A 56,660-nucleotide genomic window follows, 5' to 3' on the forward strand; every position below is an offset into this window, starting at 1 on the left:
AGGGCGTGGTCTTCTCCCCCAGCGGCAAGGCCGCCGTCTGCTACCGCGTCGTCTCCGGGGTGATGCTCGCCAGCGGCGACCCGATCGGCGACGTCGAGGCCTGGCCCGGCGCCATCGAACGCTTCATGGACGAGGCCAAGGCCCACTCCTGGACCCCCGCCGTCATGGGATGCAGCGAGACGGGCGGCGAGGTCTGGACCCGCGAGACCGGACTCGACGCGCTGGAACTCGGCGACGAGGCGGTGGTGGACGTGCCGGATTTCTCCCTGCACGGACGCGCCATGCGGAACGTACGCCAGATGGTGAAGCGCATCGAGCGCGCCGGCTACGAAACGCGGGTACGGCGCGTCCGTGATCTCTCCGACGGCGAGCTGGCCCGGATCCGCCGCGCCGCCGACGACTGGCGCGGCACCGACACGGAACGCGGCTTCTCCATGGCACTCGGCCGGATCGGCGACCCCGCCGACGGCGACTCCGTACTCGCCACGGCCCACAAACCCGGCGAGGACGCGGCCGGCCCGTACGGCGACCTGAAGGCCGTCCTCCACTTCGTCCCGTGGGGTACGGACGGGATGTCCCTCGACCTGATGCGCCGCGACCGCTCCGCCGACCCCGGCATGAACGAACTGCTGATCGTCGCCGCGCTGCACGCCGCCCCCGCGCTCGGGGTGGATCGGGTCTCCCTCAACTTCGCGATGTTCCGCTCGGCGCTCGCCCGCGGCGAACGGCTCGGCGCGGGACCCGTCCTGCGCGGCTGGCGAGGACTGCTGGTCTTCCTCTCCCGCTGGTTCCAGATCGAGTCGCTGTACCGCTTCAACGCCAAGTTCCAGCCGCGCTGGGAGCCGCGCTACGTGGTCTTCCGCAGCACCGGCGAACTGCCCAGGATCGGCTTCGCCGCGATGCGGGCCGAGGGCTTCGTCACCCTCTCGCTGCCACGCCCCCTGCGCCACCTCGCCCGCGACCGCCACCCCCGCCCCTGCGCCCACGACATCGGAAGCCCGCCCGACCACGAGATCCGTACGGCCTAAACGAGCGCACCCGGTCCGTCGGAGAAGACCCTGTCCGGCGCCCGTCACGCGCCCGTCGCACGGATCCGGCCGGGCCGCCCGCCTCCGTGCGGACCCCCTAGGGTGGGCGTATGAGTACGTTGCGCGCGCGGGGCACGGTCGAGGGGCTGCCGGAGTGGGACCGCTGTGCGGTGATGGGGGTCGTCAATGTGACGCCCGACTCCTTCTCCGACGGTGGCCGCTGGTTCGACACCACCGCCGCCATCAAACACGGCCTCGATCTCGTCGCCGAGGGCGCGGACATGGTGGACGTCGGCGGTGAGTCGACCAGGCCCGGCGCCACCCGCGTCGACGAGGACGAGGAGCTCAGGCGCGTGGTCCCCGTCGTACGGGGCCTGGCGGCCGAAGGCGTCACCGTCTCCGTCGACACCATGCACGCGTCCGTCGCCGAGCAGGCGGTCAGGGCCGGCGCCGCGCTGGTCAACGATGTCAGCGGCGGACTCGCCGACCCGGCCATGGTCCCCGCCGTCGCCGCCATGGGCGTGCCCTTCGTGGTGATGCACTGGCGCGACTTCAGCGACCGGATGAACAGCCGCGCCGTCTATACGGACGTCGTCGCGGAGGTCGTCGACGAACTGCGCGCGCGGATGGACGCGGTGATAGCCGGAGGCGTCGCCCCCGAGCGGCTCGTCATCGATCCCGGCCTCGGTTTCGCCAAGCAGGCCGAGCACGACCTCGCGCTCCTCGCGCACCTCGCCGAGCTGCGCGCCCTGGGCCGGCCGCTTCTGGTCGCGGCCTCCCGTAAACGCTTCCTCGGGCATGTCCTCGCCGGCGGCAACGGCTCCCCGCCGCCCGCCCGCGAGCGCGACGCGGCCACCGCCGCCGTCTCCGCGATCGCCGCCCACCAGGACGCCTGGGCGGTCCGCGTCCATGAGGTACGGGCGACCGCCGACGCGGTACGGGTGGCCCGCGCCGTCGAGGGAGCCCAGTGACCGCGCGTACGGACAACGAACAGGTCGAGGTCGCCAACACCACGTTCTACGAGGCCATGGAGCGCGGCGATTTCGACGCGCTGTCCGGGCTCTGGCTGGACGGCGACGACGACGGGATCTCCTGCGTCCACCCGGGCTGGCCCGTACTCACCGGCCGCGGCGAGGTGCTCCGCTCGTACGCGCTGATCATGGCGAACACCGAGTACATCCAGTTCTTCCTGACCGATGTCGTGGTCTCGGTCTGCGCCGACACCGCCCTCGTGACCTGCACGGAGAACATCCTCAGCGGCGGCCCCGCCGAGGAGAGCGGCGAGCTGGGACCGCTCGTCGGCCAGCTGGTCGTCGCCACCAACGTCTTCCGCCGCACACCCGAAGGGTGGAAAATCTGGTCACATCACGGCTCACCGGTTCTGACCGAAACCGATGAGGAAACGGACGACGAGACACCCGCGTGAGTGGGTAGGCAGCCCCTGCGGACCGATCGGCGGGCCCGGCGGGGGCGACACAGCCGGGCAACCCCGCACCTGTCCCTCACCCCCGCGCCACAGCACAGTCCGTGCCCGCGGGTAGATTCACATGAGGACACCGAGCCGCCCGCACCGGCCGGGTGCCCGACGACCAACGACAGCAGGAGTGATTCGCGTGGATCGTGTCGCGCTGCGCGGCCTCAAGGCCCGCGGGCATCATGGCGTCTTTCCCCGGGAGCGCGAGGAGGGCCAGACCTTCATCGTGGATCTGAGGCTCGGCCTCGACACCCGCCCCGCGGCCGCCGACGACGACCTGGCGAAGACCGTGCACTACGGGATCGTGGCCGAAGAGGTCGTGGAGGTCGTCCAGGGAGAGCCGGTCGACCTGATCGAGACGCTGGCGGAACGGATCGCCCAGCAGTGCCTGAAACACGACGGCGTCCAGGAGGTCGAGGTGGTCGTGCACAAACCGGACGCCCCGATCACCGTCCCCTTCGACGATGTGACCATCACCATCACCCGGAGCCGAGTATGAGTGTGTTTTCCGCCAGGGGTCCCCAGGGCGACCCGACCGTACAGCCGGTACCCGCCGCCGTGGTCGCGCAGGTCGACGCCGCGGATACGACACTGTCCAACCCGAAACGCGCCGTGGTCTCCCTCGGCTCCAACCTCGGCAACCGCCTGGAGACGATCCAGGGCGCGATCGACGCCCTGGAGGACACCCCGGGACTGCGGGTCAAAGCGGTCTCCCAGGTGTACGAGACCGAGCCCTGGGGCGTCGAGCCCGGCTCCCAGCCGTCCTACTTCAACGCGGTCGTCGTGATCAAGACGACGCTGCCGCCGTCCTCGCTGCTGGAGCGCGGCCAGGCCATCGAGGAGGCCTTCGACCGGGTCCGCGAGGAGCGCTGGGGACCGCGCACCATCGACGTGGACATCGTGGCGTACGCGGACGTCGTCTCGGACGACCCGCTGCTCACCCTCCCCCACCCCCGGGCCCATGAGCGCGCCTTCGTGCTCGCGCCCTGGCACGACGTGGACCCGGAAGCGCAGGTCCCGGGCCATGGCCCGGTCGCCGAACTGCTGGCGGACGTCGGCCGCGGCGGTGTCCGGACCCGGACCGATCTGGAACTCCGCCTGCCCGAGTAGTGGTTAGGCTCACGGAGTCGGTACGGCGAAGGCCGGCACGGCGCGTGTCAGCACGGCGAGGGTCGGTACAGCGAGGCGAAGGGCTTTCTCGGTGAAGCAGTTGCGGATCGGCGTCCTCGCCGGCCTGTTCGTGGTGGCGGGCGTACTCTCCTGGGGCGCCGCCCGCCTGTGGGACTCCGTCGGCACGCTGCCGAGCGTCCCCCTCGCGGCGCCGATCGTGCTCGCGGTGATCGCCGTCGTCCTGGCCGCGACGGCCCTCTCGCTGCGCGCCCGGCTGAAGGCCCAGCGGGAGCGCCGCCCCGGCGCGCAGGGCGTGAACCCGCTGATGGCGGCCCGCGCGGTCGTCTTCGGCCAGGCCAGCGCCCTGGTCGCGGCCCTCGTCTCCGGCATGTACGGCGGCACGGGCGTCTTCCTGCTCGGCTCCCTCGACATCCCCGCCCGCCGCGACCAGGCCATCTACGCGGCCTTCTCCGTCCTGGCGGGCATCGCGGTGATCATCGCGGCCTTCTTCCTGGAGCGGGTCTGCAAACTCCCGGAAGACCACGACAAATCCGGCACCGCCCCCGCGGGCCCGGCCGCCTGAGCGGACACCTCCCGCCGGGCGGGCGCGCCCCGGACGCCCCGGATCAGCGCGCCATTATCAGGCTCATCGCCTCCGCGCGGGTGGCCGGAACCCGCAACTGGCCGCGGACGGCCGATGTGATCGTCTTGGCGCCCGGCTTCCGTACGCCCCGCATGGTCATGCACATGTGCTCGCACTCGACGACCACGATCACCCCGCGCGGGTCCAGGATCTCCATCAGCGAATCGGCGATCTGCGTGGTCAGCCGCTCCTGGACCTGCGGCCGGCGGGCGAAGACATCCACCAGTCTGGCCAGCTTGGAGAGCCCGGTGATCTTCCCGTCCGAGGACGGGATGTAGCCGACATGAGCCACCCCGACAAAGGGGACAAGATGATGTTCACAGGAAGACATCACTTCGATGTCCTTCACCAGGACCATCTCGTCATGGCCGAGGTCGAACGTCGTGGTGAGCACCTCTTCCGGCGTCTGCCAGAGCCCCGCGAATATCTCCCGGTACGCCCGCGCCACCCGGCCGGGAGTCGCCCGCAGACCCTCGCGGTCCGGGTCCTCCCCGACCGCGATCAGCAGCTCGCGCACGGCATTCTCGGCCCGCTTCTCATCGAATTCGCGGATGGGGCTCTCCCCGTCCAGCATCACCGGGTCGGTCATGTGTGCCTCGTTCCTGTGCCGTCCTGTGGGCGGGCAGACGAATGCCGCGCACCCACAGGCTAAAACCTGGGGGGCGCGGCATCCATTCCGGGCCAGGTGAGGCGCCGGGATCAGCTCTCGGGACGGTCCTCGGGAACCGCCTCGGTGGGCGTCTCGCCGCTCGTCACGGCGGGCATGCCGTTCGAGCCCGAGGCGCCGTTGGTGAGCGCCAGCTCCTTGGGCGAGAGCACCGGCGGCCGCGTCGACGGTGTACGTCGCGAGGAGCCGGTCCACGCCGGACGGGACGGGCGCTTGACGATGGTCGAGAAGATCTCGGCGATCTGTTCCTTGTTCAGCGTCTCCTTCTCCAGGAGGGCCAGGACCAGATTGTCGAGCACGTCGCGGTTCTCGACGAGAATCTCCCACGCCTCGTTGTGCGCGGTCTCGATGAGCTTCTTGACCTCTTCGTCGACCAGCGCCGCGACCTCTTCCGAGTAATCGCGCTGATGCGCCATCTCCCGGCCGAGGAACGGTTCGGTGTTGTCGCCGCCGAACTTGATCGCGCCGAGCCGCTCGGTCATGCCGTACTGCGTGACCATCGCCCGAGCCGTGGCCGTGGCCTTCTCGATGTCGTTGGCCGCGCCCGTCGTCGGGTCGTGGAAGACGAGTTCCTCGGCCGCGCGCCCGCCCATCATGTAGGCGAGCTGGTCCAGCATCTCGTTGCGCGTGGTCGAGTACTTGTCCTCGTCGGGCAGGACCATGGTGTAGCCCAGGGCCCGGCCGCGCGACAGGATCGTGATCTTGTGCACCGGGTCGGAGTTCGGAGACGCCGCGGCGACCAGGGCGTGACCGCCCTCGTGGTACGCGGTGATCTTCTTTTCCTTCTCGGACATGATCCGGGTCCGCTTCTGCGGGCCCGCCACGACGCGGTCGATCGCCTCGTCCAGGGAGTGGTTGTCGACCAGCTTCTTGTCGCTGCGCGCCGTCAGGAGCGCCGCTTCGTTCAGCACGTTCGCCAGATCCGCGCCGGTGAAGCCGGGCGTACGACGGGCGACAGCGCCCAGATCGACGTCCGGGGCGACCGGCTTGCCCTTCTGGTGGACCTTCAGGATCTCCAGCCGGCCCTGCATGTCCGGGCGGTCGACGGCGATCTGCCGGTCGAAGCGCCCCGGGCGCAGCAGCGCGGGGTCGAGGATGTCGGGCCGGTTCGTGGCGGCGATCAGGATGACGCCGCCCTTCACGTCGAAGCCGTCCATCTCCACGAGCAGCTGGTTCAGCGTCTGCTCGCGCTCGTCGTGGCCGCCGCCGAGGCCCGCGCCGCGGTGCCGGCCGACGGCGTCGATCTCGTCGACGAAGACGATCGCCGGGGCGTTCGCCTTGGCCTGCTCGAAGAGGTCGCGGACGCGCGAGGCGCCGACGCCGACGAACATCTCGACGAAGTCGGACCCGGAGATCGAGTAGAAGGGCACGCCGGCCTCACCCGCGACCGCGCGGGCGAGCAGCGTCTTGCCCGTACCGGGCGGGCCGTAGAGCAGCACGCCCTTCGGGATCTTGGCCCCGACGGCCTGGAACTTCGCCGGCTCCTGGAGGAACTCCTTGATCTCGTGGAGCTCCTCGACCGCCTCGTCGGACCCCGCCACATCGGCGAAGGTCGTCTTCGGGGTGTCCTTGGTGATCAGCTTGGCCTTGGACTTCCCGAACTGCATGACACGGGAGCCGCCGCCCTGCATCTGATTCATCAGGAACAGGAAGACCACGACGATCAGGACAAAGGGGAGCAGCGAGAGCAGCACCGAGACGAACGGGCTCTGCTTCGACGGCGAGACCGTATAGCCCTTGGTGATGTCGCCGTTCTGGAACTTGGTCTGGAGCGTCTTGGCCAGCGTCGCACCCTGGCTGCCGATATAGCTCGCCTGGATCTTGTCGCTGCCATTGATCTTCTGGCCGTTCTTGAGATCGACCTTGATGATCTGTTCGTCGCCGGTGGTCAGTCTGACCTGCTCGGCCTGGTTCTTGTCGATCGCCTGGACGACCTCACCGGTGTCCACCGTCTTGTAGCCGCCCGACGAGCCGACGACCTGCATCAACACGACCACGGCGAGGACGGCCAGCACGATCCACATGACCGGCCCACGGAAGTATCGCTTCACGTCCATCCATACGGAGCGAAGTCGCCCCGTCCCTCCTGCCCGTAGGTAAATGCTGCTGTGAGAAAAGACTGTTCTTCGGACGGTACCCCAGCATTGTGGCCCGCGACCGCACGGGACGGGTGACAAACCCGTCTTCCCATGCTCCAACGGCGCGAGGGGGTCTGGGGTTCCCGGCCGCGGCGAAGCCTTTCCGTGGAACCTCGCCGCTCTTCGGAGCGCTCAGGTGCGCCGAGGCGCGCTCTAACCGCCGTACACATGCGGAGCGAGCGTCCCGACGAAAGGCATGTTGCGGTACTTTTCCGAGTAATCCAGGCCATATCCCACGACAAACTCATTGGGAATGTCGAAGCCGATCCATTTGACGTCGATCGCGACCTTTGCGGCATCCGGCTTACGGAGCAGGGTGCAGACTTCGAGCGAGGCCGGCTCCCGCGAACCGAGGTTGGAGAGCAGCCACGACAGGGTCAGACCCGAGTCGATGATGTCCTCGACGATCAGTACGTGCTTGCCCTTGATGTCGGTGTCCAGGTCCTTGAGGATCCGGACCACGCCGGAGGACTGTGTGCCCGCCCCGTACGAGGAGACGGCCATCCAGTCCATCGTCACCGGGGTGGACAGGGCCCGCGCCAGGTCCGCCATGACCATGACGGCGCCCTTGAGGACTCCGACGAGAAGCAGGTCCTTGCCCGCGTACTCCGCGTCGATCTTCGCGGCCAGATCGGCCAGCTTCGCGTCGATCTCTTCCTTGGTGATGAGCACCGACTGGAGGTCGTTGCCCATGTCCTTGTCGTCCACCCGCATCACTTTCGTCGTCGGCCGGGGGTCCGGGGCCAAGGCACTGGCGGCCCGGGAGACACAGCCGTAAGTGCATCAGCGCTTCAGCCCTGCCGGATGACCAGTCTGCCACCCTGCCTGCGGGCCTCTACGCGGCCGGGCAGGTTGATGGCTCCCTGGCCGCGCCAGCCGGTGATCAGGCGGTCGACCTCTTCGATGTGACGGGCGAACAGCGAACCCGCGGGGGCGCCCGCGGCGATGACCGCGCGGCGCAGTACGCGGCGGCGGACGGCGGCCGGGAGGACGTAGAGCTTGGCGCACTGCAATTGCCCGGAATCGTCCCGTACGGACTCCTCGACGGTGGCCGCCCAGGTGTCCAGGGCGTCGGCGTCGTCGCGGGAGAGCTGTGCCGTACGGGCCAGGGCCTCGACGACGCCCTTGCCGAGCGCCTTCTCCAGGGCCGGCAGTCCTTCGTGGCGCAGTCGTGAACGGGTGTACGCGGGGTCGGTGTTGTGCGGGTCGTCCCAGACGGGGATGGACTGGACGAGGCAGGCCTTGCGGGCGGTCTGCCGGTCGAGCTGGAGGAAGGGGCGCCGGTAGCGGCCGGCCGCCCCCGAGACGGCGGCCATCCCGGACAGCGAGCGCGTGCCGGAGCCGCGGGCGAGCCCGAGGAGCACGGTCTCGGCCTGGTCGTCGCGGGTGTGGCCGAGCAGGACGGCGGCGGCGCGGTGGCGCTCCGCGGCGGCGTCGAGCGCGGCGTAGCGTGCGTCGCGTGCGGCTGCCTCGGGACCGCCCTCCCGGCCGACGGTCACGGCGACGGATTCGACGGGGTCCAGGCGCATGGCGCGGAGTCGGGTGACGACTTCGGCGGCGCGGAGGGCGGAGCCGGCCTGGAGTCCGTGGTCGACGGTGACGGCTCCGGCGCGGACGGAAAGTTTGGGGGCCTCGAAGGCGAGGGCGGAGGCGAGCGCCATGGAGTCGGCGCCGCCGGAGCAGGCGACGAGCACGAGCGGCGGCTCGCCGAGGGGGACGGGCGGGGCGGCGGAGTAGTTCTCCGCCCGGTCGGTGAGGACGTCGTGGAGTACGCGGCGGACCGCCAGGCGTATCGCCGCGACCGCAGGATGGGGACCCATATCCGGTGCCCTTCGTGATGTTATTTGGGGGGTGCCTCGGTCGGAGTAAGGACGGAGAGCGTCACTCAGAGTGCGTCGATGGTGACAGAACCGAGCCATTACCCGAGCATTGCACGCCTATCCCTCACCCACGGTCCCTCGGATGGGTGATACCTGAGGCGTACTTCTGCCGTGAGCCGCGCCCGCCTCAGGAGTCCGCCCTGCGGTGCACCCGTGCGATCCAGTCCGCCGGTTTAGCGATCTCCGCCTTGGTCGGGAGGGTGTTCGGCGAGGTCCAGACCCGGTTGAAGCCGTCCATGCCGGTCTCCTCGACCACGGCCCGTACGAACCGTTCCCCGTCCCGGTACTGGCGCAGCTTGGCGTCGAGGCCGAGCAGTTTACGGAGCGCCTGGTCGAGGCGGCCGGCGCCGCGGGCCCTGCGCTGCTGGAACTTCTCGCGGATCTCGGCGACCGACGGCACGACGGCCGGTCCCACGCCGTCCATCACATAGTCGGCGTGGCCTTCGAGCAGGGACATCACTGCGGTGAGCCGGCCGAGGATCTCGCGCTGTCCGGGGGTCTGCACCAGTTCGACGATGCTGCGGCCGTCCTCGTCCTCCTCGCCCTCCGGGCGCCCGCCCGCGAGCGACTGCGCGGCTTCGCGGAGCCGTTCGACGAGCGTCATCGGGTCGACCTCGGTCTGGTCGAGGAATGACTGGATCTCGCCCTGGAGGTGGTCGCGCAGCCAGGGCACGCCGGTGAACTGGGTGCGGTGGGTCTCCTCGTGGAGGGCGACCCAGAGCCTGAAGTCGTGGGGGTCCACGTCCAGTTCGCGTTCGACGTGGACGATGTTGGGGGCCACGAGCAGCAGCCGGCCGCCGCCGTCCGCGGCGGCGGGGAGATCGCGGGTGGCGGGGGCGAACGTCTCGTACTGGCCGAGGACGCGGGACGACATGAACGACAGGAGCATGCCCAGCTCCACGCCGGTCACCTTGCCGCCGACCGCGCCGAGCACGGCGCCGCCGGGACCGCCGGGGCGGCGGTCCTGCATCTTCGACAGGAGGGGCTTGAGCAGCTCGCGGAATCCGGCGACGTTCGCCTTGACCCAGCCGGCCCGGTCCACGACCAGGACGGGGGTGTCGGGCGGCTCGTGGCCGTCGGGGACCATGCGCGTGTACGCGCGAACGTGCTCTTCCGAGGACTTCGCGTGCCGCCGCAGCTCGGCGACGATCTCTCGCGCCTCGTCGCGGGTCACTTCCGGTCCCGGCCGCACGAGGCGGGTCGCGGTCGCCACCGCGAGATTCCAGTCGACCATCTGGGCACCACCGATGCTCGTCATGCGTCAACCGTACGTGCTCAACCTGGGGAGCGGTGGGGTGTGGGTGGCCCGGTTCTTCCCCTACCGGGCCCTTAGGGGGCGCGTCGGACCCTCAGGGGGCCCGCCGGGGCGGGCCCCGGGGGCCGGCGGGGCGCTCGTTACGGGACGAGCGCCGCGGAGAGCCGGTCCAGGGCCTTCTGGGCGGTGCCGGGGGCGGGGGTGGAGCCCGCCATGAAGGCGAAGGCCAGCAGCCGGCCCCGGGCGTCGACGACGGTGCCCGCCAGGGCGTTCACCCCGGTGAGCGTGCCTGTCTTGGCGCGGATGAGTCCGGCGGCGGGCCCGGCGTCCGCGTACCGGCCGCGGAGGGTGCCGTTGAACCCGGCGACCGGCAGCCCGGTGAGCACGGGGCGCAGTTCGGGGCGCGCGGGGTCGGCCGCGCGGGCCAGCAGGGCGGTGAGCAGGGCGGCGCTGACCCTGCCCTGGCGGTTCAGACCGCTGCCGTCGGCGAAGCGGGCGCCGGTGACGGGCAGTCCGAGCTTCTTGAGCTCGGCGCCGACGGCCCGGCCCGCGCCCTCGAAGCTCGCGGGTTCACGGGCCGCGATGGCGGTCTGCCGGGCCAGGGACTCGGCGATGTCGTTGTCGCTCTCGGTCAGCGCGCGTTCGACGAGGTCGGAGAGGGGACGGGAGTAGGTCCTGGCGACGGTCTCCGAGCCCTTGGGCGGCTTGCCGGGCTCGGGCGGGGCCGAGGTACGGATGCCGCGTTCGCGCAGCAGTCCGGCGAAGAAGCGGGCGGCGTCACCCGCCGGGTCGCCGCTGCGGGGAGCGGGTCCGCTGCGGGATGTGTTCAGCCGGCCCTGATCGGCCATCAGGGCGACGACGGGGGCGATGTTGTCGTTGGGGCCGATCGGGTGTTCGCGGCGGCCGGAGTAGAGGGAGGTGTCGTAGCGGAACTCGACCTTGGTGACGCCGCGGTCGCGCAGCGCGCGGGCGGTGTCGTCGGCGAGGGCGCGCAGTCCCGCCCGGCCGAGGGTGGCGTCGCCGCCGCCGACCAGGGTGATCCTGCGGGCGTCCGGGGTGGAGGTGACCGTGGTGGCGATGCGGTGGTCGGGGCCGAGCGCGGAGAGCGCGGCGGCCATCGTCGCGATCTTGACCGTGGAGGCCGGGGTCATCGGGGTGCCGGCCGCCCGCCCGTAGAGCGGTTCGCCGGTGGCGACGTCGATGACGGACGCGGAGCGGGCCCTGCCGAGCGCGGGGTCGTCGAGGAGCGGTCCGAGCTTCTTCTTGAGATCCACGGACGCGGTTCCGGCATTCGGGGGCGCGGCACCGGGTGCGGACAGCTCGGAGAGCACGCCGGCGGCGCTGGGGGCGGGCGCGGGTGTACGGGGGGCGGACGGGCCGTGATGTGCGCCACCCGTACGGCTCTGCGCGACCGCCCAGTCCCGCTCGGCCCTACGCTGACCGGAGTCCCAGGGGCCGGCCGCGGCCACCGCCGCGGCGGCGAGCGCCATGCCGACCACGACGGAACCCGCCGTGAGCTGCCACACTTTCGGCTCAAGCATGGTTGACCAGCCCCTTTCGCGATCACACTGCTGCGTGGGGGACACTTAATCACTGCGCCTTGCGACGAGCATGGCACCCCGGCCAGCAGTGGGCTCTCCGTCCGCTCCCGGACGGGGGGTCTCCTGCGTGAAGACGCAGCACCACTGACAAATGTGTTGATCATGGAGGAGCCACCCGTGGAGTTCGACGTCACCATCGAGATCCCTAAGGGTTCGCGGAACAAGTACGAGGTGGACCACGAGACCGGTCGGATCCGTCTTGACCGTCGTCTCTTCACCTCGACCAGCTACCCCGCGGACTACGGATTCGTCGAGAACACCCTCGGCGAGGACGGCGACCCGCTGGACGCGCTGGTCATCCTGGACGAGCCGACCTTCCCGGGCTGTCTCATCAAGTGCCGTGCCATCGGCATGTTCCGGATGACGGACGAGGCCGGCGGGGACGACAAGCTGCTGTGCGTCCCGGCGTCCGACCCCCGGGTGGAGCACCTGCGGGACATCCACCACGTCTCGGAGTTCGACCGCCTGGAGATCCAGCACTTCTTCGAGGTCTACAAGGACCTGGAGCCCGGCAAGTCCGTCGAGGGCGCCGACTGGGTCGGCCGCGCCGAGGCCGAGGCCGAGATCGAGGCCTCGTACAAGCGACTTGAGGCCCAGGGCGGCGCGCACTGACCAGGCGCTGAACCGCACACCGGCCGCGCGCTCGCGCGTGCGACCGGCCGGCCGCCGGGCGATGACAGGCGGATGACGGGCGGCGTACCCCCGGAGGGTGCGCCGCCCGTCCGCGTGTGTGGTTGCCCATGTCCATGCCCATACTGGGCAGACGTGTGGCTGCGCGGCGCCGAGATCCGGCCCCAGGAGCGAGGGAGCAGAGGGTGGTGGCGGAGTCCGACGGTCACGAGGACCGGAAGCCTCAGACGGACGAGGCGCACAGCGCCTTCACCCCGCCGTCCGGGATGGAGCAGCCATCGCTTCCCGAGGACGACCATCCGACCTCGGAGTTCGCGCTTCCCCAGGGGCTGAGTACGGAACAGCAGGCCGAGCCGGAGGGCTCGGCCTTCGATCTGCCGGGCGGTACGCCGGCCGGCGCGGTCGGCGGCCGGCAGTCGTCCCCCGCGTACACGCCCGCCCGGGGCGTCCCGGTGGTCCGGCTGAGCAAGGAAGCCCCCTGGCAGGACCGGATGCGCACCCTGCTGCGGATGCCGTCCGGGGAGCGGCCCGTACCGGAGAGGGTCCAGCGCCACGACGACCAGGGGCCCGCCGTACCCCGGGTGCTCGACCTGACGCTCCGTATCGGTGAGCTGCTGCTGGCCGGCGGCGAGGGCGCCGAGGACGTCGAGGCCGCCATGTTCGCGGTCAGCCGCGCGTACGGCCTCGACCGCTGCGAGCCGACCGTCACCTTCACCCTGCTGTCCATCTCCCATCAGCCGTCGCTGGTGGACGACCCGGTGACGGCCAGCAGGACCGTACGCAGACGGGGCACCGACTACACCCGGCTGTCCGCCGTCTACACGCTCATCGACGACATCACCACCGAGGACACGGACGTCACGCTGGAGGAGGCGTACCGGCGCCTCGCGGAGATCCGCCGTAACCGGCACCCGTACCCGGGCTGGGCGCTGACCGTGTCGAGCGGGCTGCTGGCCGGGGCGGCGTCCGTGCTGGTCGGTGGTGGCGTGGTGGTGTTCGCGGCGGCGGCGCTCGGCGCGATGCTCGGCGACCGGCTGGCCTGGTTGTGCGCCGGGCGCGGGCTGCCGGAGTTCTATCAGTTCGTGGTGGCCGCGATGCCGCCCGCCGCGATGGGGGTGGCGCTGACGCTGCTGGGCCCGCTCGTGTCGTGGGAGGGCCGGCCCTCGGCGGTGATCACCGGTGGTCTCTTCGCGCTGCTGCCGGGGCGGGCGCTGGTGGCGGGGGTGCAGGACGGGCTGACGGGCTATTACATCACCGCCGCCGCACGGCTCCTGGAAGTCATGTACTTCTTCATCGCGATCGTCGTCGGGGTGCTGCTCGTGCTCTACCTGGGCGTGCAGCTGCACGCCCAGCTGACGCCGGAGGCGGCGCTGCACAGCGATGTACGGCCGGTGGCCCAGACGCTCGCGGCGGTGACGCTGAGCTTCGCCTTCGCGATCCTGCTCCAGCAGGACCGCTCGACCGTCCTGATGGTCGCGCTCAACGGCGGTGTGGCCTGGATCGTGTACGCGGCGATGCATGACGTGGGCGGTATCTCGCCGGTGGCCGCGACGGCGGTCGCCGCCGGGCTGGTGGGGCTGTTCGGGCAGCTCTTCTCGCGCTACCAGTTCGCTTCCGCGCTGCCGTACATCACGGCGGCGATCGGACCGCTGCTGCCGGGCTCGGCGACCTACTTCGGGCTGCTGGGCTTCGCGCAGAACGAGCCGGCCCGCGGGCTCACGTCGCTGTCCCAGGCGGTGGCGCTGGCGCTGGCGATCGCCGTCGGGGTGAACCTCGGCGGGGAGATCGCCCGGCTGTTCCTCACGGTGCCGGGGGCGGGCCAGGCGTCGAGCCGCCGCGCGGCCAAGCGGACGCGCGGCTTCTGACGGGTTCCGGGGCGGGTCAGCGCTTGGCGTGCCGGCCGCGGCCGCCGCTGCCGGGGGCGCCCGGCGTACCCGGGCCGCCCGGGGCGCCGGGGGGCGTCATGGGAGCGCGCCCGTCCGTCGCGGCCGTACCCGGGCCGACCAGGCCGTCGTCGACGCCGGGCCGCTGGGCGCCGGCCTTCTTGGACTTGGAGCGCGCCCGCAGGAACTCGATCACGATCGGCAGCACCGAGAGCACCACGATGCCGATCAGGATCATCTCGATGTTCTTGGTCACGAACTCGATCTTGCCGAGCGCGGCACCCAGCAGCGTGACGCCCGCGCCCCACAGCGTGCCGCCGACGATGTTGTACGTGATGAACGAGCGGTAGTTCATCCGGCTCACACCGGCGATGATCGGCGTGAACGTACGGACGACGGGCACGAAGCGCGCGAGGACCAGCGACTTCGGGCCGTACTTCTCGAAGAACTCGTGCGCCTTCTCGACGTTCTCCTGCTTGAAGAGCTTGGAGTCCGGGCGCTTGAACAGCGCGGGCCCCACCTTCCGGCCGAAGAGATAGCCGACCTGGTCACCGATGATCGCGGCGAACACGATCAGCAGGCAGACCAGCCAGAGCGGGGTCTTGAGGGTGCCCGCCGTCACCAGCAGGCCGGTGGTGAAGAGCAGCGAGTCGCCCGGCAGGAAGAAGCCGATGAGCAGGCCGGACTCGGCGAAGACGATGACCAGAACGCCGATCAGCCCGAAGGTCCCGATCAGATAATCCGGATCCAGCCAGCTGGGTCCGAGGGCAAGGGTGGTCACGGGTTCCGGACTCCTGTGTCATTAGTCGGTCGATCGTCGATTCGGCGTATTCGGCCGCGCACAAGCTATCAACGCCTACCGTCCCTCCCAGGTTCCACCCGGGCCCTTACCGGCGCACTCCGGATCCGGCCGGGGCCCCACACCGGACGCGCCGGTGCAGACCCGCTCAAAGCAACGTGCCCGCGGGTGCGACGACGTGCCCCGGGCCCTGCCCGCCCGGCGCGACCGCGCCACCGGAGACGGCGAGCGGGAAGCGGGAAGCGAGGGCGTTACGGGCGGTTACGGTGAGCATGTGGCCCATGACGCTCCGTTCACCTCCTCCTCTCCCGCCCCCTCGCCCTCGGCCCGCACGCTGCTGCCGCTCGTTCTGCCCTCTCTCCTGATCGGCGCCGTCTCGGCGCTGGTCCTGCTGGGCGTGGACGAGATCGCGGCTCAGCTGAAGGACGTGCTGTGGGGGACGCTCCCCGACGCGCTCGGAGTCGGCCGCTACTCCGCGCTCTGGACGATCGTGATGCTCACGGCCACCGGGCTCGCGGTGGGGATCGTCGTCCGGCACGTGCACGGACACGCCGGGCCGGACCCGGCCACCACCGGGCTGGTCGACGAGCCGATGCGCCCCGGGGTGGTGCCGGGGCTGCTGGTGGTCGCGGTACTGGCGCTGGCCGGCGGGGTGAGCCTCGGTCCGGAGAATCCGATCACCGCCGCCAATGTCGCGCTCACCTACTGGCTCGGCCGCAAGGCGGCGCCCGGCGCCCCGGCGGCGCTCTGGTTCTCGCTCGCCGCCGCGGGCACGATCGGGGCACTGTTCGGTACGCCCGTGGCGGCGGCGCTGGTCCTGACCGAGACGCTCGCCGCGCGGCCGGGCCCAGGATCGCTCTGGGACAAGCTGTTCGGTCCGCTGATCGCGGCCGGCGCGGGCGCGCTCGTCACCGCCCTGGTCGCCCACCCGGCCTTCGACCTCGCCCTGCCCCCGTACACCGGCACGCACTGGAGCGATCTGCTGGCGGCGCTCGTGATCGCCCCGGTCGCGGCGGCGCTGGGGCTGGCGGCCTGCTACGCGTTCCCGTACGTCCACGCCGCCTTCCGGCGTCTCGGCCACCCCGTCCTCGCGATCACCACCGGCGGGCTGGTCCTCGGTCTGCTGGGGGCGCTCGGCGGGCCGCTGACGCTGTTCAAGGGGCTGGACGAGGTGAAGACGCTGGCCGCCGACCCGGAGGGCTGGTCGGCGGGCTCCTTCGCCTTGATGACGGTGGTGAAGCTGGCCGCGCTGCTCACCGCCGCCGCCTGTGGCTTCCGGGGCGGGCGGATCTTCCCCGCCGTCTTCGTCGGGGTCGCGCTCGGCCTCTGCGCCCATGCGCTGGTCCCTGCCGTACAGCCCGGCCTGGGGGTGGTCTGCGGGGTGCTCGGCATCCTGCTCGCCGTCACCCGGCAGGGCTGGCTCAGCCTGTTCACCGCGGCGGTCCTGGTCGCCGACCCCAATGTGCTGGCACTGCTCTGTGTCGCCGCCCTGCCCGCCTGGCTGGTGGTCACCGGCCGCCCTCTGATGCAGCTCCGCGAGGACGGCACGCCCCTGCGGTGACCCCCCGCATCCGGCGGGCGGTTCGCCTCTTTCGTCCGTATTCTCGCGAGGGGAACCGTACCCATCCCGAGGAGATCCGCCGATGCCACTCCACCGAGGCGCGGACCGGGCAGCCGGAATGCCCCGGAGCGAACGCGACGAGCTGCGCAGGCTGTCGATCAACCCCTTCTACGGGGAGGCCGATCCGACCAGCGAGATGACCTCGGCGCCGCCCATGCACCGGCTTCCCGACGGCCCGACCCCGCCGGACACGGCGTACCAGCTCGTCCATGACGAGCTGATGCTCGACGGCAACTCGCGGCTCAATCTCGCCACCTTCGTCACCACCTGGATGGAGCCGCAGGCCACGGCGCTGATGACGGAGTGCCGGGACAAGAACATGATCGACAAGGATGAGTACCCGCGCACCGCCGAACTGGAGCGGCGCTGTGTGGCGATGCTCGCCGACCTCTGGAACGCGCCGGACCCGGCGACGACCGTCGGCTGCTCGACGACGGGGTCCAGCGAGGCCTGCATGCTGGCCGGGATGGCGCTCAAGCGCCGCTGGGCCGGGCGCAACGCCGCGCGCTACCCGGCGACGGCCCGGCCCAATCTCGTCATGGGCGTCAACGTCCAGGTGTGCTGGGACAAGTTCTGCAATTTCTGGGAGGTCGAGTCGCGGCAGGTGCCCATGGAGGGCGACCGCTTCCATCTCGACCCCCAGGCCGCCGCCGGACTCTGCGACGAGAACACCATCGGGGTCGTCGCCGTCCTGGGCTCCACCTTCGACGGCTCGTACGAACCCGTCGCCGAGCTGTGCGCGGCGCTGGACGCGCTCCAGAAGCGTACGGGGCTCGACATCCCCGTCCATGTCGACGGGGCGTCGGGGGCCATGGTGGCGCCCTTCCTCGACGAGGACCTGGTCTGGGACTTCCGGCTGCCGCGCGTCTCCTCCATCAACACCTCCGGGCACAAGTACGGGCTGGTCTACCCGGGCGTCGGCTGGGCGCTGTGGCGCTCGCCCGCCGAGCTGCCCGAGGAGCTGGTCTTCCGCGTCAACTACCTGGGCGGTGACATGCCCACGTTCGCGCTGAACTTCTCCCGGCCGGGCGCGCAGGTCGTCGCGCAGTACTACACCTTCCTGCGGCTGGGCAGGGACGGCTACCGCGCCGTCCAGCAGACCGCGCGGGACATCGCGGGGAAGCTGGCCGGACGGATCGAGGAGCTGGGCGACTTCCGGCTGCTCACGCGGGGGAACGAACTGCCCGTCTTCGCCTTCACCACCGCCCCCGGCGTGACGTCCTTCGACGTCTTCGACGTCTCGCGCCGGCTGCGCGAGCGCGGCTGGCTCGTGCCGGCGTACACCTTCCCCGCCCATCGCGAGGACCTGTCCGTGCTGCGGGTGGTCTGCCGGAACGGCTTCTCGGCCGACCTGGCGACGCTGCTGGTGGCCGACCTGAAGGGGGTACTGCCCGAACTGCGCGCACAGGACCATCCGTTGGGCCGGGACAAGTCCGCGGCGACGGCCTTCCACCACTGAACGCGTACGCGCCCCCGCCCCCGGAGCCACTCTCCGGGGACGGGGGTCCGGCCTCGTACCGGCCGTACGCGTCCGGATCGGCGCGCGTCCGGATCAGCGCGCGTCCGGATCAGCGGCTGAGCCTCCCGAACCGCCGTACCGCGAGCGGGAAGAAGAGCGCGAGCAGCGCCACCGGCCAGAGGACCGCCAGCGTCCCCGCGTGCTCCGCCGCCCAGGAGCCGCCCGCCGCGGCCGGGTTGCCGAACAGATCCCGTACCGCCGTCGCCGTCGCCGACATCGGGTTCCACTCCACGACCGCGCCCAGCCAGCCCGGCATGGACTCCGGCGTCGCGAACGCGTTGGAGAGGAATCCGATCGGCCAGACCAGGATCTGCACCGCCTGCACCATCTCGGGACGGCCCGCCACCATCGCCAGCTGGATCCCGAGCCAGAGCATCGCGAACCGGAACAGCAGCAGCAGTCCGAGAGCGGCGAGGAAGGACGCGGTGCCTTCGTGCCAGCGCCAGCCGATGAGGTAGCCGACGCCGGTCATCACGAGCAGGCTGACCGCCGACTGGAGCATGTCCGCCACGCTCCGGCCCACCAGGACCGCCGACGAGGCCATGGGCATCGAACGGAAGCGGTCCACCACCCCCTTGTTCAGGTCCTGGGTGACGGCGAGCATCGTGGACTCCAGGCCGAAGGCCATGGTCAGGGCGAGCATGCCCGGCACGAGGAACTCGACGTACGCCCCGTCGATCCCCCGCCCGCCGCCGATCAGATAGCCGAACATCAGCAGGAGCATCACCGGGAAGAGCAGTCCGACGACGACCTGGACCGGCTGCCGTGCCCAGCGGGAGAGTTCGCGCCGGGTCATGGTCCAGGAGTCGGCGAGGGCCCAGCCGAGCCCGCCGCCTCCGGGGGCCGCGTCCGGATCCGTGGACGCCGATGCCGTGGCGTTCACCGTCGTCACGCCGTCACCTCTTGTCGCTCCTGAGGGACGGCCCCGTCCCGTTCCCTTCGCGCGGCGGCGTCCTCGCCCGTGAGATGGAGGAAGACCTCGTCCAGCGTCGGCCGGCGCAGCGCGATGTCCTCCGCCTCGATCCCCTCCGCGTGCAGGGCGCGTACGGTCTCGGTCAGCGCCGCCATGCGGTCCGCCACGGGCGCGCTCAGCAGCCGCCGGTCCACGTCCGTGCTGACGGCGTGCGTGCCCGTTGTGCGTGCCAGCGCCCGTGCGCCGTCCGCGAGCCGGTCCGCGTCGCGCAGTACGACATCGATGCGGTCGCCGCCGGTCCGCGCCTTGAGTGCGTCCGCCGTGCCCTCCGCGATGACCCGTCCGCTGTCCACCACCGAGATACGGTCGGCCAGTTGGTCGGCCTCCTCCAGATACTGCGTGGTCAGCAGTACGGTCGTCCCGCCGCCGACCAGCGAGCGCACCGCGCTCCACACCTCCGCCCGGCCGCGCGGGTCGAGTCCGGTCGTCGGCTCGTCCAGGAACAGCACCCGCGGGTCGGTGATCAGCGAGGCCGCGAGGTCGAGCCGGCGCCGCATGCCGCCGCTGTACTGCTTGACGGCCTTGCGGCCGGTGTCCGCCAGGCCGAACCGCTCCAGCAGCTCCCCGGCCCGCTCCCCCGCGCGCCGGGCGCCGAGGTGGTGGAGCCGTCCGAACATCTCCAGGTTCTGCCGGCCGCTCAGGTCCTCGTCGAGGGCCGCGTGCTGTCCCAGCAGCCCGATCCTGCGCCGCACTTCGCGCGCGTGGGTCCGCACATCGAGCCCGGCCACCCGCACCAGCCCCTCGTCGGGCCGCAGCAGCGTGGTCAGGATCCGTACGGCCGTGGTCTTGCCCGCGCCGTTCGGCCCGAGCACGCCGTGCACCGTGCCGCGTTCCACCGTCAGATCGAACCCGTCGAGGGCCCGCTTCTCGCCGTATCGCTTGCGTGCGCCCGCCACCACGATCACGTCGGTCGTATCGGCCACATCGGTCAACGTCTTCGCCTCCCACCCAGGTAATCAAACTTGACTACCGAGCCGGAAGAGTAACCCCGGTTCCTCGATTGGTCAAACTTGATTAGCGATGATCTCCGTCATCGGGGACACCCGTCGCGTACGGGTTCTCCTGGCCCTCGGCGAGCACCGCCACGAACGGCTCGCCCTCACCCGCGAAGGTGTACGCGCCGCCCTCGATGCGCTTGATCAGCCCCCGCGTCCACTCCGCGCCCGAATCCGCCGAGTGCACCCACAGATTCATGATCTCGCCGATGTGCCCGAGCTGTTCCGGGCCCTCCTCCGGCACGTAGTGCTCGGTCACCGCGGCCCGCCACGCCTCGATCCCCGCCACGCGCTCCTTGAGCAGCTCGATGACCTCGGCGCGCGGCAGATCGACGATGGCGCCGATCCCCGCCGACAGCACGTCCATCTTCTGGTCGTAGGTGGTCAGCGCCTCGCGCAGCAGCCGCAGATACTCCTCGCGGCCCGCGTCCGTCAGCTCGTACTCGGTACGCGGCGGCCCGCCCGCCGTGCTCGGCGCGACCTCGTGCGCCAGCAGGACGCCCTGCTTCGCCATCTGCTTGAGCGCGTGATAGATCGACCCGGGCTTGGCGTTGGACCACTCGTGGGCGCCCCAGTACTCCAGGTCGTTGCGGACCTGATAGCCATGGGCCCGGCCGTGCTGGCGGACCGCGCAGAGCACGAGCAAACGGATCGCTGACATTGCTCCAGGTTATGACTCCGGAGCGCGCCGCCCCCGCCGGGCCCGCGACCGCACGACCGCGCGACGCGTCGACGTCGGTCAGGACGCGTCGACGTCGGCGTCAGAAGGGGAAGGCGGTACGGCCGTGCTGCACCGAGATCCACTTCTGCGTCGTGAACGCCTCCACCGTCGAGTCGCCGTTGAGCCGGCCGAGCCCCGAGAACTTCTCCCCGCCGAAGGCCACCAGCGGCTCGTCCTGCACGGTCGAGTCGTTGACATGCATCATGCCGGTGACGATCCGCTTGGCGAACGCGACGCCGCGCTCGACGTTCGAGGTGTGCACGGCCCCGCTCAGCCCGTACGGGGTGTTGTTGGCGAGCCGTACCGCCTCTTCCTCCCCGTCGAACGGGACCAGCAGCACCACGGGGCCGAAGATCTCCTGCCGCATCAGCGGGGAGTCCTCGTCCAGCCCCGCCAGCACCGTCGGCTCCACGAGATTGCCGCGCGTACGCCCCCGTACGAGCGCGGTCGCCCCCTCCGCCAGCGCCTGGTCCACCACCGCCGTCAGCGCGTCCGCCTGGAAGGTGTTGATGACCGGGCCGATCTGGGTCTCGGGGTCGCGCGGGTCGCCCGTCCTCAGCGACGCCACCTTCGCCACGAACTTCTCGGTGAACCGCTTCTCGACGGCGCGGTCCACGAGGATCCGGTTGGCGGCCACACAGACCTGGCCCTGGTAGATGAAGCGGCTGGCGACCGCCGCGTCCACCGCGTAGTCGAGCCCCGCCTCGTCGAGATCGTCGAGGACGACCAGCGCGCTGTTACCGCTCAGTTCGAGTATCGCCCGCTTGAAGTTGCCGCCCGCCACCGCGCCGACATGACGGCCGACCCGGTCCGAGCCGGCGAACGAGATCACCTTCGGCACGGGGTGCTCGATGAGCGCGTCCCCGACCTCCGCGATGTCCGTCACCACGACGTTGAGCAGTCCGGCCGGCAGCTCCGCGTCCTCGAAGAGCTTGGCGATCAGCCCGCCGCCGACGATGGGCGCGTTCTGGTTGGGCTTGATCACGACGGCGTTGCCGAGCGCCAGCGCGGGCGCCACCGACTTGATCGTCACCAGGAAGGGGAAGTTGAAGGGGGTGATCACGCCGATGACACCGACCGGCAGCCGGTAGACACGGTTCTCCTTGCCGTCCACGGGGGACGGCAGGATCCGGCCCTCGGGCCGCAGCGACAGCTGTATGGCATCGCGCAGGAACTCCTGCGCGGCACTGACCTCGTGCTCCGCCTTGAGCCGCGTACCGCCCAGCTCGTCGATGATCGCCTCGATGATGTCGTCCCTGCGCTCCTCGACCAGCCTGAGGACGCGCTCGAAGACCCGGCGACGGGTGTAGGGACTGATCGCGGCCCAGTCGCGCTGCGCGCGTTCGGCGGCGCGGTACGCCTCGTCGATCTCCTGGACGGTGGCGATCGTGATGGCCGCGAGCTTCTCCCCGTTGTACGGATTGAAGTCGATGATGTCCCACGAGCCGCTGCCGGTCCGCCACTCGCCGTCGATGTACTGGTGGGCCAGGTCGGTGAAGTAGGACATGCGATCCCTTACTGCAGGTGCTGCAGGTGCAAACTCCTGATATGAGGTCATCGTACTGATGTCTCAGATCAGTTGGAGCAGTCCGCGCAGGACATCTCGGCTCTCCTCAGGTCCCGGGCTGTCCTGCTGTAGCCGGCCCATCACTCGTTCGTACTGGGCGACCTCCTCGCGCTTGTCCAGATACAGCGCGCTGGTCAGCTGCTCCAGGAAGACGACATCGGAGAGATCCGACTCGGGGAAGCTCAGCATGGTGAACGCGCCGCTCTCGCCGGCGTGGCCGCCGAAGCTGAAGGGCATCACCTGGAGCGTGATGTTCGGCTGCTCCGAGATCTCGATCAGATGTCTCAACTGCCCCTGCATCACGGAGCGCTCGCCGTACGGGCGGCGCAGCGCCGCCTCGTCGAGGATGGCGTGAAAGCGCGGCGCGCGTTCGGAGACGAGGACCTTCTGCCGCTCCAGCCGGAGCGCGACCCGGCGCTCCACCTCGGCGCAGGGCGCCTCGGGCTGGCCGCGGGTGACGACGGCGTGCGCGTACGCCTCGGTCTGCAACAGGCCGTGCACGAACTGCACTTCATAGATACGGATCAGTGAGGCGGCACCTTCGAGACCGATATATGTCTGGAACCAGCCGGGCAGCACATCGCCGAAGCTGTGCCACCACCCCGCGACATTGGCCTCCCGGGCGAGGCCGAGAAGGGCAGCGCGCTCGCCCTCGTCGGCGACCCCGTAGAGGGTCAACAGGTCCTCGATGTCTCTGGCCTTGAAGCTCACCCGTCCCAACTCCATACGGCTGATCTTGGACTCGGATGCGCGGATCGAGTAGCCGGCGGCCTCACGTGTGATGCCGCGCGTCTCGCGCAGCCGCCTCAGTTGTGAGCCCAGCAGGATGCGCCGCACCACGGAACCGCCCGATTCGGCTGCGGTCACGTCTCCAACCCTCCCCATCACATGTGGATCTCCCCGGAGCACCCCCGAACTCCAAGTGCCGGATTCTGCCATCAAAACGCTTCAGCCCGTACTCATTCGATTACGGAAATAAGAAGGCTTTGCGGAGAGAGCAAAACTGGTCACGAGGAGAAATAGGACGGAACCATCACGGGACGGGTGAAGTCGGTCGCGTGCACGTGCATCTGCCCTTGCATCTGCCGTACGCATTCGGAACCATGGTCCCCGCGCACCTGCGTGCTCGTTCGTGATTGACGTGTTGTGACGCTGGACCTCCGCAGTATCGCTACGGCCGCGAATCCCGGGAGTGCCTCGCATGGGGACGAATGGATCGACCATGCTCGAGCCGTTAAGGCAGGGGCTTCCCCCCATCGATCCCTCGGCGGCCGCGGGCTCGGTGTCGTGTGCTCTGCCCGCCCGCTACGAAGCGGTGCGCGGGGCCAGGCAGTTCACCAGGAACACGCTGACCCAGTGGGAGCTGAACGACCGCTTCGACGATGTCGCGCTGGTCGTCTCCGAACTCGTCACCAACGCGCTGCGGCACGCCCTGCCGGCCGACACCCCGCGGGATCCCCAGGACGCCTCCGTACGGCTGCATCTGATGCGGTGGTCGTCGCGGCTGGTGTGCGCGGTACGGGATCCCAGCCACGCGAGCCCGGAGGCGCGGAAGACCGAGGAGGACTGCGCGGCGGAATCCGGCCGGGGGCTGTTCCTGGTCGAGTCGTTCAGCGACACCTGGGGCTGGCATCCGCTGGCGGGGTCACTGCACGGCAAGGTGGTCTGGGCGCTGTTCCAGCTACGAGTGGCCGACTGACGGCGGACGGGACCGACCGGCTGAGCAGTACGCCCGGCCGCCCGCCGTCGGTCAACCGCTCGCCGTCAGATGGTCGAATTCCCCGTCTTTGACGCCCAGCAGCATGGCCTCGATCTCGGCGATCGTGTAGACCAGCGCGGGCCCGTCGGGGTGGCGTGAGTTGCGTACCGCCACCTCGCCGCCGGGCAGCTTGGCGAACTCCACACAGGATCCCTGGGAGTTGCTGTGCCTGCTCTTCTGCCAGACGACTCCGTGAAGCTCTGTGGCCGTAATGCCGTTGTACACGTGGTGCACAGGTCGCTCCCCGAGTTGCAAGGTGCAGTCGTCAACTTTCTCGGATCATAGCTGTGTTTCATGTGCCGCTGCATGAGCAAATGCACGTGCACGTGGGGTGTTCCCTTGGTTACAGGCCCGCCCCCCGGCTCCGATCGCCTGCTCTGTGGATTAAGACGCGCTGAAGGGCCTTCCGGATCCCTCGGCGGACGGAATGGTGGCCGAATAGTGTCCGTGTACCCGGCGAAGACGAGAAGACTCCCCGCGCGTTCCGGCGCGGGGAGCCTCGATACGGCGGTTGAACGACGGCGGTACGGCGCCGCCCGGCGGCTGTCGAACGGCGCCGCCCGGCGGGCCCCGGACGGTCAGCCCGGCGGGCCCCGGACGGTCAGCGCGGCGTGGTGCGGTACGGCAGCAGTGCCATCTCCCTCGCGTTCTTGATCGCGCGCGCCAGCTGCCGCTGCTGCTGGGCGCTGACCCGCGTCACACGGCGACCGCGGATCTTGCCGCGGTCCGAGATGAACTTCCGCAGCAGGCCGGTGTCCTTGTAGTCGACATAGGTGATGCCCGCGGCGTCCAGCGGATTGGGGCGGGGCGCGGGCAGCTTTCGGTCCCCACGACGGGCGGACATCAGACCTCCAGGAGGGTGTCGAAGGCGGGCGGAAGGCGCTTCCAGGCGGCGCGGCCCGCGGTGTACTCGGCGTCGGTCAGCAGGCAGGAGTCCAGCAGCTGTTCGATGCCCTCCCGGTCGAGGCCGGGCGAGGTGAAGACCAGATGCTGGCAGCGGTCGCCGTGCGGGGCATGCCAGTCCAGCGAGGCGGCGGCCCGGCGCGGCGGGGGAACCGTCTCCCAGGCGGCGTCGGGCAGCGCCGCCAGCCAGGGCCCCACGCTCTCCACACAGAGCGCGCCACCGGCCGCGTCCCAGTGCAGCAGCGTGTCGGGACGGTCGGCGAGCCAGAACCGGCCGCGGCTGCGGGCGGCGGCGCAGGTCAGATCCTCCAGCGCCTGGTAGAGCCGCTCCGGGTGGAACGGGCGCCTGCGGTGCCAGACATACGTACCGACCCCGCACTCGTCCGCCTCCTGCGGCAGCAGCGCACAGGCCGGGTGCTGGCGGGCGGCGGCGGCCTCGACATCGAATCCGCCGAACGCGGCCTCGGCCAGTTCCCCGGCCGACGCGCCCTCGCCGTCGACGCGCACCTGCCGTGCCGTCGGGTGCAGTTGGGCGAGCAGCGCACGGTCCTCGTCGTCCGCGAGCGGGCTGTCCACGACGGCGAGCACCGGCGCGTACTCCAGCTGCCGCGCCCAGGTGTCGGCGATCGTCCGCTGGTCGGAGGCGGCGGCAGCGAGCCCGGCGTCGGCCAGATCGTCGCCGTTGCCGAGGTACGGCAGCAGCAGCGCCGGGTCGACCGCGGTCAGCACGGAGCTGACGACGAGACGTTCGCCGTGCGCGGCGATGACCTCGGCCATGGCCCGGGGCTCGACCGAGTCCCACAGCTCGACGATCGCGAGCCGGGTGAGGCCGCCGTCCGCGAGCCGGGCCAGCTCGGGTACGAGATCCTCCCGCAGGGCGCAGCAGGCGCAGTCGTCGACCAGCGGCGCCTCGCCCGTGGAGACGAGTCCGGTGGCGTCGCGGACGGTGCGTATGACGGTGCCGCGCGTGGCCGTCGACAGATCGTGGTGGAGCGCGACGCTGCCGGGCACGGTGGCGAGAAGCCGCCGCACGGTCGCCTCGCGGGCGTCGGAGTGCAGCCCGCAGACGATCGCGACAGGGAGTCTGTTGTCGTCGATGGGGGCCACCTAGCGAGCCTCGGGGCGGCGGCCGTAGCGGCGCTCGAAGCGCTCCACGCGGCCGGCGGTGTCGAGGACGCGCGCGGTACCCGTATAGAAGGGGTGGCTCGCCGAGGAGATCTCGACATCGATGACGGGGTAGGTCCGGCCGTCCTCCCAGACGACCGTCTTCCCGGCGGTCGCGGTCGAGCGGGTGAGGAAGGCGTAGCCGGCGGCCCTGTCGCGGAAGACGACGGGCTGGTAGGCGGGGTGGATTCCGGGCTTCATGTCGGCCTCTTCGTTCCTTTCTTCGTTCTCTTCTTCGTTCTCTTCTTCGTGCTCTTCCGCGTGCTGTTCCGCGTGCTGTTCCGCGTGCTGTTCCGCGTGCTCTTCACGCTTCTTCTCGCGGCTGTCGCCGCCGGTCAGCGTTCTTCGCGGAAGTCGGTGTGCCGGCGGACGAGCGGGTCGTACTTGCGCAGCGTCAGGCGGTCGGGGTCGTTCCTGCGGTTCTTGCGGGTGACGTACGTGTAGCCGGTCCCCGCGGTGGAGCGGAGCTTGATGACCGGGCGCAGTTCGTTGCGTGCCATGGGGCTAGTATATGGAAATGGTTTCCATTTCCAAAGAGAAGGATGTGTGACCTTGTCCGCGCACTGCCAGCTGACCGGGGCCAAGCCCGGCTTCGGCAACCAGATCTCCCACTCGCACCGGCGCACCTCCCGCCGCTTCGACCCCAACATCCAGCGCAAGCGCTACTGGCTGCCGAGCGAGGGACGGAATGTCCGGCTCACCCTCAGCGCGAAGGCGATCAGGACCATCGACTCCATCGGCATCGAGGCCGCCGTCGCCCGGATCCGCGCCCGCGGGGTGAACGTCTGATGGCGAAGAAGAGCAAGATCGTCCGCAATGAGCGGCGCAAGGAGGTCGTGGAGCGGTACGCCGTACGCCGCGCCGAGTTGAAGGAGATCATCCGGCGCCCCGGCACGCCCGACGGGGAACGGCTGGCCGCGCGCGAGGAATTGCGACGTCAGCCGCGCGACGCGAGCGCCACGCGGGTGCGGAACCGGGACAGCGTGGACGGCCGGCCGCGCGGTCACCTCAGGAAGTTCGGCCTGTCCAGGGTGCGGATGCGTGAGCAGGCGCACGCCGGATTCCTGCCGGGCGTGCGTAAGTCCTCCTGGTAGTTTTGCGCGGTCCGGCCGCCGGCGGGATCCAGACGACGCGCTCCAGGGGGACTTGAACGTGCAGACACTCGTACGGAGCGGCGCCGCCGCGGCAGGGCTCGTCGTGACACTCGCGCTCGCGCTCACGGGCTGTGGCGGTGGCGGCGAGGGCGGCGGCCCGGCCAAGGATGAGGGCGGCGCCACAGCGCCGAGCACGACCGGCGGCGAGAGTTCCGCTTCGACCGCGGACTCCAACTCCGGCTCCGGCTCCGGCGCGAGCGCGGACGCGGCGAGCGTCGAGGGCACATGGGCCGGGCTGAGCGACGGCAAGACCGTCGCCCTGTCGGTCAAGTCCGGCAAGGTCGCCTTGGTCGCGGACCGGCATGTCTGCCAGGGCGCGGTGGAGGACATGGGCGAGCCGATGTTCTCCCTCAAGTGCGCCGACGGCAACACCGACCGCACGATGGGGACGATCGAGTCGACCGACGGCAAGACCCTGGTGATCGCCTGGGGCAAGGGCGTGAAGGACACGTTGGCGAAGGCCGGGGACGACAAGCTGCCGGAGGGGCTGCCGAGCGATCTGCCGACGGACCTGCCGACGCCGTGACGCGCTCATGAAGCCGGCAGGCCGTATCCGCCCCGGCCGCTGACCGGTCGGCCGGCTGACCGGTCGGCCGGCCGGCTGGTTGAGCGGGGTGGTCAGCGGGCGGGGTGGATACGGCCGCGCCGCCCCGTCCCGCCGCCCGGCCCGTCGGCCGTGTCCGGTCCGCCCGGCACCCGCGCCGCGTCCGCCGCGGAGGTGCCGTGGGTCCAGCCCTCGGCGTCCGTCGCCCCGCGTACGCGCGTCGCCACCGTCTCCGGGAACATCCGGTCCGTACGGTCGGCCACCGCCGCCTCGCGGGCGGCGAGTACGGGCAGCAGCCCGCCGACGCCCTCTCCGCTCACCCGCGTCGCCGTAGCAGTCGCCGTCTCCTGCTCCGCCGTCACCTGTTCCGTGGCCAGGGCCAGGCGTTCGCCGATGCGGTGGGCGTACGCCAGCAGGAACGACTGCCGGAATGTCTTCGTCCGCTTACGCCCGGCCGCGCGCTGGGCCGCCTCCGCACGGGTCATCGCGGCCGTGCCCTGTACCAGCAGCGAGGTATGGAGCAGCTCGACCGCCTCCAGGTCCGCCTCGAAGCCGACGACCGTCGAGAAGCCGTACGCGCTGTTCCAGACGGCGCGGCAGCGGTTCGCGGAGGCCACGGCGTCGAGCAGGATCGCCTTCGCCGTCTCGTACGGAGCGTCCACCCCGATCCGGCACGCGCCGGGCACATCGCCCCGGTGCGTACGGTCGGCGAGCAGCGCCTCGTCGATGCTGTGCCGCGCCATCAGCTCCTGCGCCTTGGCGGTGAGCGCCTCCGCCTCCTGCGGGTATCCGGTCGCCTCCGCCTTGGCGAGCAGGGCGCGGATCCGGGTGAGCATGCGCGGCTCGCCGTCCGCGGGGGCGGCCAGATGGACGGGCGTACCGGGCACGGGACCGACCGGTTCGATCGCGGGCAGCCGGGCGAGCAGCAGATACAGCTCCAGTACGGCGGTGGCGTACGAGAAGCGGTCGGCCCGGTAGGGGCGCGCGTCCCGCTCCTCGTCGAGATCCGCGAGCTGGGCGGCCCAGCGCGGCGGCAGCCGCTCGTGGCGCCGCGCCTCCGCCGCTGTCAGCTCGGCGAGAAGGCGCAGGTGCGGGCCGTCGAGGTCGCGGCGTACGAGCCGGGCGACATCGGCGGGCTGCCAGCCGCGCTCCCAGGCCAGCCGTACGAACTGCTCGCCGCGTCTGCGCAGTTCCGCGTCCGCCGCCGGATCCGCGGCGAGGAGGGAAGCGCCGGTGTCGATGCCGTCGGCGCTGCCGCCGTCCCCGGCCCGCGCGGAGAGTACGGCCGTGAGGGCGCGCTCGACGGTACGGGCCGCCGCGCCGGCGGTGTCGTCGGTCATGCCGCGGCCTCGGTGTGCTCCATGATCATGCGGGGTGCCTCCTCGGAACTGCGCCTTGCCGCGTTCCGATGGTCGCAGGTCCCTTTTCCCGACCATTGTCCACAGGCTGTGGATATCTCATCGCCCTTTCGCGCGGCGCACTACCGTGGATGCCTCCGGCCGAGGGCGGGGCCAACGGCGGGACCGATGACGGAACCGACGCGCGACCGGCGCAGGACCGCCGACAGGCCGACAGAGAGGGCACGGGCATCCATGGGCGAGAACAAGCGGCGCATGCTGGCCGGGGAGTGGTACCTCCCCGATGACGAGGAGCTGGGCGCGGAGACCGAACGGCGCTTCGCGCTGTGCGCGGCGTACAACGCGAACGGCGGCGCCGCGCCGGCCGATCGCGCCAGGATCCTTGCGGAGCTGCTCGGTTCGGTGGGGGAGGATGTCCGTATCCGGCCGCCCTTCCAGTGCGACTACGGGACGTACATCAGTATCGGCGCCCGTACGTTCATCAACTTCAACGCGGTCTTCCTCGACGCGGCGCCGATCACCGTCGGCTCCGACGTCCAGATAGGACCGAATGTCCAACTCCTCACGCCGACCCATGAACTCGGCGCGGAGCGGCGCCGCGCGGGCTGGGAGAAGGCGTCGCCGGTGACGATCGGTGACAACGTCTGGCTGGGCGGCGGGGTGATCGTCTGCCCGGGGGTGACGATCGGCGAGAACACGGTGGTCGGCGCCGGGTCGGTGGTGACGAAGGACCTCCCGGCGGGTGTGCTGGCCGTGGGCAATCCCGCGCGCGTGGTCCGCGAGCTGGAAGGCTGAGCCACGAGCGGGAGGACTGAGCCGGGAAGCGCGGCCTCTATGTCGGCGGTGGGTCCACGGCGGGGGCCGCGGGGGCGGTGACGGTGCGTGGGGCGGGGGCGCGTGGAGGCGCCTGGGCGGCCGGCGTGAACTCGCACCACACCACCTTCCCCCTGGTGGGGCCCGCCTGGTCGCCCCAGTCCGCCGCCAGGGCCGTGACCAGCAGCAGGCCCCTGCCCTCCTCCGCCTCCGCGTCGACCGAGTCGATCCCCGTGGGCCACCTCGGGGGCGTACGGGACGGATCGGCGACCTCGACCCGGAGGCGGGCCCCCGCGCGCAACAGGGTGAGGGAGACCGTGCCGCGGGTGCAGCCGCAGACGCAGATGCCGTGCCGCACGGCGTTGGTGACGAGTTCACTCACCGCCAGCTCGACGGTGGCGATCAGCTCCCCGTCCACGCGGCGCAGCGCGAGAACCTCACGGGCGTGACGGCGGGCCTTGGGAGCCGCCTCCGGCCTGTGCGGGAGCGGGATCCGCGCGAGGGGCAGCCAGGGCGGGTCCTGGCCGTAGACGTCGTGCGCAAGTCCACTGTCAGTGAGCATCGTTACTCTCGGACATCAGTAGGTCACCGAAAGCAACCTATGTTGCCCGAGGGGAGTGCCGCCATGCCACATCACCCATACGAGGCCGTAACGGCCATTCCGGCCCCGCACCGCGTGTTCCGCGGTTCACGCCGTGTGTTCCGCGGTTCAAGCCGTGCGTTCCGCGGTTCAAGCCGTGCGTCCTGTCGTACGGGCCGTGACGCTCCGGGGAGCAGGGCTTCAGGGCATGATCACGAGCTTCCCGCGCGCGTGACCTTCCTCGCTCGTCTGCTGCGCCTGTGCCGCTTCCGCGAGCGGGTACGTACCCGCGATCCGCAGCCGCAGCGCGCCCTCGGCCGCCAGACGGGCGTTCTCGGCGAGGCCGGCGTGCTTCCGCCCGGCCACCGCTCCGCCGGACATGCCGGCCGAGAAGGGGACACCGAGTTCGGCCGCGGCCTGGTCGGCGATGGTGACGATCCGGTCGGTCGTCCCGCCGCGCAGCTCGATCGAGTCGGGCAGCGCGCCCATGCCCGCCGCGTCGAAGACGGCGTCCACGCCCTGCGGCGCGACCGAGCGGACGCGTTCGACGAGCCCGTCGCCGTACGTCACGGGGATGGCACCCAGCGAGCGCACGTACTCATGGTTGGCCGGGGACGCCGTGCCGATCACGATCGCGCCGCGGGCCGTCGCGAGCTGGGCGGCCACGGATCCGACGGCGCCCGCCGCCCCGTGCAGCAGCAGGGTCTCGCCTTCGCGCAGCGCCAGTTCGTCGAGCACCCGCGCGGCCGTCTCCCCCGCGACCGGAAGGGCCGCGGCCTCGGCCCACCCCAGCGAGGCGGGCTTGCGTACGACGGTCTCGGCCAGGGCGTACTGCGCGTAGGCGCCGGTGGTGGACCACCCCAGCACGTCATCGCCGACCGCGATGTCCGTGACCCCGGCGCCGATCTCGTCCACGACCCCCGCGATCTCCTGGCCGGGCACGGCGGGCAGCGGGGTGGCGAAGACCTGTCCCATCCATCCGTGGCGGATCTTGTAGTCCATCGGATTGACGCCGGCCGCCTTCACGGCCACCCGGATCTCGCCGGGGCCCGCGTGCGGCTCGGCGATCTCCTTGACGTGCAGGACGTCCGGGCCGCCGAACTCCTCGAAAACGATCGCTTGCATCTCGGCCTCCATAGAGCGATGGCGGTGGGGCGGGCTCCCGATGACGGGGGCTCCGGTCCCGGCCCCGGATCAGGTCCCGGTCCCGGATCAGGTCCCGGCTGCGGCCCTGGGTACGGATTCGATCTTCCCGTTGTGAGGCCCGGCGCGCCCGCCGGGCGGATCCGCCCGGCGTTGTCAGACCCCCCTGCGAGACTCGGCGGTATGACCGAACGATGGGCTCTGGCCCCGGCGGAGGGCGGCGGCGCGCTGCTCGTTCCGCTGGGCGCGGACGGCCGCCCGGCCGGTCCCGTGGTGCGGGAGCCCGATCTGGTGGCGGCGGTGCGGGCGCGGCTGCCGGAGGTCGGTCGCTGGGTGTGGCGCTCCACCGCCGAGGTGTATCCGAGGCTGCTCGCGGCGGGGGTACGGGTCGAGCGGTGCTACGACATCGAGGCGGCCGAGCTGCTGCTGCTCGGCCACGAGGGGCGGCTCGGGGAGCCTCGGTCGGCCGCGGCCGCCTGGGCCAGGCTGCGGAACGGGCCGGTGCCGCCCGATCCGCCGCCCCGCTCGGCGGAGCCGGGGTCGCAGTCCTCGCTCTTCGAGCCGCACGCGGGCGCGGAGGTGCCGTTCGAGGGGCTGCTCGATGTGTACGCGGAGCAGCAGCGACGCCATACGGCCGCCGAGCACCCCGGGCGGATGCGGCTGCTCACCGCGTCCGAGTCGGCGGGGATGCTGGTGGCCGCCGAGATGCATCGCGCGGGGCTGCCCTGGCGCGCGGATGTGCACCGCGAGGTGCTGGGGGATCTGCTCGGCGAGCGGTACGCGGGCGGGGGCGAGCCCCGGCGGCTGGCCGAGCTGGCGGACGAGGTGTCGGCGGCGTTCGGGCGGCGGGTGCGGCCGGATCTCCCGGCGGATGTGGTGCGGGCCTTCGGGCAGGCCGGCATCAAGGTGAGGTCCACCCGGCGCTGGGAGCTGGCGGAGATCGACCATCCGGCGGTGGAGCCGCTGATCGAGTACAAGAAGCTGTACCGGATCTGGACGGCGCACGGCTGGAGCTGGCTCCAGGACTGGGTACGGGACGGCCGGTTCAGACCCGAGTATCTGCCGGGCGGTACGGTCTCGGGCCGGTGGACGACCAATGGCGGCGGGGCGTTGCAGATCCCCAAGGTCATCCGGCGGGCGGTCGTCGCCGACGAGGGCTGGCGGCTGGTGGTCGCGGACGCCGACCAGATGGAGCCGCGGGTGCTGGCCGCGATCTCCCGCGATCCGGGGCTGATGGAGGTGGCGGGGCACGAGGGGGATCTGTATACCGCGCTCTCCGCTCGGGCGTTCTCGGGCGACCGCGCGCACGCGAAACTCGCGCTGCTGGGGGCGATCTACGGCCAGACGTCCGGCGACGGGCTGAAGAACCTGGCGGCGCTGCGCCGGAGGTTCCCGCTGGCCGTGGCGTATGTGGACGACGCGGCGCGGGCGGGTGAGGAGGGCAGGCTCGTACGGACCTGGCTGGGGCGCACGAGTCCGCGCGCGGCCGGGGCCGAGGAGGACGACGGCGAAGCCGGGATCCCGCAGGAGATATCCCCGGCGCCGGGGGCGGACGGGGAGGGATCGCCCTCGTCCGGCGGCGAGTTCACCCCGGGATACGCGTCGTCGAACGGACGGGCGCGCGGGCGCTTCACCCGTAATTTCGTCGTCCAGGGCAGCGCGGCCGACTGGGCCCTGCTGATGCTGGCCGCGCTGCGGCGGGCGACCGCCGGAATGCGGGCGGAGCTGGTCTTCTTCCAGCACGACGAGGTGATCGTGCACTGCCCGGAGAAGGAGGCCGAAGAGGTGGCCGAGGCGATCCGCGCGGCCGGGGAGCTGGCCGGGCGGATCGCCTTCGGGGAGACGCCGGTGCGGTTCACGTTCACGACGGCGACGGTGGAGCGGTACTCCGACGCGAAGTGAGGCCGCGGTCGGCCGCCGCGGCGGAGGACCCGGCTGCGGGCGCGGACCAGGGCGGACCACGGCGGACCACGGACGCGGATAACGGACTACGGACTACGGACTACGGGCTACGGGCGCGTCAGCCACTTCTGGCTGGTGGCGATCGCGGTGAGCTGCTTCATGGTGAGCGCGGGGTTCTCGCGGGTGGCCGGGGTGATCTGGTCGGCCGCGTTGAAGGCGGAGACGACGACGCGCAGCCCGTCGGGCCTGAGGGTGTCGGCGGTCCACATCCTGATGCCGCCGACGCCCTTCTCTCCCGCGCTCTTCGCGGTCTTGAGCAGCGTGCCGTCCGGCAGGGTGGTCGCGCCGGTGAACAGCTCCTTCGCGACACCCGCCATACCGGGCTGCACATTGATCTGGACATAGCTCGGGCCCTTGCCGTCGTCCACCACCAGATACACGAACCCCTCCTGGCCGCCCTCGCCGGTCACCTCCAGCCCGGCCGGAAGCAGCGAGACCAGCGTGTCACGGGTGTGGTCGTCCGTGCCGGCCGAGCTCCCGGAATCCCCGGCGCCGGGCGGCCGCGTGGGCAGCTCGTTCAGTGGCGCGCGCCACTCGTCCGAGGTGACCAGCGCCTTCAACCGCGCGGGGTTCAGCGGCGGATCGGTGCGGGAGATCGCCGCGCCCTTCTCGGCCGGGGCGTTGTACTCGCTCGCGTCGACCAGGAAGCCGTCGGAGGTGAGCAGGACGGCCCGCCAGTTCTTGGTGTCCTCGCGGCGGTCCGGGTACACGTACCCCTGGAAGACCATGAGCCGGGAGCCGTCGGCCAGTTCGTTCTCCGCGCAGTCGTCGTGCCCGGTGATGACCTTGTCGGGGCAGGTCACCTGCTGCTCAGCCTCGGTGCCGGCGGCGCGGGTGAGGCCGACCGAGATCTCGGCGTCGCCCTTTCCGTCGTCGAACACCCCGCGCACGCTCCGGAAGCCCGGACCGCCGTCGGAGCTGTTCGTCGTCGGGTTCTTCAGCTCTCCGCCGGGCAGCAGCCCGGTGAGAATCGCGATGAGGGCCGCGTCGGTGCCCGGCGCGGGGGCGGTGCGCGTGGCGCCGGTGCGGGTGGGGTCCGGCGCGGCGAGGGAGGTCTCGCCACCCCGGCCGCCCCCCTGTCCCCCGCCCAGCAGTCCGCCGCCGTACGCGCCGCCGATCCCCACGGCGGCCAGCGCGAGCGTGCTGCCCGTCACCACCGCGGCGCGCCGCCGGGCCACCCGACGGCGGCCCAGGGTCAGCCCGGCGTCCACCAGGGCGGCCCGGTCCGGGGGTGCGAACGTCTCGCCGGTGCGGCGCAGCGCCTCACCGAGACCGTCCTCGAAGGGTGCTTCGCATGGCTTGTCAGAGGGCATGGTCGGCCCCACTCCTTGCTCAGGTATTCGGACAGAATCAGCGCCGAGCCCCGTGGACGGGCGCTCAGCGGGCGGCGAACTCGGTGAATCTGCCGCCGAGTTGCTGCCGCAGCTTCGCGAGCGCCCGCACCGATCTGGTGCGTACGGCGGCGGAGCTGACATGCATGGCGTCGGCGGTCTCCTCGACGCTGCGGTCCTCCCAGTACCGCAGCACCACCACCGCGCGGTCCTTGGCGGACAGCTGCCCGAGCGCGTCGAGCAGCGCGATCCGCAGATCGGGGTCGTCGCCGGGGGCCGGGGCCGACTCGGGGAGTTCCCCGAGGGGCCGTTCGGACGCCGAGTGGCGCCGCCGATGGGTGAGGAACGTACGGACGAGGACGGTCTGCGCGTACCCGGCCGGGTTGTCGATCCGGTCGACGCGGCCCCATAACGTGTACATCCGGCCGAGGGTCTCCTGCACCAGATCCTCGGCGAGGTGGGTGTCGCCGCCGGTCAGCAGAGAGGCGGAACGGAAGAGCTGGTGCGTACGGCCGGCCGCGAACTCCCTGAAATCGTCGGCCCGGGAGGTCCGTCCCCGGTCACCGCCCCTACGCCCCAGCCTCCCCGTGCGCCTCATCGTCCCCCGCTCCCCCGATTCCCCGTGGCGCACGGTCCCCCGTCCCGCCTCTCTCACTTCACTGACGCGGTGGCCCGGCGGAAATGTTTCACCGGACGCGGACTCGGATGCTGACGCGCACGTGGGGAAAAATCATCCCGGCCGGCGAACGGCGCCGGCCGGGATGTGAGGTGTCACTTGTCGTGCGTGTCGCGTGCGTGCTGGTGGCGCGTTACCGCGTCAGCTCCGGATAGAAGTCGCGCGGCTTGCCGGAGCGGTCCTTGAGGCGGCCGAGCAGGCTGGACGGATACTCGATGACCCAGTAGCTCAGCACCGCGGTGGGAACGGCGACCAGCAGGACGACCAGCACCGCCAGCGGGAATCCCGACTGGCCGGCGGGGAGCAGGCCCGCGTCGTGGAGCTGGAGCATGACCGGCTCGTGCCAGATGAAGAGGCTGTAGCTGACCAGTCCGGTGTACGTCAGCCACCGGGCCCGCAACAGCCCGTGCCACCGCATCTGCTGGGCGACATGGATGGTGCCGAAGAGCATCAGCGCCCAGAGCAGGCTGGTCAGCGGGTGGTAGAAGGTGAAGGTGAAGTTCTCCGGCTTCGAGTCCAGCGACAGGTAGTACGCACCCGCCACCGCCAGCGCCGGGAGGGCCACGGCCCAGCGGGTGCGCAACTGGCCGCGCTCGCCGAGAGCGACCATCAGCACGGCCAGCCCCATACCCGCCGCGAAGCCGCCGAAGCGGGCCTGCGGGCCGAAGTAGACGGGCCAGTTGGTGTGCGGCACCTCGAAGACATAGCGCGCGACGGCGATCCAGATGAGCGGGAGCACGAACAGCACCAGACATCCGCCGGCGCACACCGCCACCCGTGTCGCGCGCCGCCGCAGGGGCCGGCAGGCACGTACCGCGAGCGGTCCGAGGGCGACCAGCGCCAGATAGAACGCGATCTCCAGCGACAGGGACCAGACCGGGCCCAGGGTGTAGAAGATCTGCTCGCGGTCGAACACATGCGTGAAGGTGAGGTGCTCGACGAGGTCCAGCCAGTTGCCCGGCAGGGTGGAGTTACGGCTCGACCAGACGACCAGGACCGCGATGAAGTACAGCGGCACGATCCGTATCGCCCGCCGGAACAGGAACAGCCCGGCGGGGCGCAGGGAGCCGCCGTCGATCGCGGCGCGCGCGTACGACAGCGTCAGCAGATACGCGGACATCACGAAGAAGAGGTCGATCACCTCCAGGGAGATCAGCGACCCGAGGTACGGGTTGTCGAGCGGCGGATGGGAGCCGTCCGCGTCGTACCGGTAGTACTGCTGCCATACGTGGAAGATGACCGTGCTCAGTGCGGCCAGTCCCCGGAAACCCTGGATCTCCAGGGCCTTGCTGCGGGCCGGGGCGCCCTCCGGCCCGGAACCGGCCGCCGAACCGGCCGCCGAAGCCGAAGCGGACCGCGACGGCTGCTGGGGTGTCTGCGACGACGGGGACGACGGGGATGACGGGGATGACGGGGATGTCCGTGACGACTGGGGCGTCCGGGCTGTCTGCGTACTCACGGCTGGTCCACCTCCACCGCGGACGCCTTCGCCGCCGCCCGGGGTGTGACCCGCCACTGCCGGTCCCCCAGCGCCTCCTTCAGGCACGCCTGGCGCGCCAGCATGTTCTTGAAGTGGGAGTAGAAGAAGGTCGACACGAAGACGTACCGCCAGAACCAGCGCCTGCGCCGGCGCAGTTCGGGTACGGCCAGCCGCCAGGCGAACGCGGCCTGCACCACCCCGGCCGAGAGCGTGAACAGCGTCGCGAGCAGGCAGACCGGCACCATCCAGTCGAGCCGGCTCAGACCGCCCGCCTTCCACACCGCGAACGCCAGGATGGGCAGCATCTGGAGCGTCAGCCAGGGCTGCACCTCGCGCCAGCCGAGCAGTACGAAGAGCCCCGCCTTCTGGCGGGGGGTGAAGGCGGGCGAACGCAGGCCGCGCCAGAGGTACTTCAGCGAGACCTGGAGCCAGCCCTGGGCCCAGCGCGACCGCTGGTTCCACAGCGACTTCAGTGTGGTGGGGGCCAGTTCCCGCGAGACGAGCGTGCGGTCCACGGTGATCTTCGCACCCTCGTTCAGGGCGCGCAGGGTGGAGTCGATGTCCTCGGTCAGCATCGATCCGTGCATCCGGGTCCTGGCGAGGAGGTCCGTGCGCCAGAACCCGTTGGAGCCGCCGAACACACCGAATCCGTAGAGCCGGGTGCGGCCCGGGTGGCTCACCGCGTAGATGGACTCGAACTCCACCGCGACCAGCTTGGAGACCCAGGAGCTGTCCCCGTTGCGTATGACGCAGTGGCCCTGGACGACGTCGTAACCGTTCGACAGCCAGTGCCAGGCGTGCGTGAAGGCGTGCGGCGCCGGGTGGTGGTCGGCGTCGAAGATACCGACCATCTCGCCGTGTACGCGGGTGACGGCGGCGTTGACGTTCTGCGCCTTGGAGGTGCTGCCGGGCACGGGGAGCAGGACGAGGCGCGGGTCTCGGCCGGCGATCTCACGGAGCGTGTCCTCGACGGGGAGCGGGTGCGGCGTGTTGTACGCGAGCACGATCTCCAGCTCGTTGGGGTAGTCGAGGCGCAGGAACGATTCGACGGTGTCCACGATGGTCGCGGCCTCGTTCGGCAGATACGCGGCGATGACCGCGCTGGCCGGTGGGTACGGGCGGCCGGGCGCGTCGGGACAGCTGCCGGCGGCGCGGGCGGGCCCGTCGGCGGCCTGGCCCTCCTGGCCGTCCCGGCCCTCTCGCCCCTCTCGCCCCTCCGTCGTGTCCAGCCCGCCGGGTCCGGCGGGGCGTTGCTTCGCGTCCAGCGCGAACACGCACTCCAGCACGATCAGTACGGCGGACACCAGCAGTCCGCTCACCACGACCCAGTACATCGCCGACCCGAGGTCCCAGCCCCGTTCGTACAGCCGCTGGTACAGCAGGAACGGCAGCCCCGCGCCGAGCAGCAGCACCACGAACGGGGAGAGCGCCGACAGCGCGGCGCGGACCGCCTTGCCCAGTCGGCGCGGGCGCCGGTGACCCGGAGCGCCGCGCATCCACGGCGCGTACATGACCGGCCGCAGATCCCGGTGGCCGATCGCCTCGGCCACCGCGTCCCGGGCCTCGCCCACGGCCTGCGTGTGGTCGGCGCAGCCGGCGAGCGGGGTCCAGCCGATCGCCGGGGTCAGCCGTACGTTCTCGTCCGCGACGATGAACCGCGTACCCGCCACCGTGCTGGCGAACCGCTGGAGGCCGAGGAGCGCCGCCTCGTCGTCGACCCCGGGCATCAGCATGAGCAGATGGCCGTCGTCGTCCCAGCCGAGCCGGTCGCAGGGGCTGCCCAGCTTCTCCGCCACCGCGGCGAGCCGCTCGGCGACCTCCCGGCGTACGCGCGGGCCGAGCCGGGTCTCCAGGGCGCCCATCTCGACCACCCCGACGATGGCCATCACACCGCCGCGGCGGCCGGATCCGGGCCGTTTCAGTTCCCGGCCGAGTTCCTCCTCGAAGTGCGGGCCGGAGTAGAGGCCGGTGCGCGGGTCGAGGAGCAGACTCTCGACCGGGACGGGAACCCGGCGCAGCTTGGCCTCTATCCGGGCCGACAGCTCGCCCGGGTCGGACTCGTCGGCCACGCAGTCGTCCGCGCCCTGCCGCAGCATGTCCACCACGTCGGCGGAGCCGGGCTGGGCGGTGACCATGACCAGCGGCAGCGCGCGGCCCGCGGGGGCGGCGCGTACCTCTCTGATCACATCGAGCCCGTCAGGACCGTCACGCTCGTCGAACAGCGCGACGATCGCGTCCGGCGGGGCCTGCTGGACCCGCGGGTTCACCTGGCCTGGCGTGGCATGGCTCACCTCGTGGCCGGTCGACCGCAGGGTGCGGGTGAGCCGCTCCAGCCGCGGCCCCGGCGTACCGACCGCCAGCACGCGTCCCGCGAGGGGCGCGCGCGACGCCGGTGACTCGGCGGAGGTTTCGTGGCGGAGGCCGGTTGAGGTCATGGTCTCCTCGGCTGTGCCGGTGAGCTGGTGCGAAGTGAGCACCTGGGAATTCCTTTCCTGGCGCGAACGTGAAGCACGCGAAGCACGTGAAGAACGCGCGGACCGTGACGGAGGCCGGGCCTCCGGGACAGCTCCGCGTGGCGGTCGACGGGGTGGTCGATCGCCCGGTTCTTCGCCGGGAAAGGAAGGTGGGGCGGTGAAGCGCGGCTGACGCGTGCGAGAGCTGACCATGCGCCGGCCGTCCGGACTGGACGGGGCGTGCGTCGGTGAGCCCCCGGAGCGACTGGGCGCGCGCCGGTGGATTCTCCATCTATGGGGGTCCCATCCTGATCGGATTGTGGGGGGAGGACCGAATGTCGTACCGCCAGTCTCAGTGGTCACTGTGACACCGCTTCAACCACGGGGTAACGCGCTGATTACACCGCGCGCCCGTGCCCGCCACCGCGCCGCCGTCCCGGACCTCACCGCCCCCGGCGGCCGGCCCCCAGCAGTCGCCCCGTTCGCGACCGGGAAGTGACCAGTGGGGGCGGTTGAATGGGATGGGGGATGCGGTTGAAGCGGTGTGCCCGGCAGTGCGATCCTTTCGGGCATGCCGCGGACGCCCCGGCCCCGGAAACGGATGGGGTGGAGCGGGGCGCTCATCACGGGGAGAGGGCGCGGGTGAATCCGTATCGTGTGCTGGCGGCGGTGGCCGCCGACTGGGGCCGGTTCGGCCCCTACCTGCGATCGGTCACGGGAGACGCGGCGGATACGACCGGTGCGGGAGACGCCGCCGGGGCCCCGGCCGCGCTGGCGTCCGTGCTGCGGTCGCTGCGGTCGCTGCGGTCCATGGAGCGCCATGCCCCCGGCCGTGCGGCGGCGGCCGACGAGACCGCGCGTTCCGTCCTCGCCCTGCTGCCGCCCGCCGAGGCGGAGCGGCTTGTGGCCGGCCACCCGGGACGCCTCGCCGGGACGCTGGAGAACGGGGTGCTGGAGAACGGCGCGCTGGAGGACGGGGCGCTGGAGGACGGAACGCCCGCGTCGGAGACGTACGCCGGTTTCACCGCCGCCGACCTCGCCCTCCTGCTGCTGGACGACAACCCCATGGTCGGCCCGCTGCTCGGCCCCGTACGGGAGCGCCTGCTCTCCTATCCGATGCTGGACGACTGGGCCGCGGAGGCGCACGCGCGCACCCCCGGGCTGATCCGGCTGCGCGGGGAGTCCGGCGCCCGGGGCGTGGACCGGATCCCGTCCTTCCAGTTCGGCGACGCGGCCACCCCCTGGCCGGTCGTCGTGACGGTGAACGGGCTGCTGGACGCCGCGCGCGATCCCTGGGGCGCGGCCGACTGGTGGCTGTCGGCGAACGGCTACCTCGGTGTCGCCCCCGCGGAACTGCTCGGCGGCGGCAGCGGCCAGGACGGCCAACTCGTCGGTACCGCACGCTATGTGGTGGAGGGGGAGTAACTCCGTGCCGAACAGCCGTCCGCCCACTGTCCTGCCCGGAACGCCCACGAAGGTGGCGCTGCCCGCCGGTACGCCGCTCTTCCGGGTCCACGCGTCCGCGCGTCCGGGCACCGCGTTCAACCCCGTACCGTCCGACTGCCTCTACGACGGCGGCCGGTTCGACGCGACGCGCTGCGACGACTACCCCTTTCTCTACGCCGGGCGTACCGTGCCCGCCGCGGTCTGCGAGTCGCTGCTGCGGGCCGTCCCGTTCACCCCGGGCGGCGGGATCCGGCTGCTGCCGCGCGCTGCCGTCCGGGGCAAGCGGCTGTCCTTCCTGCGGCTGGCCGCCGACGTGGACGTGGTGTCGCTGGTGTCCGGGCCGGATCTCGCCTCCGTCGCGCAGGACACGTGGCTGGTCCAGTCCGAGCCCGACCAGTACGCGTACACCCGGCACTGGGGGCACTGGATCCGGGGACGGACCGCCCCGTGGGCCCAGGGATTCCTCTGGCCGTCGAAGCGCGAGCCCGCCGCGCACGCGGTGATCCTCTTCCAGGACCGATGCCTGGACCGGGGGCTCACCGAGATCGTCGAGGAGACGGGCGAGCCGCCCGTCGACTTCGCGACGCCCGAGGGCGAACGCTGGCTCAACACCGTCCTCGCGCCGTACCTCGCGCAGATCGCACCGTAGGAGCACCTTCTTGTCCGAGGACGGGTTTCCTGATGTCTCTCAATTGTCCGACGACGAACTGCGCGCCTCCCGTGACGAGTTGCTCGCGATGGTCGCGCGGACACCGGACGACGACCCCGAACTCCCCTACGTCTGGGGCTGGGCCGGGGAATGGAGCTTCCACCTGTATCTGCGGCAGAGCCGCGACGACGATCTGAGCCGGGCCGCCGACGCGCTGCCGCGCGCGTTCTCGGCGAGCGCGGCACAGGGCGAGGGCAACGACGCCAGCGGCGAGGGCGAGGACGGCCAGGGGGGCGAGGACGGCGAGGAGATCTGGTACGCCTGGCGGGTGCTGTACGGCCAGGTGCTGCTGTGCCAGTACGACCAGGAGCCCGCGCCCGCGCTTCTCCGGCGCGCCGAGGAACAACTGACCGCCGGGCTCGCGGGCCTGCCCGACAGCTCGCCGTTCGCCGCCGGGAACGCGCCGCTGGCCCGCCTTCTGCTGTCCCGTACCTCCGCCGCCCGGTACCGCGGCGCCGCGGTGGACGACCCCGGCCGCGCGGACCTCCTCGGCGTGGCCGTGCGCCGGCAGCACGACGCGCTGGGCGACCATGAGGCCGGTTCCGACGAGGCCACCGAGCTGTACGGATGTCTGGGCGACCTCACCTTCGAACAGGGCGAGTTCGACACCTCGGTGGAGCACTACCGGACCGCCCTCGCCGCGCCCGCGCCCGGCTACGACGTCCCGCTGCTCCGGTACGGGCTCGCGACCAGCCTGCTGATGAGCGGCCGGGCCGCCGCCGACCGAGAGCGACTGATCGAGGCTCGCACCGAGTTCGTCCACGCGCTCGCCGAAGCACGCGAGCGGCAGCGCCGGCAACGCGAACAGCAACGGGGCGCGACGGACCCGACCGGCCCGACGGACCCGACGGACCCAACGGATACGGAAGAGCCCTGGTGGGCCTGGCAGGCACGGGCCAGAAGCGTCTTCATCCGCGCCTGTCTGCACTTCAACTGGCACGAGCGGGCGCACCTGGCACCCGCCGTCTCCGAACTGCACACGCTGCTCGCCGAGCCCGGCGCCGAGGAGCAGCTCTCGCCGGTCTTCGCGGACGCGTTCGGCCGGCTGCTCTACGACCACGCCGCGGAACAGGACGACGACACCGCCCGCGAACGGGCCATCCCCCTGCTCAGGCGGGCCGTACGGGAGTGGCTGCCCGAGCGGGACGGCGACCCGGTGCCCGGCGCGATGCTGTTCGCCTCCCTTCAGCAGGCGCGCTACCAGGACGACCAGGACCCGGCCCGGCTGTCGGACATCGAGGACTGCGCGCGGCGCGTGCTCGCGGTCGAGGAGGCGGAGGCGGACCCGGGGCTGCGGCGCATGGCGAAGCTGCTGCTCGCCTGGGTGCGGTCCCACGCGATGACGCCCGGCCCGGAGGGCCCGGACGACCCCGACGGGGTGCTCGACGCGGGCCGGGACGCGGTCCGGGAGATGATGGCGGACATCTCCCACGGCCGGAGCTTCCTCGACTTCGACGACGACTCGTACGGCGCCATGGTCAATGACGTGGCGAGCACCGACCGGCTCACCCGTACGTTCGACCAGTTCTACGAGCGGTGGCGCTCCCTGGATCCGGAGAGCGAGGAGTACGGGGTCTACGCCGGCTACCTCCTCAGCGTGGCGCCGATGCTCGACCCGCACGGCAACCACATCACCGAGGAGCGGAAGACCGCGCTCTTCGAGGCCGCCCGCGCGAGCAGACCGGACAACGCCACCTGGCAGAGCACGGTGCACGGGGCCGCCGGGTATGTCCGGCTCCACGACGAGCTGGCCGGCGCGGGCACGGGACTGGACGAGGTCATCGCCGATCTCGACCGGGCCAGTGCCACCTTGAACGCGTCCCGTGAGCCCGGCGGCGCGTCCCGTGAACCCGGCGGCGCGTCCGGTGAAGCGCGCGGCGTCTCCGCCGAAGCGGGTGCCGGGAACGGTGAGCCGGGTGCCGGGGACGGTGGAACGGGTGCCGGGAACGGTGAGCCGGGTGCCGGGATCAGTGGAATGGGCGCCAGGAACCGTGAAGCGGGCGCCGGGAGAAGGCTGGGCTCGGGCGACACCGAGCGCGATCTCCACGACAGCTTCGGCCTCCTGCGGTCGTTCGCCACGAACCAGCGCGGCCAGCTGCGCGGCGCCGTGGACGACCTGGACACCGCGGGTGCCGCCTGGCAGCGGCTGCGGGACAGCCCCTCCATCACCCCGTACATGCGCCGGGTCATGGACGGCCAGCAGGCGGGGTTCGAGGCGAACCGGGCGGCGCTCAGCGGCGATCTGGCCGGCGTGGACCGGGGGCGCGCCAAACTGGCGGCGCTCCACGCGGAGATGGACCCCGAGGACCCGTCACGCATCGAGGTCTGGACGCTCCTGGAGAACGTCCACTCGCAGCGCGACCAGCTCGCGGCCCGGCTCGGCGCCCCGCCGCTCCCGCCGCCGCCCGGCCGGCCCGGTACGGCCGAACTGCGGCGGCTGGCGGCCAAGCTGCCGCGCGACCACCACGCCTGGGTGCTCGGCGACAACGGCATCGCGCGCGGCTTGCGCGCGGGCGCGCGGGGCGACGCGCAGGGCGTACGGGAGTCCCTCACGCTGGTGGAAGCGGCGCTCGCGCTGGTCGACGAGGGCAGCGACGACTGGCTGCGGTACGCGAACGTCGTCGGCACCTCCCTCTGCGGGCTCGCCGCCGCCGGGCGCGACCGGCGTGATCTCGACACCGGCATCGACTGGCTGGAGCGGGCCGCGCTCCAGACCGGTGGGCCGGAGCACCGGCTGTACGGGGCGCTGGGGCTCACTCTCGGCCGTGCGTACCGGCTGCGCGCCGCCCCCGGCCGGGACGACCGGCGCACGGGCCGCCGTACCGGACTCAAGGCGCTGCGCGGCTGGACCTGGGCCGCGCTGTTGCAGTCCGGCACCTCGCACGCCGCCGAGGTAGCCGCGAACGCCACGCAGGCCGCCCTCGAAGTGGCCTCGTGGTGTCTGGAGGACAACGTCCCCGACGAGGCGGTCCAGGCGCTGGACTCCTGTCGCGGGCTGGTCCTGCACACGGCGACCACATCGAGATCCGTCCCCGAGCGGCTGGCCGCCGCCGGGCGCCGGGACCTGGCCGACGAGTGGCGGGCGGCGGGCGGCACGGACGTACTGCCGGGTGCGGCCACCGATCCGCTGTCGGCCACCGGTCCGCTCGCGGAGGCCGGTCCTCCCGCCGCGGCGCAGAGCGTCCCCAGCGAACTGCGCCGGCGCGTGCTGGCCGTGCTCACCGATCCCGACGAGCCGGGACAGCCGCAGGACCTGCTCCTCGAACCGCCGTCACCCGCCCGGATCGGCGAGGCGCTCACCGCCGTACGCGCCGACTATCTGGTCTATCTCGTCCCCGGCTACGAGTCGCGCCCCGGCGCGGCCGTCGTCGTCACCGCCGCCGGGCGGGTGGGCTCGCTCCCGCTGCCCCTGCTCCGCGAGGAAGCGGCGCCGCTGCGCGCCTACGACCCGACCCCTCGGGCCGCCCGTGACATGGGCCCGGTGCCGGACGGCGGCGGCGCGGGCAGTGCCGGCGGCGACCCGTACGCCACGGCCGCGCCGGCCTCGCGCAAGCAGCTCGACCGGCTATGCGGCTGGGCCTGGTACGCGGCGATGAAGCCGCTCCTGGAGGGGCTCGGAGTGGGGCTCGGGGCGGGCGAGGCGCCCGGCGAAGCCCCGCCCACGTTCGTCCTCGTCCCGATGGGCGCGCTGGGCGTGGTCCCCTGGCACGCCGCCTGGGAGTCCCGCGCGGCGGGAGGCCGCCGGTACGCGGTCCAGGCGGCCGGGATCTCGTACGCGGCCTCCGCGCGGCTGTTCTGCGAGGTCGCGGGGCGCCCCGCGGTCCCGCACACGGGCGCCGCCCTGGTCGTCGGCAACCCGACCGGGGACCTGCGGTACGCGGGCGAGGAGGCCGACGCGGTACGGCACGCCTTCTATCCGGCCGGGCGCTTCCTCGGACGCGGCCTGGCCTCCCCCCACGGACCGGCCGCCCCCGACGGCCCCGCCACCCCCGACGAAGTGACCGCCTGGCTGCGCGACCCCGCGAACACCGGCGGCGTACTCCATCTCGCCTGCCACGGAACGGTCGCGGCGAACCGGCGGCACAGCGCGTATCTCTCCCTGCACGGAGGCGAGCTGGCCGCCGAGGAGCTGACCGAGGCCGCCGCGGGCGCCGGGCGGGGCGAGCTGGAACTCGTCGTGCTGGCGGCCTGCCGCAGCCATGTCTCGGGGCGCGGCCACAACGAGGCGTACAGCCTGGCCACGGCCTTCCTCGTGGCCGGGGCCCGGTCGGTCGTGGGCTCGCTCTGGCCGGTGCCGGACGACGCGACCTCCCTGCTCATGTTCATGACCCACCACTATCTGCGCGGTGAGCGCCTCTCCCCCGGCGCCGCCCTGCGCCGCGCCCAGTTGTGGATGCTGGACCCCGCGCGCGTGCTCCCGTCCGCCATGCCCGACGCGCTGGCGCGCCGCGCCGGGGCCCTCACCCCGGACGACCTCACCGCGTGGGCCGGCTTCACGCACCTCGGGCGCTGAACCCCCGGCACCGGACGGAAGGCATCACTCCGGCACCACCGTCCGCAGCGGGATCGTGAGGGCGTGCCACTGGCCGGGCGCGGCACCGGGCCCGCCGCCCGGACCCGCCGGACCCAAGTCGCGGCCCGCGTGCGGAGGGCGGGTGAAGCGCAGGACGTGGTCCTCCTCGCCGCCGCGGGCGGCGGGGGGAGCGTCCGCGCTCCACGGCGCGAGACGGAACGGCACGGTGCTGAACTCGCCCTCGGCCACGATGAGTTTGAGCCAGTCGCGGACGAACGCACCGGGCTCCGCCGTGCGGGACTCCGGCAGCGAGAGCCGCACGGGCGCGTTGCCGAGGGCGTAGCCGGTGCACCCCGGGCCGATGAAGTGGCCGGGGAAGAGCGCCGAGTGGCTGGCGTAGCTGTCGGTGAGGTCGAGGAGCACGCACCAGAGGGTGCGGTCGTGGGAGCGGTTGTGGACCCGTACGGAGACCAGCGGCTCGCGCCCGTCGGCGTACGCGCAGCGGATCTCGCCGTGGCCGTCCGGCAGAATCCGCTCGCCGTTCCAGACGGACACCTCGACGTCCACCAGGGAGGCGAGCGGCGACGCCGGGTTGGCGAGATCCCGCAGCTGATGCCAGCGGGCGAGATGGACCAGGCAGTCCGGCACCCGGTGGGCGGGGAGCGGGGCGGTCGCGTCCGTCCCGTCCCGGCGCAGCACACGGGCCCGTCCGTCATCCTGGACGACGACCTTGAAGACCTGGCCGTGGCCGGTTCCGGAGCCCGTTCCGGAGCCCGTTCCGGAGCCCGCTCCACCGTCGGCGAGGCGCAGCAGCGGGGCCGCGTCGATGGCGTCGAGGAGCGCGCGGTCGCCCCCGTCCACCACGACCGAGGCCGGCGGCAGGGCCAGTGCGGACAGCGCCACGGGATAGATCCGCACCGGGTCCGGGGTCCATCCCACGGGGGTGACCAGCGCCCGCAGGGGCTCGACGGCCCGTACGCGTACGACGCCTCCCGTGTCCCCGTCGCGGCCGGTCCCGACCACGCCGAACTCCGTGCCGCTGTCGTCCCGCGTGCCCTGCGGACCGCTGTCGTCCCGCGTGCCCTGCGGACCGCTCGACAGCCCGTGGGCGCCGCCGCAGTCGACCTGCCAGCCGTCCGGGCCGTGCAGCAGCAGATGCGGGCCGAGCGGGCGGTCCGCCGCGCCGCCGAGAACCGCCAGGTCGGCGACGCCCCCGGGATCGGCCGGGTACAGCACCGGGTTCTGGTGCTCGGTCGCGGACTGCACCCGCGAGCCGGCCGCGGCCAGCACCTGCCGGTAGGTCGCGCCCGGCCCCATGTCGCGCAGGGCGCCGAGCAGGGAGCGGGTGAACAGCCCGTGCCGCCCCGCGCCGTGCCCGTCCTCGTACGACGCCTGGTTGACGCGGCACGCCGCCAGCAGCACATGCCGCGCCGCCTCGGCGGGGGCCGGGACGTCACGGGCCCGGGGGCCGCCCGCCCGGGGCCCCGGGTCCCCGTACGCCGGCCAGGACGGGTCGTGCGGCAGCGCGCGCTTGACGAGATCGTCGCCCAGCCGGGTGGCGCCGCCGGAGAAGCAGGAGTCGAGGACGGCGGCGGTGTGCGCGCCGCCCGAGGCGACACCGTCGAGGAGCGCGCCGAGATCCTTGTCGATCAGGATGCCGTCGGCGCACACCAGCGCCTGGCAGTAGCCGGTCGGCTCGACGTACAGGTGGGCGCGTTCGGTGGCGGCGAACTGGGTGCCGTGGCCCGCGTACCAGAACAGCGCGGTGTCCCCGGGGCCCGCCTGGCCCAGATGCGTACGGAGGGCGTCGGTGACGGCGGCCACCGTCGCCTCGCCGTCGGTCAGTTCGAGGATCCGGGGCGGCGGGCCGTCGAGCCGCCCCTCCAGCCAGCCCCGCGCGGCCCGGATGTCGTTGACGCAGCCGCCGAGCGAGCCCAGCGCCGGGCCGGCGGCCGGCGACAAGGCCGCATAGTCATTGATCCCCACCAGAAGTACGAACGCGGTCCCCATGAGGGGAAGTCTGTCAGGGCACGCGGGGTCCGGCGTACCCGCACCGGTCGTGAACTGGGCGCTTACCGGGCGGACTTCGGTTATCCGCTGTCGCTCCCGCCCAGCGCTTAGCAGTATGGAGGTGCCGTCGCTATTGTTCTGAGCCCGCGCGGTTCGGACCGCGGGGGACGGACGCATGGCACACGGGGGATCTGGGGGATCCATGGGCTTCATCGAAGGGCCGCGCCGGGTGGTACGCCCCGCCGCGGGGCCGGGCGCCGCACCGGGCAGGAGGACCGCACCCGCGCCGCCGGCGGGCCCCCCGGCTCTCGCGCGGGACCGCTACCGGGACCGTACGCGCGAACTGATGGATTCCGTACGGCGGCTGGACGCCGGGCTCGACGAGGCGGCGGTGCGGGAACTGTCCGGCTGGATCCGCGAGCAGTACGCCACGTCGTACGGCGATGTCCCGGTGGGCTTCGTGGCCGTGTGCCGGCTCGGGCCGCCGTTCGTGGACCACCGGCTCAGCCTCTTCCACACGATCATCGACCACTTCGCCCCGGGCGATCCGATGCCGGAACCCTTCGCGGCGGCCCGGATGCTGGTGCGGTCCGGGGCCTATGAGTACGTCGAGGTGTACGCCGGCGGGACGGTACTGCCGGTCCTGGAGGACGGCTCGGTCGTCCGCCCGTAGAGCCCGCCCCGCCCACCCCGAAAACCCCAGAGCCCCAAAGCCCCAAAGCCACAGAGCCACAGAGCCACAGAGCCACAGACAACGACGGAGGATCCATGTCCGAGGTGGATTACCACCTGCGGCGCCAGGTCGATCGCGTGAACAGCCTCGTGGTGCGGCTGGGCGAACAGGTGGGAGCGGTCTCCGGCCAGGTGTCGGCCGTCGGCCAGGCCCAGCAGGAGACCCGCACCGAACTCCAGCAGCTGCGCGCCGACTTCATGACGTTCGTACGGCAGGCCGAGCTGACGGCCAACGTCCAGCGGGCCGAGACCCGCGTCGGTGTGATCCAGGACAAGGTGGACCACGAGTTCGGCCACCACAAGGTGGTCAGGCGCTCGGCGGTCGGCATGCTCCAGGCCTTCGACACCGGTCTGGTCTCCGACGAGACCGTACGGAACGTGGGCGAGCAGCTCATGATCCAGACCCCGCGCTACTGGCTGGCCCCCGCGCTGATCGCGCTGTCCAGCTGGGCGGCGGACGACCGGTCGCTGTGCGAGCGGGCCGTGGAGGAGGCGTTCCGCCGCTCCCCCGACCGGACCTCGCTGTTCTTCGCGCTGGTGCTGCGCCGCCAGGGCCGGCACGCCGGCGCGGTGCGCTGGCTGCGCCACTACCTCAACGTCCAGGACCCGGCGGCGCTCGGCCGGGAGTTCGCGGTGATCCTCGAATCGATCTCGCAGGGCGCGTTCGGCGCGGCGGGCCGCGAGCTGCTGCGCGACACCCTCGCCACCTGGCGCGAAACACTGCTCTCCGACGAGGCGACCGAGACCGCCCAGATCACCCGCTGGCGGGCGGAGATCGACTCGATGCGCGCGCCGTCCGCCCAGGCCGACTTCCCGCGGCTGGCCGCGGTGTCCCCGGAGTGGGCCCAGCTGGACGCCGTGCTCTCCTCGGCCCGTGCCCAGCAGGCCGTACTCGACAAGTACACGGCGATGATGGCGCGCGAGTCGGCGCCCTCGGACCGTATCGAGGACGCGGTCGACGACATCCTGGACCGGCTGGTCGGGGAGTACGACAACGAGGAGCTGCCGCTCCGCCGCGATCTGGCCTTCAACCACGCCGTCATCGACAAGAACGGCGATCTGGACGCGGCGAAGCAGGCCGTCGACGTCGATGCGGCGTCGCTGGAGGAGACCCTCGACTACCTCACCGTCCAGACCACCTCGGCGCTCAACCCGCAGGCCATCGGGGCTTCGCCGGCCACCCAGCGGCTCTCGGTGGCCGCGTGCCACAGCTGGTTCAAGCGGGCGCACGCCTCCTTCAGCCGGGACTACCGGGCGGCGATCCCGCCGGACGTGGGGGCGTACTTCGCCACGACGCACGGCGTGGGGGCGCAGACCTTCGCGCTGCCGCCGTGGTCGGGTTCGTTCACGACTCCGCTGGAGACGCTGGAGTCGTCCTTGGCGGCGCACTGGGACGGGCATGCCCGGCCGTTCATCGACTCGCTCGCCTTCCCCTGGCGGCAGAAGGCCCTGCTGCCGGGCGGGATCGTGCTGGCCGTCCTGCTGCTGTTCAGCCCGTTCAGTGTCGGCTTCGCGTTCGTGGCGGCGCTGGTCGTCGGCGGGGTGTGGGCGCTGATCCTGCACAACCGCGCCGACGCGGCCCGCAGGCTCCAGGAGACGGCGAGGCAGTCCCTGGAGCGGGCCAAGCAGGAATCCATCGGGACCCTGCGCGCGGCCCGCGCCGAACTGACCGACTGGCAGAGCCGGTTCCAGCAGGCGGACGCCGTGGAGGCCGCCACCCGCGCCATGATCGCCTCGCTGGCGACCGCCGCGCACGCCTCGTCCCCGTACGAGGGCCGCACCGTCACCGAGCCGGCGGAGGAGCACACCTCATGATCCCCGAGCAGCAGCCCCGGCGCGTCGTCCCGCCGCCGCCCCGGACCGCGCCGTCGCAGACCACCCCGCCCCAGGCCGCGCCGTCCCGCGCGACACCGTCCCAGGGCGCCTCGCCCTGGGCGTCCGCCCCCGCACGCCCCAAGGAGCGGGCCACCTCCCGGCTGCGCAAGGTGGTGGAGGGGCTGCCCGACTGGGAGCCGCTGCCGCCGGGCGAGATGACCGTACGACGCCCGAAGAAGGACCTGTGACCGGGAGTCTCTGGGCCCACGGGGGTACGTACGAGACCTGGGCGGCGTTCCTGACCGCCTGGGCGTCCGGCACCGACGCGGCGACCGGCACCGAGGGGGCGTCCGGCGGCGGGTCCGACGGCGCCGGGCTGCCGGCCGCCGGGCTGCCGGCCCTGCGCCAGGAGGACTTCGCCGCCGACACCTGGGACCGGCTGCGGCGCCGGCTCACCGACGCGCTCTCCGCGCGCCTCCAGCTCTGCGCCGACGCGCTCACCGGCGCGCTCGGCGAGGCGGCGGACGAGTTCTCGGTCGGGCGGGCGCTGGCACAGGCCCGGTCGGGGCTGCATCCCGTACGGGCCCTGGCGAACCACCCCGGGCTGCCCGAGGACCTGCGGCCGCAGCTGCTGAAGATGGTGGACGACGCGACGCGCTCACTCCAGCGGGACCTCGAACGGGCGGTGGAGAGCATGGTGGCGGAGGGCGGCGACCCGCGCCATATCGAGGCCCGGCGGCGGACGCTGCGCGACAACCCGCTCACGGCCGTGACCTCGGCGCCGCCGCCCGTACCCACGGCGCGGCACGAGGCGACCGGCGGCTGGTCGTACAACCCGACGGCGACGGGCAGGCGCCGGGTGACCCCGCCGTAACTCCGCCGCGCCCCCGCTTCCCCGCTCCCCTGCTTTCCCGCGCCCCCACCCCGGCCGAACGGCCCCACTTTCCCCTCTCTCCCTTGTAGAAGGCCACGCATGCCGAACTACCGCGAGTGCCGCGACGACCTGGACAACTACCTCACCGCACGCGTGCCGGTCATCGGCCTGCGCACCATCGAACAGCCACGCGCGCTGCGCCTCGTGAAGGAGATCGCCGCCCAGCCGCGCCGCTCGGGTCTGCCGTTCTGGATCTATACGCGCGCCACAGGACTGCGGGATCTGCGGTCCAACGCGACCGTGCAGGACGACCGTTCGCTGACGGGCGCGATGGAGTTCGCGGCGGCCCAGTTCAGCAGCCGGCCGAACGCGACCCTGGTGCTGGTGGACCCGGACGACCTGGACACCGACTCCCCCTTCACCCGGCATGTCGCCGAACTCGCCCGGCTCGCCGACGCCAACGCGGGCAGCCTGGTCCTGATCACCGACAAGCCGATCTGGAGCGGTCTCCAGCGTCTCGGGATGAGCCTTCAGCTCGAACTCCCCGACCCCGACGAGATGTACACGACGATCCACGGCTTCCTCGCCGACCACCACGGGGTCGTACCGATCGCCTGGACCGAGGAGGACGCCCGCCGGGCCGCGGAGTTCCTCCAGGGCGTCACCGAGGGCGAGGCGGTCAACCTGATGGCCACGCTGGTCGCCAAGGGATCCGTCGAGAAGGACGACGTCCTCGCCCTCGCCCGCTCCAAGGACCGGATCTTCAGCGATCTGGCCGGGCTCGAACGTATCCACCTCAAGAGCGAGGAGGACTACGGGATCGGCGGACTGACCAATCTCCGTGACTGGCTGCGGCGCAAGCACCAGCTGATGCACTCCGACCTCCGCGGCACCGGTCTCCGGCCGCCCCGCGGCGCCCTCCTGGTCGGCGTGCCCGGCTGCGGGAAGTCGCTGTCCGCCAAGGCCATCGCGTCCCAGTGGCGGCTGCCCCTCTACCGGCTGGACATGGCCAGCATCCACGGCAAGTACCTCGGCGAGTCCGAGGGCCGGATGCGCGAGGCGCTGGAGACGGCCGATCGCGTGGCGCCGTGCATCCTGTGGATCGACGAGATCGAGAAGGGCCTCGCCGGCAGCGGTGACATGTCGGGCGTGCCGCAGCGGATCATCGGCCAGTTCCTCTTCTGGCTCCAGGAGTCCGACTCGCGCGCCTTCGTCGTCGCCACCGCCAACGACGTCCGCAGCCTGCCGCCCGAGCTGCTGCGCAAGGGCCGCTTCGACGAACTCTTCTTCGTGGACCTGCCGGACGCGCAGGACCGCAGGGAGATCATCCAGCTCTACTACCGCCGTTACGTCAAGGCCGAGCCCGCCCCGGACCGGCTGGACCTGCTGGTCGACCTCTCCGACGGCTTCGCCGGCTCCGACATCGAGGCCGCCCTCCACGACGTGGGCGCCGAACTCCACCTCCAGGGCGACGACCCGCAGGGGCTCGACCCCTCCTTCGTCGAGGACACGTTCGCCAACGCCTCCCCCATGAGCCGCACCAACCCCGAACAGATCGAGGAGATCCGCTCCTGGGGCCGCGACCGCGCCGTCCCGGCGGGCCGCTCGCTCACCACCGCGTCCCCGGGCACGGCGGGCCCCTCGCGCCGGGTCGTCTTCATGGGCGACTGACGCGTACGCGACTGCCGGACGGCCGGCTGACACACAGCCGGCCGGCGGCGCCGCCCTGACGGAGTCGATCAGGCGGGTACGGAGTCGATCAGGCGGGTTACGAGGTGGAGGCGAGGACGTCTGAGAGCAGCATCGCGGTCCTGTCCCACAGCTCCCGCTGGATCACCTCGCCACGTCCCGGCTCCGGGCAGAGCAGCGGCTCGGCGTCCTTGACGGAGTAGTAGCCGCCGGTGGCCGCGGCGAGGCCCGGATCGGTGGCGAGCCGCACGATGATGCCGGCGCCGCGCCGGGGATCGCCCACGCCCAGCCGGGTCAGGGCCTTTTCGAGCACGCCCGCGAGGGGCAGCTCGCGGCCCAGGCCGCTGGTGTTGAAGCCCGGGTCGCAGCAGTGCGCCGTCACGCCCGTGCCCGCGAGCCGCCGGCCGAGTTCCTGGCTGAACATGATGTCCATCAGTTTCGTCCGGCCGTACAGCCGCGACGACTCCCGCCGGCCGTAGTCGTCGGTGAGGACGAGATCACGGGCCGGGACGATGCCGCCGGAGCGCCGCGACGCCTCGGAGGCGACGGTGACGATCCGCGCGGGGGCGGAGGCCACGAGCCTGTCCCGCAGGGTGGCGGTGAGGACCCAGGGGGCGAGGTAGTTCACGGCGGTCATCTCGCTGAACCCTTCCGGCGTGATCCGCTGCGAGAAGGCGTGCAGGCCCGCGTTGTTGATCAGGACGTCGATCCGCGGGTAGCGGGCGCCGATCTCCTTCCCGACGCGTCGCACCTCGCGCAGCAGCGACAGATCGGCCAGGAACACCTCGACGGGGGTGCCGGGCGCCGCCGCCCCGATCTCCTCGCGCAGTACGCCGGCCTTCTCCGCACTGCGGGCGACGATGCCCAGGGCCGCGCCCCCACGGGCCAGGTCCAGGGCCGCCAGCCGGCCCAGGCCGTGCGTGGCGCCGGTGATGACCATGACGGGTCGCCTGTCCATCGGCCCTTCTCCTATGCTCGTCCCGTGCTTGTTGCTGAGGTACCTCGGCAATGTAGCACCGATTACTGAGGTACCTCAGTAATGCGCGGTTCGGACCGACGGCCGAGCGGGCGAGTGGGCGAGTGGGCGAGTGGGCGAGTGGGCGAGTGGGCGAGTGGGCGAGTGGGCGAGTGGGCGAACGACCGGAGAGGAACGGCATGGGCGGAACGGGCGACACACCGGCGGCCGAGCGCGTAGGGCTGGAATTCCTGTTCCTGGCCCACCGGGTGCGGCGGGTGGTCGACGACCGGATGGCCGCCGGGGGGCTCTCCCTGGCGCGTACGAAACTGCTGCGGCTGCTCGACGAGCAGGGCCCCACCCGGCTGTCCTCCCTGGCCGAACAGCTCGGCTTCGCCGCGCGGTCGGTCACCGAGACGGTCGACGGACTCGCTCGCGACGGTCTGGTCGATCGCGGACCCGACCCCACCGACCGCCGGGCGAAGCTCGTCGTCATCACACGCGAGGGAAACGCGGTGCTGGCGACCGCGAGCACCGCGGGAGAGCGCGTACTCCAGGACATCTTCGGCGCTCTCGACGACGACCAGAGGACCACTCTGGGCGGACTGCTCGGCGCGATCGACACCGCGGCACGGGCGGCGGCCGACACCCCCTGACGCCCCACCCCGCGCCGCCCCCTCGGCCCGGTCGGCCCAAGTCCGGTCGGTCCAGGTCCTGTCAGTCCCGGGGCGTGCTCCCCGTCGGCTCGTCCACGGGCGGCGCCGGGACGGGAACCGCACCCGTGCGCAGCAGTTCGAGCCCCCGCTCGATGGCCCGGTCCATGGCGGTGTGTTCCTCGGCGCGCACCCACTCCTGGACCGAGATCTCAATGATGTTCATGATGTTCGCGGCGGCGAGGGCGGCCACCAGCTCGGCGAAATCGCCGCTCGTACGGCGGAGGATCTCCTCGGCGAGATCCTGCCGCCAGTTCCAGGTCCCGGCGCTCAACTGCGCCTGGATGGACGGGGTCCGGTTCGCGATCCGGTAGACGTCGATCAGCCGTTCCGGATCGTCCGCGACGGTGCGCCGTACGCTCTCGATGACCTGGTAGAGAGCCTGCGGCAGCGGTGCGTGCTCGGGCAGGGCGCGCAGGTCTTCGAGCGCGATGTCGAGGGTGTCCTCGATGAAGCGCACGACCAGCGCCTCTTTGGTCGGGTAGTAGCGGTAGACCGTGCGGGCCCCGACCTCGGCGGCGGCGGCGATCTGCTCGATGGTCGTGGCGGCGAACCCCTGCTCCCTGAAGAGCGAGATGGCCGTGTCCGCGATCAGCTGCCGCGTCCGCTCCATCTTCATCTCACGAAGCCCCACCCCGTACCTCCGCCCCTCCGCGGCACCGGAACCTCCGGTCGCGTCGGCGCCCATCGTGCCACGCGGCGGCCATCGCCACGTGGCGCGATGCGGGGACGGGACCCGGGCCGGAAATGATCGCAGCGACTATCGGCATCAGCTGCCGACTGGCATCGTTGGCCTTGTGGCAGCAACTGCCACTAGGGAGTGAGTGCCCGTCCGGCGCTCGTCCGGTGCGTGCTCGCGCTCGATACGCGACGAGAGAGGAGAACACGCCATGACCGACGTGACCGGCATGACCGATGCGACCGACGTGACCGACGTGACCGACGTGACCGATGCCACCGACGCCACCGACGCCACCGACGCCACCGACGCCACCGACGCCACCGACGCCACCGACGCGACCGAGAAGGCGAACGTTCCGACCGCGAAGCCCTTTGCCACCACCCGCGCCTCCGGCTGCCCGTTCGACCCGCCGCCGGAATACGGGGCGCTGCGCGCCGAGGAGCCGGTCTCCCGCGCGTCCTGCCCGGTCGGCACCGACGCCTGGGTCGTATCGCGGTACGAGGACGTACGGGCGGCGCTGTCCGACCCGCGGCTCAGTTCCCGTGCCGCCCCGTCCACGCACATCGTCCCGAACGCCGATCTGCACCGGCCGATCGCACCGGGCTCGCTGCTGCACATGGACGGCCCCGACCACACCCGGCTCCGCCGCATGCTGACCTCCGAGTTCACGGTCAAGAAGATGCGGGCCCTGCGTCCCT

54 protein-coding genes (2 of these 54 only partly in view) are annotated in these 56,660 nt (G+C 72.0%); 26 read left to right on the plus strand and 28 right to left on the minus strand.

The genetic code is table 11. The annotated features are described in order from the left end of the window. From ACIOGX_RS11090 to ACIOGX_RS11115, 6 genes are all read left to right on the plus strand, one after another. A protein-coding gene (locus ACIOGX_RS11090) for a phosphatidylglycerol lysyltransferase domain-containing protein (RefSeq protein WP_401912138.1) crosses the window boundary here: on the plus strand, positions 1-1,028 show its 3' portion. Its footprint begins 868 nt before the window's first position; the window shows 1,028 of its 1,896 coding nt (coding positions 869-1,896); its start codon lies beyond the left edge, outside the window; the stop codon is at positions 1,026-1,028. Between the two features lie 110 nt (positions 1,029-1,138). Further along, a complete protein-coding gene (gene folP, locus ACIOGX_RS11095; protein ID WP_401912141.1) occupies positions 1,139-1,999 on the plus strand; it encodes a dihydropteroate synthase in 861 nt (286 codons plus the stop codon). Continuing rightward, a complete protein-coding gene (locus ACIOGX_RS11100; RefSeq protein ID WP_356515486.1) occupies positions 1,996-2,454 on the plus strand; it encodes a nuclear transport factor 2 family protein in 459 nt (152 codons plus the stop codon). Before folP ends, ACIOGX_RS11100 begins: the two co-directional genes overlap by 4 nt. A 187-nt stretch (positions 2,455-2,641) precedes the next feature. Then, positions 2,642-3,001: a dihydroneopterin aldolase gene (gene folB / locus ACIOGX_RS11105; protein WP_129770975.1), complete on the plus strand. Its 360-nt coding sequence runs from the start codon at positions 2,642-2,644 to the stop codon at positions 2,999-3,001. After that, positions 2,998-3,612: a 2-amino-4-hydroxy-6-hydroxymethyldihydropteridine diphosphokinase gene (gene folK / locus ACIOGX_RS11110; RefSeq protein ID WP_356515484.1), complete on the plus strand. Its 615-nt coding sequence runs from the start codon at positions 2,998-3,000 to the stop codon at positions 3,610-3,612. The genes folB and folK overlap by 4 nt, the downstream gene beginning before the upstream one ends. A 91-nt stretch (positions 3,613-3,703) precedes the next feature. Continuing rightward, positions 3,704-4,195, plus strand: coding sequence for a DUF3180 domain-containing protein (locus ACIOGX_RS11115; RefSeq protein WP_356515482.1), 492 nt, complete (start codon positions 3,704-3,706; stop codon positions 4,193-4,195). 43 nt (positions 4,196-4,238) lie between these two features. Here ACIOGX_RS11115 and folE read toward each other — a convergent pair whose 3' ends face one another. The 6 genes from folE to dacB all read right to left on the minus strand — a co-directional run bounded on the left by folE (position 4,239) and on the right by dacB (position 11,736). Further along, on the minus strand, positions 4,239-4,844 hold the full coding sequence (folE, locus tag ACIOGX_RS11120) for a GTP cyclohydrolase I FolE (protein ID WP_129770978.1): 606 nt from the start codon (positions 4,842-4,844) through the stop codon (positions 4,239-4,241). 110 nt (positions 4,845-4,954) lie between these two features. Continuing rightward, a complete protein-coding gene (gene ftsH, locus ACIOGX_RS11125) occupies positions 4,955-6,979 on the minus strand; it encodes an ATP-dependent zinc metalloprotease FtsH (protein ID WP_356515480.1) in 2,025 nt (674 codons plus the stop codon). Positions 6,980-7,213: 234 nt separating this feature from the next. Continuing rightward, positions 7,214-7,774, minus strand: a complete 561-nt coding sequence (gene hpt / locus ACIOGX_RS11130; protein ID WP_356515478.1) for a hypoxanthine phosphoribosyltransferase — start codon at positions 7,772-7,774, stop codon at positions 7,214-7,216. 77 nt (positions 7,775-7,851) lie between these two features. Continuing rightward, a complete protein-coding gene (gene tilS, locus ACIOGX_RS11135; protein WP_356515475.1) occupies positions 7,852-8,880 on the minus strand; it encodes a tRNA lysidine(34) synthetase TilS in 1,029 nt (342 codons plus the stop codon). 187 nt (positions 8,881-9,067) lie between these two features. Continuing rightward, positions 9,068-10,198, minus strand: coding sequence for a zinc-dependent metalloprotease (locus ACIOGX_RS11140; protein ID WP_356515473.1), 1,131 nt, complete (start codon positions 10,196-10,198; stop codon positions 9,068-9,070). 137 nt (positions 10,199-10,335) lie between these two features. Then, positions 10,336-11,736 (minus strand): D-alanyl-D-alanine carboxypeptidase/D-alanyl-D-alanine-endopeptidase, encoded by a 1,401-nt coding sequence (dacB, locus tag ACIOGX_RS11145; protein WP_401912147.1) that lies wholly within the window; start codon positions 11,734-11,736, stop codon positions 10,336-10,338. 177 nt (positions 11,737-11,913) lie between these two features. Here dacB and ACIOGX_RS11150 point away from each other — a divergent pair, with 177 nt between their 5' ends. After that, positions 11,914-12,408, plus strand: a complete 495-nt coding sequence (locus ACIOGX_RS11150) for an inorganic diphosphatase (RefSeq protein WP_003968257.1) — start codon at positions 11,914-11,916, stop codon at positions 12,406-12,408. A gap of 203 nt (positions 12,409-12,611) precedes the next feature. Further along, entirely contained in the window at positions 12,612-14,291 is a 1,680-nt protein-coding gene (locus tag ACIOGX_RS11155; protein ID WP_356515469.1) for a threonine/serine exporter family protein, read from the plus strand. Positions 14,292-14,307: 16 nt separating this feature from the next. Here the strand turns inward: ACIOGX_RS11155 and ACIOGX_RS11160 are convergent, their stop codons facing one another. Both ACIOGX_RS11160 and ACIOGX_RS11165 read right to left on the minus strand, forming a co-directional pair. Next, positions 14,308-15,090, minus strand: a complete 783-nt coding sequence (locus ACIOGX_RS11160) for a VTT domain-containing protein (RefSeq protein ID WP_356515467.1) — start codon at positions 15,088-15,090, stop codon at positions 14,308-14,310. Positions 15,091-15,256: 166 nt separating this feature from the next. After that, positions 15,257-15,382, minus strand: a complete 126-nt coding sequence (locus ACIOGX_RS11165; protein ID WP_401912151.1) for a hypothetical protein — start codon at positions 15,380-15,382, stop codon at positions 15,257-15,259. On the opposite strand from ACIOGX_RS11165, the gene ACIOGX_RS11170 reads away from it, so the two are divergent. Both ACIOGX_RS11170 and ACIOGX_RS11175 read left to right on the plus strand, forming a co-directional pair. Further along, positions 15,383-16,669, plus strand: a complete 1,287-nt coding sequence (locus ACIOGX_RS11170; RefSeq protein WP_401912154.1) for an ion channel protein — start codon at positions 15,383-15,385, stop codon at positions 16,667-16,669. Between the two features lie 82 nt (positions 16,670-16,751). After that, positions 16,752-18,188: a glutamate decarboxylase gene (locus tag ACIOGX_RS11175; protein WP_401912157.1), complete on the plus strand. Its 1,437-nt coding sequence runs from the start codon at positions 16,752-16,754 to the stop codon at positions 18,186-18,188. Between the two features lie 109 nt (positions 18,189-18,297). Here the strand turns inward: ACIOGX_RS11175 and ACIOGX_RS11180 are convergent, their stop codons facing one another. The 5 genes from ACIOGX_RS11180 to ACIOGX_RS11200 form a co-directional block, all read right to left on the minus strand. Next, positions 18,298-19,044: an ABC transporter permease gene (locus ACIOGX_RS11180; protein WP_356515602.1), complete on the minus strand. Its 747-nt coding sequence runs from the start codon at positions 19,042-19,044 to the stop codon at positions 18,298-18,300. 92 nt (positions 19,045-19,136) lie between these two features. After that, positions 19,137-20,144, minus strand: a complete 1,008-nt coding sequence (locus ACIOGX_RS11185; RefSeq protein WP_356515459.1) for an ATP-binding cassette domain-containing protein — start codon at positions 20,142-20,144, stop codon at positions 19,137-19,139. Positions 20,145-20,235: 91 nt separating this feature from the next. Further along, entirely contained in the window at positions 20,236-20,877 is a 642-nt protein-coding gene (locus tag ACIOGX_RS11190) for a PadR family transcriptional regulator (protein WP_129770989.1), read from the minus strand. Positions 20,878-20,977: 100 nt separating this feature from the next. Beyond that, on the minus strand, positions 20,978-22,444 hold the full coding sequence (locus ACIOGX_RS11195; RefSeq protein WP_356515457.1) for an aldehyde dehydrogenase family protein: 1,467 nt from the start codon (positions 22,442-22,444) through the stop codon (positions 20,978-20,980). A 63-nt stretch (positions 22,445-22,507) separates the two neighbouring features. Beyond that, positions 22,508-23,389, minus strand: coding sequence for a helix-turn-helix transcriptional regulator (locus ACIOGX_RS11200; protein ID WP_051746287.1), 882 nt, complete (start codon positions 23,387-23,389; stop codon positions 22,508-22,510). A gap of 316 nt (positions 23,390-23,705) precedes the next feature. On the opposite strand from ACIOGX_RS11200, the gene ACIOGX_RS11205 reads away from it, so the two are divergent. Next, a complete protein-coding gene (locus ACIOGX_RS11205) occupies positions 23,706-24,203 on the plus strand; it encodes an ATP-binding protein (RefSeq protein WP_356515455.1) in 498 nt (165 codons plus the stop codon). A gap of 51 nt (positions 24,204-24,254) precedes the next feature. Here the strand turns inward: ACIOGX_RS11205 and ACIOGX_RS11210 are convergent, their stop codons facing one another. The 5 genes from ACIOGX_RS11210 to rpmG all read right to left on the minus strand — a co-directional run bounded on the left by ACIOGX_RS11210 (position 24,255) and on the right by rpmG (position 26,830). Further along, complete coding sequence (locus ACIOGX_RS11210) at positions 24,255-24,497, minus strand: DUF397 domain-containing protein (protein WP_129770992.1); 243 nt, start codon at positions 24,495-24,497, stop codon at positions 24,255-24,257. 367 nt (positions 24,498-24,864) lie between these two features. Further along, complete coding sequence (gene rpsR / locus ACIOGX_RS11215) at positions 24,865-25,107, minus strand: 30S ribosomal protein S18 (protein ID WP_383968037.1); 243 nt, start codon at positions 25,105-25,107, stop codon at positions 24,865-24,867. Further along, entirely contained in the window at positions 25,107-26,273 is a 1,167-nt protein-coding gene (locus ACIOGX_RS11220; RefSeq protein ID WP_401912163.1) for a CobW family GTP-binding protein, read from the minus strand. Before ACIOGX_RS11220 ends, rpsR begins: the two co-directional genes overlap by 1 nt. Then, positions 26,274-26,531: a type B 50S ribosomal protein L31 gene (locus ACIOGX_RS11225; RefSeq protein WP_356515449.1), complete on the minus strand. Its 258-nt coding sequence runs from the start codon at positions 26,529-26,531 to the stop codon at positions 26,274-26,276. A 134-nt stretch (positions 26,532-26,665) separates the two neighbouring features. Next, positions 26,666-26,830, minus strand: coding sequence for a 50S ribosomal protein L33 (rpmG, locus tag ACIOGX_RS11230; protein ID WP_129770995.1), 165 nt, complete (start codon positions 26,828-26,830; stop codon positions 26,666-26,668). 52 nt (positions 26,831-26,882) lie between these two features. On the opposite strand from rpmG, the gene rpmB reads away from it, so the two are divergent. The 3 genes from rpmB to ACIOGX_RS11245 are packed head-to-tail and all read left to right on the plus strand — an operon-like array spanning position 26,883 to position 28,010. Then, entirely contained in the window at positions 26,883-27,119 is a 237-nt protein-coding gene (gene rpmB, locus ACIOGX_RS11235) for a 50S ribosomal protein L28 (protein ID WP_401764388.1), read from the plus strand. Further along, complete coding sequence (gene rpsN / locus ACIOGX_RS11240; RefSeq protein ID WP_129770996.1) at positions 27,119-27,424, plus strand: 30S ribosomal protein S14; 306 nt, start codon at positions 27,119-27,121, stop codon at positions 27,422-27,424. The genes rpmB and rpsN overlap by 1 nt, the downstream gene beginning before the upstream one ends. A 58-nt stretch (positions 27,425-27,482) precedes the next feature. Beyond that, positions 27,483-28,010, plus strand: a complete 528-nt coding sequence (locus tag ACIOGX_RS11245) for a hypothetical protein (RefSeq protein WP_356515598.1) — start codon at positions 27,483-27,485, stop codon at positions 28,008-28,010. Between the two features lie 92 nt (positions 28,011-28,102). On the opposite strand, the gene ACIOGX_RS11250 is transcribed toward ACIOGX_RS11245, so the two are convergent. Further along, complete coding sequence (locus tag ACIOGX_RS11250) at positions 28,103-29,368, minus strand: DUF2786 domain-containing protein (protein WP_401912168.1); 1,266 nt, start codon at positions 29,366-29,368, stop codon at positions 28,103-28,105. A 252-nt stretch (positions 29,369-29,620) separates the two neighbouring features. Between ACIOGX_RS11250 and ACIOGX_RS11255 the strand changes: the two genes are divergently transcribed. Continuing rightward, entirely contained in the window at positions 29,621-30,181 is a 561-nt protein-coding gene (locus ACIOGX_RS11255; protein ID WP_401912170.1) for a sugar O-acetyltransferase, read from the plus strand. Positions 30,182-30,218: 37 nt separating this feature from the next. Here ACIOGX_RS11255 and ACIOGX_RS11260 read toward each other — a convergent pair whose 3' ends face one another. Both ACIOGX_RS11260 and ACIOGX_RS11265 read right to left on the minus strand, forming a co-directional pair. Continuing rightward, the gene (locus ACIOGX_RS11260) at positions 30,219-30,761 is read right to left on the minus strand and encodes an ATP-binding protein (RefSeq protein ID WP_383968052.1); all 543 of its coding nucleotides are present in this window, start codon (positions 30,759-30,761) and stop codon (positions 30,219-30,221) included. A 219-nt stretch (positions 30,762-30,980) separates the two neighbouring features. Next, positions 30,981-31,904, minus strand: coding sequence for an NADP-dependent oxidoreductase (locus ACIOGX_RS11265; protein WP_401912173.1), 924 nt, complete (start codon positions 31,902-31,904; stop codon positions 30,981-30,983). Between the two features lie 201 nt (positions 31,905-32,105). Between ACIOGX_RS11265 and ACIOGX_RS11270 the strand changes: the two genes are divergently transcribed. Further along, positions 32,106-33,824, plus strand: coding sequence for a bifunctional 3'-5' exonuclease/DNA polymerase (locus ACIOGX_RS11270; RefSeq protein WP_401912176.1), 1,719 nt, complete (start codon positions 32,106-32,108; stop codon positions 33,822-33,824). A gap of 107 nt (positions 33,825-33,931) precedes the next feature. On the opposite strand, the gene ACIOGX_RS11275 is transcribed toward ACIOGX_RS11270, so the two are convergent. From ACIOGX_RS11275 to ACIOGX_RS11290, 4 genes are all read right to left on the minus strand, one after another. Next, positions 33,932-35,197, minus strand: a complete 1,266-nt coding sequence (locus ACIOGX_RS11275) for a hypothetical protein (protein WP_401912178.1) — start codon at positions 35,195-35,197, stop codon at positions 33,932-33,934. A gap of 64 nt (positions 35,198-35,261) precedes the next feature. After that, the gene (locus ACIOGX_RS11280; RefSeq protein ID WP_384768761.1) at positions 35,262-35,813 is read right to left on the minus strand and encodes a SigE family RNA polymerase sigma factor; all 552 of its coding nucleotides are present in this window, start codon (positions 35,811-35,813) and stop codon (positions 35,262-35,264) included. A gap of 211 nt (positions 35,814-36,024) precedes the next feature. Then, positions 36,025-37,350, minus strand: coding sequence for an acyltransferase family protein (locus ACIOGX_RS11285; RefSeq protein ID WP_401912181.1), 1,326 nt, complete (start codon positions 37,348-37,350; stop codon positions 36,025-36,027). Next, entirely contained in the window at positions 37,347-39,848 is a 2,502-nt protein-coding gene (locus ACIOGX_RS11290; protein ID WP_401912184.1) for a glycosyltransferase, read from the minus strand. Before ACIOGX_RS11290 ends, ACIOGX_RS11285 begins: the two co-directional genes overlap by 4 nt. 618 nt (positions 39,849-40,466) lie before the next feature. Here ACIOGX_RS11290 and ACIOGX_RS11295 point away from each other — a divergent pair. The 3 genes from ACIOGX_RS11295 to ACIOGX_RS11305 are packed head-to-tail and all read left to right on the plus strand — an operon-like array spanning position 40,467 to position 46,492. After that, entirely contained in the window at positions 40,467-41,249 is a 783-nt protein-coding gene (locus ACIOGX_RS11295) for a hypothetical protein (RefSeq protein WP_401912186.1), read from the plus strand. Positions 41,250-41,253: 4 nt separating this feature from the next. Further along, positions 41,254-41,919 carry an RES family NAD+ phosphorylase gene (locus ACIOGX_RS11300; protein WP_356515427.1) on the plus strand — a complete coding sequence of 222 codons (666 nt, stop codon included), beginning with the start codon at positions 41,254-41,256 and terminating at the stop codon, positions 41,917-41,919. 10 nt (positions 41,920-41,929) lie between these two features. Further along, positions 41,930-46,492, plus strand: coding sequence for a CHAT domain-containing protein (locus ACIOGX_RS11305; RefSeq protein ID WP_401912189.1), 4,563 nt, complete (start codon positions 41,930-41,932; stop codon positions 46,490-46,492). A gap of 24 nt (positions 46,493-46,516) precedes the next feature. Here ACIOGX_RS11305 and ACIOGX_RS11310 read toward each other — a convergent pair whose 3' ends face one another. Beyond that, complete coding sequence (locus ACIOGX_RS11310; RefSeq protein ID WP_401912192.1) at positions 46,517-48,502, minus strand: caspase family protein; 1,986 nt, start codon at positions 48,500-48,502, stop codon at positions 46,517-46,519. A 202-nt stretch (positions 48,503-48,704) separates the two neighbouring features. Here ACIOGX_RS11310 and ACIOGX_RS11315 point away from each other — a divergent pair, with 202 nt between their 5' ends. The 5 genes from ACIOGX_RS11315 to ACIOGX_RS11335 all read left to right on the plus strand — a co-directional run bounded on the left by ACIOGX_RS11315 (position 48,705) and on the right by ACIOGX_RS11335 (position 53,594). Next, positions 48,705-49,175 (plus strand): hypothetical protein, encoded by a 471-nt coding sequence (locus tag ACIOGX_RS11315; RefSeq protein ID WP_401912195.1) that lies wholly within the window; start codon positions 48,705-48,707, stop codon positions 49,173-49,175. A gap of 95 nt (positions 49,176-49,270) precedes the next feature. Then, complete coding sequence (locus ACIOGX_RS11320; protein WP_401912198.1) at positions 49,271-51,049, plus strand: hypothetical protein; 1,779 nt, start codon at positions 49,271-49,273, stop codon at positions 51,047-51,049. After that, positions 51,046-51,297, plus strand: a complete 252-nt coding sequence (locus ACIOGX_RS11325) for a hypothetical protein (protein WP_401763709.1) — start codon at positions 51,046-51,048, stop codon at positions 51,295-51,297. The genes ACIOGX_RS11320 and ACIOGX_RS11325 overlap by 4 nt, the downstream gene beginning before the upstream one ends. Then, on the plus strand, positions 51,294-51,923 hold the full coding sequence (locus ACIOGX_RS11330) for a hypothetical protein (protein WP_401912200.1): 630 nt from the start codon (positions 51,294-51,296) through the stop codon (positions 51,921-51,923). Before ACIOGX_RS11325 ends, ACIOGX_RS11330 begins: the two co-directional genes overlap by 4 nt. A gap of 99 nt (positions 51,924-52,022) precedes the next feature. Next, a complete protein-coding gene (locus ACIOGX_RS11335) occupies positions 52,023-53,594 on the plus strand; it encodes an ATP-binding protein (RefSeq protein WP_384768740.1) in 1,572 nt (523 codons plus the stop codon). Positions 53,595-53,691: 97 nt separating this feature from the next. Here ACIOGX_RS11335 and ACIOGX_RS11340 read toward each other — a convergent pair whose 3' ends face one another. After that, a complete protein-coding gene (locus ACIOGX_RS11340; RefSeq protein ID WP_401912203.1) occupies positions 53,692-54,570 on the minus strand; it encodes an SDR family NAD(P)-dependent oxidoreductase in 879 nt (292 codons plus the stop codon). A gap of 197 nt (positions 54,571-54,767) precedes the next feature. Between ACIOGX_RS11340 and ACIOGX_RS11345 the strand changes: the two genes are divergently transcribed. Continuing rightward, a complete protein-coding gene (locus ACIOGX_RS11345) occupies positions 54,768-55,223 on the plus strand; it encodes a MarR family transcriptional regulator (RefSeq protein WP_356515409.1) in 456 nt (151 codons plus the stop codon). 61 nt (positions 55,224-55,284) lie between these two features. On the opposite strand, the gene ACIOGX_RS11350 is transcribed toward ACIOGX_RS11345, so the two are convergent. Next, positions 55,285-55,914, minus strand: a complete 630-nt coding sequence (locus ACIOGX_RS11350) for a TetR/AcrR family transcriptional regulator (protein ID WP_401912205.1) — start codon at positions 55,912-55,914, stop codon at positions 55,285-55,287. A gap of 256 nt (positions 55,915-56,170) precedes the next feature. Here ACIOGX_RS11350 and ACIOGX_RS11355 point away from each other — a divergent pair, with 256 nt between their 5' ends. Beyond that, positions 56,171-56,660, plus strand: partial view of a cytochrome P450 gene (locus ACIOGX_RS11355; RefSeq protein ID WP_401912208.1) — the 5' portion only. Its footprint extends 863 nt past the window's final position; the window shows 490 of its 1,353 coding nt (coding positions 1-490); its start codon is at positions 56,171-56,173; its stop codon lies off the right edge, out of view.

The organism is Streptomyces sp. NPDC088147 (assembly GCF_044741565.1).
GTDB lineage: Bacteria > Actinomycetota > Actinomycetes > Streptomycetales > Streptomycetaceae > Streptomyces.

Coding starts and splice junctions, on each gene's coding strand:
- folP (WP_401912141.1), top strand. CDS start 1,139: ATGAGTACGTTGCGCGCGCGGGGCACGGTCGAGGGGCTGCCGGAGTGG.
- folK (WP_356515484.1), top strand. CDS start 2,998: ATGAGTGTGTTTTCCGCCAGGGGTCCCCAGGGCGACCCGACCGTACAG.
- folE (WP_129770978.1), bottom strand. CDS start 4,844: ATGACCGACCCGGTGATGCTGGACGGGGAGAGCCCCATCCGCGAATTC.
- ftsH (WP_356515480.1), bottom strand. CDS start 6,979: ATGGACGTGAAGCGATACTTCCGTGGGCCGGTCATGTGGATCGTGCTG.
- hpt (WP_356515478.1), bottom strand. CDS start 7,774: ATGCGGGTGGACGACAAGGACATGGGCAACGACCTCCAGTCGGTGCTC.
- tilS (WP_356515475.1), bottom strand. CDS start 8,880: ATGGGTCCCCATCCTGCGGTCGCGGCGATACGCCTGGCGGTCCGCCGC.
- ACIOGX_RS11140 (WP_356515473.1), bottom strand. CDS start 10,198: ATGACGAGCATCGGTGGTGCCCAGATGGTCGACTGGAATCTCGCGGTG.
- dacB (WP_401912147.1), bottom strand. CDS start 11,736: ATGCTTGAGCCGAAAGTGTGGCAGCTCACGGCGGGTTCCGTCGTGGTC.
- ACIOGX_RS11165 (WP_401912151.1), bottom strand. CDS start 15,382: ATGCTCACCGTAACCGCCCGTAACGCCCTCGCTTCCCGCTTCCCGCTC.
- ACIOGX_RS11175 (WP_401912157.1), top strand. CDS start 16,752: ATGCCACTCCACCGAGGCGCGGACCGGGCAGCCGGAATGCCCCGGAGC.
- ACIOGX_RS11180 (WP_356515602.1), bottom strand. CDS start 19,044: ATGACCCGGCGCGAACTCTCCCGCTGGGCACGGCAGCCGGTCCAGGTC.
- ACIOGX_RS11190 (WP_129770989.1), bottom strand. CDS start 20,877: ATGTCAGCGATCCGTTTGCTCGTGCTCTGCGCGGTCCGCCAGCACGGC.
- ACIOGX_RS11195 (WP_356515457.1), bottom strand. CDS start 22,444: ATGTCCTACTTCACCGACCTGGCCCACCAGTACATCGACGGCGAGTGG.
- ACIOGX_RS11200 (WP_051746287.1), bottom strand. CDS start 23,389: ATGGGGAGGGTTGGAGACGTGACCGCAGCCGAATCGGGCGGTTCCGTG.
- ACIOGX_RS11205 (WP_356515455.1), top strand. CDS start 23,706: ATGGGGACGAATGGATCGACCATGCTCGAGCCGTTAAGGCAGGGGCTT.
- rpsR (WP_383968037.1), bottom strand. CDS start 25,107: ATGTCCGCCCGTCGTGGGGACCGAAAGCTGCCCGCGCCCCGCCCCAAT.
- ACIOGX_RS11225 (WP_356515449.1), bottom strand. CDS start 26,531: ATGAAGCCCGGAATCCACCCCGCCTACCAGCCCGTCGTCTTCCGCGAC.
- rpmG (WP_129770995.1), bottom strand. CDS start 26,830: ATGGCACGCAACGAACTGCGCCCGGTCATCAAGCTCCGCTCCACCGCG.
- rpsN (WP_129770996.1), top strand. CDS start 27,119: ATGGCGAAGAAGAGCAAGATCGTCCGCAATGAGCGGCGCAAGGAGGTC.
- ACIOGX_RS11250 (WP_401912168.1), bottom strand. CDS start 29,368: ATGACCGACGACACCGCCGGCGCGGCGGCCCGTACCGTCGAGCGCGCC.
- ACIOGX_RS11255 (WP_401912170.1), top strand. CDS start 29,621: ATGGGCGAGAACAAGCGGCGCATGCTGGCCGGGGAGTGGTACCTCCCC.
- ACIOGX_RS11260 (WP_383968052.1), bottom strand. CDS start 30,761: ATGCTCACTGACAGTGGACTTGCGCACGACGTCTACGGCCAGGACCCG.
- ACIOGX_RS11265 (WP_401912173.1), bottom strand. CDS start 31,904: ATGCAAGCGATCGTTTTCGAGGAGTTCGGCGGCCCGGACGTCCTGCAC.
- ACIOGX_RS11270 (WP_401912176.1), top strand. CDS start 32,106: ATGACCGAACGATGGGCTCTGGCCCCGGCGGAGGGCGGCGGCGCGCTG.
- ACIOGX_RS11275 (WP_401912178.1), bottom strand. CDS start 35,197: ATGCCCTCTGACAAGCCATGCGAAGCACCCTTCGAGGACGGTCTCGGT.
- ACIOGX_RS11280 (WP_384768761.1), bottom strand. CDS start 35,813: ATGAGGCGCACGGGGAGGCTGGGGCGTAGGGGCGGTGACCGGGGACGG.
- ACIOGX_RS11310 (WP_401912192.1), bottom strand. CDS start 48,502: ATGGGGACCGCGTTCGTACTTCTGGTGGGGATCAATGACTATGCGGCC.
- ACIOGX_RS11315 (WP_401912195.1), top strand. CDS start 48,705: ATGGGCTTCATCGAAGGGCCGCGCCGGGTGGTACGCCCCGCCGCGGGG.
- ACIOGX_RS11320 (WP_401912198.1), top strand. CDS start 49,271: ATGTCCGAGGTGGATTACCACCTGCGGCGCCAGGTCGATCGCGTGAAC.
- ACIOGX_RS11325 (WP_401763709.1), top strand. CDS start 51,046: ATGATCCCCGAGCAGCAGCCCCGGCGCGTCGTCCCGCCGCCGCCCCGG.
- ACIOGX_RS11335 (WP_384768740.1), top strand. CDS start 52,023: ATGCCGAACTACCGCGAGTGCCGCGACGACCTGGACAACTACCTCACC.
- ACIOGX_RS11340 (WP_401912203.1), bottom strand. CDS start 54,570: ATGGACAGGCGACCCGTCATGGTCATCACCGGCGCCACGCACGGCCTG.
- ACIOGX_RS11345 (WP_356515409.1), top strand. CDS start 54,768: ATGGGCGGAACGGGCGACACACCGGCGGCCGAGCGCGTAGGGCTGGAA.